This is a genomic window from Paeniglutamicibacter quisquiliarum (genome assembly GCF_019084045.1).
Lineage (GTDB): Bacteria > Actinomycetota > Actinomycetes > Actinomycetales > Micrococcaceae > Paeniglutamicibacter > Paeniglutamicibacter quisquiliarum.
In genome coordinates this window covers 1-55,447 of sequence record NZ_JAHRED010000015.1, presented here as the reverse complement: position 1 = coordinate 55,447, position 55,447 = coordinate 1, and the positions used below count along the sequence as shown (strand labels likewise).

Sequence of the window (55,447 nt, the reverse complement as noted above, 5' to 3'; positions counted from 1 at the left end):
CCGTCCATGGAGTACCCGGGAACTGTCAGCGCGCCCTCGGACAGGGACTTTTCGGCGTCGAAGAGTGCCGTGAGGTCGAAGTCGTTGACCTTGCCGCGGCCCTCGCATCCCGGGCACATGCCGCCGGTGATGGAGAAGCTGCGCCTCTCCTTGATCTTCTTGCCGCCCTTTTCCAGGGTGACGGCGCCGGCCCCGGAAACCGAGGGGACGTTGAAGGAGTAGGCCTGCGGGGAACCGATGTGCGGTTGCGCCAGCCGGGAGTAGACGATGCGCAGCATCGCGTTGGCGTCGGTGACGGTCCCGACGGTGGAGCGCGGGTTGGCGCCCAGGCGTTCCTGGTCCACCAGGATCGCGGTGGTCAGGCCCTCGAGCGTGTCGACCTCGGGGCGGGCCAGGGTGGGCATGAAGCCCTGCACGAACGCGGAGTAGGTCTCGTTGATCATGCGCTGGGACTCGGCGGCGATGGTGCCGAAGACCAGCGAGGACTTGCCCGAGCCGGACACCCCGGTGAACACCGTGAGGCGGCGCTTGGGGATCTCGACGCTGATGTCCTTGAGGTTGTTCACCCGTGCCCCGCGCACGCGGATCACCTCGTGGCTGTCGGCAGCGTGCACCGATGCGGTCCTGTTGGTGGTCATCTCGCTGGTCATGGCTTTTCCCCTTCGTGCCGTTTCCGCGTCGGCGGAACTCCCGTGCCCACACTATCTCCCCGGTGCCGGCGTGGGCTTCTTGAAAACTGCTGAACCGCGCCAATTCCTGCCCGCGGCCGGACCCTGCAGCGCTCAGCCGAGTTCCGGCAACCTGGAAAGCAGTGCGCGGGCCGCCTCGGTCGGATCGTCGGCATCGGTGATTGCGCGCACCACCACGATGCGCGAGGCGCCGGCGGCAACGACCTGCTCCACGTTGGAGTGGTCGATCCCGCCGATGGCGAACCACGGCTTGGAACTGCGCAGGGCGGCGGCGTGCTCCACCATCTCCAGGCCGACCGCCGCCCGCCCGGGCTTGGTTGGGGTCGCCCACAGCGGGCCGACGCAGAAGTAGTCGGTGTCCGGGTCCGCGGCCGCCGCGGTGATCTGCGCCGGGTCGTGGCTGGAAAGCCCCACGATGGCCGAGGGGCCGAGCAAGGACCGGACGCCCGGCAGCGGCAGGTCCTTCTGGCCCACGTGGAACACCGGTGCGCCGGCGAGCATCGCGAGGTCGGCGCGGTCGTTCACCGACCACAACTTGCCGAATTCCCCGGCCACGTCGCGCAGCACCCGGAGCAGCTCGAGCTCCTGCCCGGCATCGAGGTTCTTGTCGCGCAGCTGGATGATGTCCACCCCGCCGGCGTAGGCGGCACGCAGGAAATCGGCGAAATCCCCTCGGTCGCTGCGGGCATCGGTGCACAGGTACAGGCGCGCGGAGGCGAGTCCCGGGGCGCTTAAGACGGGGGCTGCTTCATCTTGGGTGGTGATCTGGCTCATGTCTCATAGACTAGTTCAGTACCGCGGGAGCCAGGAAAGCTGGCTGAGAGGGCGCCGATTGCGCCGACCGACAGACGCCACCCCCACACCGGGGCGGCGTGGAACCTGATCCGGCTAATACCGGCGTAGGGAAGGAGACCTCGATGTCGTGCACCGTGCCCGACCCCCTGTCCACCGACATTGCCGTCATCGGCGGCGGAATCATCGGCCTGGGCATCGCCCTGGAAGCCCAGCGCGCCGGGCACCGGATCGCGCTGATCGACCCGGACCCCGCCGCCGGCGCCACCTTTGCCGCCGCCGGCATGCTGGCCCCGGTCAGTGAGCTGCACTACCAGGAAGAGGACCTGCTCTCCCTCACCCTGGACTCGTCGGCCCGCTGGCCAGCCTTTGCCCGGATGCTGGCCGCCGAGACGGGCCTGGACCCGGGATTCCGCACCACCCCCACGCTGGCCCTCGGCGCCGATGCCGCCGACCGCGCGGCCCTGGGCGACCTGCGCGAGGCGCAAGCCCGCCAGGGACTCCGGGTCGCCCGGCTGACCACCCGGGAAGCCCGGGCGCTCGAGCCGATGCTGTCGCCGAACATTTCCGCCGCCCACCTGATCGAGCAGGACCACCAGGTCGACCCGCGGGCCCTAGCCAGGGCCATCATGGCGCGCCTGGCCGCCGTTGGCCGCGAACGCGACGGGACCGAACCGCCGAAGACCCTCGTCCGCGCCCGGGCGACGACCCTGCTGCACGAGGACCCCGCCGACTCCGGCTCCCGGGTCACCGGGGTGCGCCTGGGGGACGGCACTCAGATCCATGCCCGCGAGACGATCCTGGCCAACGGCCTGGGTGCCGCGGGCTTCGGAGGGTTGCCCGAATCGCTGGTGCTTCCGCTGCGCCCGGTGCACGGGGACATCCTGCGGCTGCGCGTGCCCGCACACCTGCGCCCGCTGACCACCGCCACGCTGCGCGGGATGGTGCGCGGGCTGCCGGTCTACGTGGTCCCGCGCGAAGACCACACCGTGGTCATCGGCGCGACGGCCCGCGAGGACTCCAGTCCCGGGGTCAGCGCCGGGGGAGTACACCAGCTGCTGCGCGACGCGCAGGTGCTGCTGCCCGCGGTCGCCGAGCTCGAACTGATCGAGACCACCGCCCGCGCCCGCCCCGGGACGCCCGACAACGCGCCGCTGCTCGGACGCGTCGCCGCCGGGGACGGTGCGGATGTTCCGGGGCTGCTGATCGCCACCGGGTTCTTCCGCCACGGCGTGCTGCTCACGCCCGTCGCCGCCCACATCGTCCTCGAGCTGGTCGCCGGCCGCGGCAACACGGCCTGGGACCGCTTCCGACCCGACCGGTTTTCGCCGGCATTGCAACCCAAGGAGTATGCATGAGCACCATCCAGCTCAACGGAGCCCCCCGGCCGCTGGCCGCCGGAACCACCCTGGCCGACCTGGTCACCGACGTCACCGGCCGCGAGCTGCTTCCCACCGGCAAGCCCGCGGACGGCGGGCGCCTCGGCGTGGCGGTGGCGCGCAACTCCGGGATCGTCCCGCGCAGCCAATGGGCCGTGACAGCGCTCCAGCGGCACGACGACATCGAGATCGTCACCGCCGTCCAGGGCGGCTAACCACCCCCCAAACCACCGTCCCCTCTTGGAAGAAAGCGAAGGACCATGACACAGACACTCACGCAGGCCGAACCACTGGTCATCGACGGCATCGCCCTGGGCTCCCGGCTCATCATGGGCACCGGCGGCGCCCCGAGCCTGGACGGACTGGGGGCGGCGCTGGTTGCCTCCGGCACCGAGCTGACCACCGTGGCCATGCGCCGCTACAGCGCTCCCGGCCCGGGCTCCACCGGCGGCACCAACCTCTTTGACCTGCTGTTGGAGAACAACATCCGCGTGCTGCCCAACACCGCCGGCTGCTTCACCGCCCGCGAGGCGGTGATGACCGCGGAACTGGGCCGCGAGGCGCTGGAGACCGACTGGGTGAAGCTCGAGGTGATCGCCGACGAGCACACGCTGCTTCCCGACGCGCTCGAGCTTGTCGAGGCCACCGAGGCGCTGGTGGAGCGCGGATTCAAGGTCTTCGCCTACACCAACGACGACCCGGTGCTGGCGCTGCGCCTGGAGCAGCTCGGGGCCGCGGCGGTCATGCCGCTGGGCGCCCCGATCGGCACCGGGCTGGGAATCCTGAACCCGCACAACATCGAGTTGATTGTCTCCCGGGCCTCCGTCCCGGTCATCCTCGATGCCGGGATCGGCACCGCCTCCGACGCGGCACTGGCCATGGAGCTGGGGTGCGACGCGGTGCTGCTGGCCTCCGCGGTGACCCGGGCACAGGATCCGGTGGCGATGGCACAGGCCTTTAGACATGCGGTCATTGGTGGCAGACTGGCGGCACAAGCAGGGCGCATCCCCAGGCGCACGCACGCCCTGGCCTCCTCCGCCATGGAGGGACGCCCGGATCTCTAGAACCGGAACCCGAAGGAGCGAACCATGCCCGCCAAAGACGTTCTGACACTCGAACAAGTCCAGGCAAACCTGCTGCAGCTGCCGCAGTGGCGCTACGGAATGGGGGCGCTGCGCACCGCGCTGAAGTGCCAGTCCTCGGCCTCGGCGCTGGCACTGTTCTCCACCATCGGCGCACTGGCCCAGGAAGCCAACCACCATCCGGACATCGACTGGCGCTACGACATCTTGTTCATCACCCTGACCTCGCATGACGCGGGGAGCAGGGTGAGCGCGCGCGATGCGGCGCTGGCCAGGTCGATTTCCGCCGAGGCGCAGAACGCCGGTGCCACGGCCCGGCCGGAACTGCTGCGCACCGTGGAGATCGCCATCGACACCGACGACGAGGACGCCATCTCGGAGACCTGGCGCGCGGCGCTGGGCTACAAGCGGCAGGAGGACGGCAGCCTGGCCGACCCCTTCGGCCGCGGGCCGGCCATTTGGTTCCAGAAAACCGCCACGCCCAATGCCAACCGCTTCCACCTCGATGTCACGGTGCCCCACAGTGAAAGCTCTGCCATCCTCAGGCAGCTGGAAGCCACCGGCGCGGCACTGGATCCCGAGTCCGCACCCAGGTTCGTGGTGGCCACCGACGTGCAGGGCAACAGGCTGTGCCTCTGCACCGAGGAAGGCCGCGATATCGGCTAGCCGCCCCCCGGATGGGCAATGGCCTTGCCCATCAAAGGCCATCCGCACAATGCCTCGCGCGGCTGCCCGATTTTGTTCCGGCCGCATGCGGCACATCATTTTTGTTGTCCCTTTTGTCATCCAAGGCAGGTTTCATTGAGCAGGACGCACGTCGAAAACACCATTGCATCGTTGCCGCCCCTGGTGGAGCCGGGGCCGGCCCTTTCCGCCCCGGAACTGGAACGCTATTCCCGCCACGCCCTGATGCCCGAGATCGGGTTGACCGGGCAGCGGAGGCTGCGCAACGCCAGGGTGCTGGTCATCGGCGCCGGTGGCCTGGGCTCGCCCGCGCTGCTGTATCTGGCCGCCGCCGGCGTGGGGACGCTGGGAATCGTCGATGACGACACCGTGGAACTGAGCAACCTGCAACGCCAGGTGATCCACGGGGTGCACGACATCGGCCGTACCAAGCTGGAGTCCGCCCACGACTCGATTGCCGCCATCAACCCCGGGGTGGATGTCGTGCTGCACCCGGTGCGGCTGGATTCGACCAATGTGCTGGAGATCTTCGCCGGCTACGACGTCATCCTGGACGGGGCGGACAACTTTGCCACCCGCTATCTGGTCAACGACGCCGCGGCGCTGCTGGGCAAGCCCTACGTCTGGGGTTCGATCCTGCGCTTTGACGGCCAGGTGAGCGTTTTCTGGGCCAAACACGGCCCGAACTACCGGGACCTCTACCCGGAACCTCCGGCGGCGGGCACCGTCCCCTCCTGCGCGGAGGGCGGTGTCTTCGGTATGCTGTGTGCCTCGATCGGGGCCATGATGGTCACCGAGGCCGTCAAGCTCATCACCGGGGTCGGCGAGTCCCTGCTGGGCCGGCTGTTGGTCTTCGACGCGCTCGGCGCACGCTGGCGCGAACTGCGCATCTCCCGGGACCCGGAGGCCTCCCCGATCACCGGACTCATCGACTACGGGAGCTTCTGCGGAATCTCCGCGACCGAGAACCGGGAAGAAGCGGACGAGGCCCTGATCGGGGTCGGGGAGCTGGCCGACCGGCTGGCCGGAAGGGACACGGGGGCCGAGGAATTCGTCCTGCTCGATGTGCGCGAGCCGGTGGAATTCGAGATCTCACGCATCCCCGGGTCCGTGCTGGTGCCCCTCGCGGGAATCAAGGACGGATCCGCGCTGGACGAGATCCCGCGCGGCGTGCCGCTGATCCTGCACTGCAAGTCAGGGGTCCGCTCCGGGCAGGCGCTGGATGCCCTGCGCGCCGCCGGCTACCCGGACGTGGTGCACCTGAGGGGCGGGATCGATGCGTGGGCGACCATGGCCTGAGCACCGCGCTCATGGGGCCGTTCGCGGTCCCGCTGTCAGCATCCAACGCCGGGGGAAAACCATGAAACATGTACGCGCGGCCTCACTGTTCGCGGCCGGGCTGGGGATCGCCGTCGTGCTGGGTTCCTGCACCCCGGCGCCGCCGACCGGCCCGGACCCTGCCACGACCCCGCCCTCCCCGTCCGTCTCTGCATCCGGGACGGCCACCTCGGCACCGCCCCGGGACCCGGCGCCGGCGGGAACCCCGCGGGCGGTGGCCACCGGTTTGGAGGCACCTTGGTCGGTGGTGTTCCGCAACGGAACCCCGCTTCTCAGCGAACGCGACTCCGCCCGCATCCTTGAACTCTCCGCCGACGGCACCACGCGCGCCATCGGAACCGTCCCCGGCGTGCAGCATGGCGGGGAGGGCGGACTACTGGGCCTTGCCGTCGATTCCCGGGACCGCCTGTACGTGTACTCGACCGCGGCCGGGGGCAACCGGATCCAGCGCTTCGAGCTGACCGGTGCGCCCGGGTCGCTGGGCCTGGGCAGCTCCGAGACGATCCTGGAGTCAATCCCCGCGGCAGGCGTCCACAACGGCGGGCGCCTGGCCTTTGGCCCCGACGGGATGCTCTACGCCACGGCGGGCGACGCCGGAGCGGGCGGCAGCGCGCAGGACCTGGACTCCCTGGGCGGCAAGATCCTGCGGATGACCGCCGAGGGAACGGTGCCACCTGACAATCCGTTCCCCGGCTCGCTGGTCTACAGCTACGGGCACCGCAACCCGCAGGGCCTGGCCTGGGCGAAGGACGGCACCATGTTCGCGGCCGAATTCGGGCAAAACACCTGGGACGAACTGAACATCATCACCCCGGGCGCCAACTACGGCTGGCCAACGGTCGAGGGCATCGCCGACGGGGAGGGCTTCACCGACCCCGTGCAGCAGTGGGAGCCCGGTGCGGCGAGTCCCAGCGGCATGGTGCACGTGGACGGGACGCTGTTCATCGCGAACCTGCGCGGATCGGTGCTGCGCCAGGTGCCCGTTGCCGACCCCTCCACCTCCACCGAACATTACAACGGAGAGTTTGGAAGGATCCGGGACGTGGCAGTGTCCCCGGACGGGGAGCTGTGGTTCCTCACCAACAACACCGACGGGCGGGGCAACCCCGGCCCCGACGACGACCGCCTCTTGGGCGTGCGCCTGGGCCGGGGGTAGGAATCCGCCGGCTTGCCCGCCGCCGCGGAAGCCGTGCGGAACCTAGGCCAGCGTTGCCGCGTCGATAACGAAGCGGTAGTGGACATCCGAGGCAAGCACGCGCCCGTAGGCCTTGTTGATGTCCTCGGCCGCGATGACCTCGACCTCGGCGGCGATCTTGTGCTCGGCGCAGAAGTCCAGCATTTCCTGGGTCTCGCGGATGCCGCCGATCATCGAACCGGCAAACGAGCGCCTGCCCGTGATCAGCGAAAACACGTTGACGGGCAGCGGCTCGGCCGGGGCGCCGACGTTGACCAGGGTGCCGTCGAGGGCCAACAGCTGCAGGAAGGCGCTGATGTCGATGCCGGCGCTGACCGTGTTCACGATCAGGTCGAAGGATCCCGCCAGCACGTCGAACGTTCCCTCGTCGCTGGTGGCGTAGTAGTTCTCGGCGCCCAGCTTCAGGCCGTCTTCCTGCTTCTTGAGCGTCCGCGACAGCACGGTGACCTCCGCGCCCATGGCATGGGCGATCTTGACCGCCATGTGCCCGAGTCCGCCGAGACCGATCACCGCAACCTTCTTGCCCGGTCCGGCGCCCCAGTGGCGCAGCGGCGAGTAGGTGGTGATGCCGGCGCAGAGCAGGGGAGCTGCGACGTCGAGTTCCAGGGCGGCGGGGATGTTCACCACGAAGTCCTCGTTCACCACCACGGCCGTGGCGTAGCCGCCCTGGGTGATGGTTCCGTCGACATCCGTGGCGCCGTAGGTCCCGATGTTGCCCTTCAGGCAGTACTGCTCCTCGCCGGCCAGGCAGTGGCGGCATTCGCGGCAGGAGTTGACCATGCAGCCAACGCCCACGCGGTCGCCCACGGCGTGCCGGGTGACCGCGGCGCCGACCTCGGTGACGATGCCGGCGATCTCGTGGCCCGGGACCAGCGGGTACTGCTGCGGGCCCCATTCGCCGCGGACGGTGTGGATGTCCGAGTGGCAGATCCCGGAGTACTTGATACTGATCAGCACGTCGTGCGCCCCGACCTCGCGGCGGTCGATGCGGGTGGGAACGAGGTCTCCCGTGGCGGATTCGGCGGCATAGGCATTGACTTGAAGCATGGTTCTCCGTAGTGCGATAGGAAGTTTTTCGCTGCGGGATGGATCCGACGCGGGCCCGTGTACGCCCGCCGCGTGGCGGCGGAGGGGTCCGGGTCCCGGTCCGCACCGGAGGGTGCGTCGATATGTCCCAGTCAATCAAACCACCCGGGACACCGGCCAGGGAGGCCCTGTTGGTACACGTATCGCCAGGGCGTGCCTCGATGCCGCGGCCGCGGCTGGCGTTGTCGCCGTCGGCAATAACGCCGCGGATTGCCAGCCCATGAGTGAATTCGTGCTGTCCCGGCGGCCCGCTTCCGAATCCAGGCGTCTGTGACGTATTTGGAGTGAGGCTGCCTCACTCCAAATACGTCACAGACAACCGGAAGCGGGCGCGTCTACAATGTCTTAGGCGCCGGAACACTCACTGCACCAAGCCGGCGGCCCGGGGAGGGCATCCGAGGATGAATGCCGGTCCCTGCACAACCCCCTCCAGGAGATCCCCCTATGCAGCGCACCATGTTCAAGTCCAAGATCCACCGCGCCACGGTAACGCACGCGGACCTGCACTACGTCGGATCCGTCACCATCGACGCCGACCTTTTGGACGCGGCTGACATCCTTCCGGGGGAACTGGTCTCGATCGTCGACGTCACCAACGGCGCCCGGCTGGAGACCTACACGATTGCCGGGGAGCGCGGTTCGGGGGTCATCGGCATCAACGGCGCCGCCGCCCACCTGGTCAACGTCGGGGACCTGGTCATCATCATCACCTACGCCTCCATGACCAATGCCGAGGCCCGCGCCTTCAAGCCGTCCGTGGTGCACGTGGACGAGCGCAACGCCATCCGGGCGCTGGGCACCGATCCCGCCGAGGCGCTCGCCGACGGCCTGCAAACACCGCCCTTCGCCATCTTCGCCGACGCCTGAGAATCCGCCAGGTCGTTCCCCTGCCGTGAAAAGCGGCATGATGGAACCATGGAGAACACCGCCGCGCACCCCTGGACCAGGAACTACCAGCCGGGGGTCCCGGCCGAGATCGAGCTGCCCACCGAATCGCTGAGCGCGATGTTCGAGCGCTCGGTCGCCGAGGCCGGGGACAGTCCCGCCACCGAGTTCTTCGGCCGGCGCACCAGCTACCGGGAGCTCGGCGAGCAGGTGGAGCGCGCCGCCGAGGGCCTGCGCCTGCTCGGCGTGCGCGCCGGGGACCGGGTTGCCCTGATCCTGCCCAACTGCCCGCAGCACGTCGTGGCGTTCTACGCGGTGCTGCGCCTGGGCGCCGTGGTCGTGGAACACAACCCGCTCTACACCCCGCGCGAGCTGCGCCACCAATTCGAGGACCACCAGGCACGGGTGGTGATCGCCTGGGACAAGGCGGCCGAGTCCGTGCGCCAGTTCCCGGAAGACGTGCGCATCGACACCGTGGTCTCGGTGAACCTGCTCGAGGCCTTCCCGGCCGTGAAGCGCCTGGCCCTGAACCTCCCGCTGGGGAAGCTGCGCGCCTCCAAGGCCGCACTGACCGCTGCCGCGCCCGGGACCATGCCCTGGAAGGACCTGCTCAAGGCAGATCGGATCGATGCCGCCCACCCGCGCCCGGCCGTCGGGGACCTCGCGGTCATCCAGTACACCTCCGGGACCACGGGCAAGCCCAAGGGCGCGATGCTCACCCACTACAACCTGTACTCCAACGCCCTGCAGGGCGAGGCCTGGATGGCCGGGGCGCAGGAACGCAAGGAAATCCTTTACGCGATCCTGCCGATGTTCCACGCCTTCGGGATGACCCTGTACCTGACCTTCGGAGTGAAGAAGCAGGGCCTGCTGGTGCTTTTCCCGAAGTTCGACCCCGACCTGGTGCTTCAGGCCATGAAGAAGTCCCCGGCCACGGTGTACTGCGCCGTCCCGCCGATCTACGAGCGCACGGCCATGGCGGCCAGGGAAAAGGGCGTCTCGCTGCGCTCGGCCAGGTACTGCATCTCCGGGGCCATGAACCTGCCCGATCACGTGGTCGAGCTCTGGGAGTCGGTCTCCGGCGGGCTGCTCGTGGAGGGCTATGGGATGACCGAGTCCTCCCCGGTGGCGATGGGCAACCCGTTCCACCCCACCCGGCGCACCGGCACCATCGGCGTGCCTTTCCCCTCGACGCTGATGAAGGTCGTGGACCTTCACGACCCCGCGCTCGAGGTGGCCCAGGGCGAACCCGGCGAGCTGTTGCTCAAGGGCCCGCAGGTGTTTGCCGGCTACTGGAACAACCCCGAGGAGACCGCCAAGACGCTCACCCATGACGGCTGGCTGCGCACCGGTGACGTGGTGACGGTGGATGCGGAGGGCTTCGCCACGATCGTGGACCGCGCCAAGGAGCTGATCATCACCGGCGGCTTCAACGTCTCGCCCACCGAGGTCGAGACCGTGCTGCGCGCCCACCCGGACGTGCGCGATGCCGCCGCGTTCGGCAATCCGCTGGGGCGCGGCGGGGAAATGGTGGTTGCCGCCGTGGAGCTTGAACCCGGGACGGAACTGGACGAGGACGCGCTGCGCGAGCACTGCCGCGGACAGCTCGCAGGCTACAAGGTGCCCAAGCGGATCGTGGCCATCGAGGAGATGCCGCGCTCGATGCTGGGCAAGATCCTGCGCAAGCAGGTCCGCGAGCAGGTCGCGCCCGGCCTGTAGGCAACCACGCGAAAGCCCCGGACGGGTTGCCGCACTGGTGCGCATCCCGTCCGGGGCTTCGCTGGTTTGGCCGGCTACTTCTTGGCGGTGCCGTCGGCGCCGACGGAGAATTCCACGACGTCGTCGTAGACCCGGCGTTCGGTCTTGACCAGGTTGTAGTCCTCGTCCAGCACCGGGAAGAGGTAGACCGGGCTGAGCTTGATCTTCGCCCCGTCGCCCTGCCGGGTGATGTCGATCTGCAGGTGCCCGTAGTGCAGGCCGCCGTCAAGAAGCTGCTGGGTTCCGCTCTCGTCGGTGGCCCAGGTCTCGGGCTGGTTGGCCGCGGCGGACCACTTGGAGTGGGTGTTGAAGCGCAGCGGCTCGTACTCGCCCGCGTCGTTCTTCACCTGCTGCTCGCCGCGCAGCCCGTCGGAGGCGACGCCCACGTCGTAGGAGTGGAAGCCCTGCCCGTCGCCGTCCCCGTCGACCCAGGAGCGCTCGAACATTTCGTCGTGGCCGGAGAGCACCGTGGCCACCCCGTACTTCTCAAAGAGCGGGGAGTAGGCGCGCATCGCGGTGCCGGACTGGTTGTCCGCGTGTTCGTGGTTCGGCGGCGTTCCGTGCACGCCCGAGGAGTAGGCGGCGTGGTGGAACTGGACGATCACGATCTGTCCCTGCTCGCGGGCCTCGGCCAGCTGCTTCTCGGCCCACTTCCACTGCTCGCCGCCGACCGACATGTTGGGCAGGTCGGAATCCTCCGCGGTGGTGCCCGCGAAGAGTTCGGTGTAGGCCTTGTCGTAGTCCGCGTCGGTGAACTCGCCCTGGGTGTCGGTGGAGAGGTTCCCCGCCGTGAGGTTGCCGTCGTTCCCGGAGAAGGGAGCGCCGGAGAGGGTGCCGGTCTTGGTGTTCTCGTCCGGTTCGCCGTTGGTCGAGTCCAGGGTCAGCACCGTCACCGGCCCGTGGTCGGTGCGGTAGTAGGAGCCCTTGGCCGCCGGGTTGGCGGCGTCCCCGTCGTTGTCGAAGTAGGAGAGGTACTTGTTGCGCGAGATCACGGCCGGGGACTGGTCTTCCGGGGTTCCGTAGCCGCCGTTGATCCCCGCATAGGTCTCCCAGTTGCCCAGCGCCGTCACCAGCGGGACGTTGGAGGCCAGGTCGCCGTGTTCGCCGGCGAAGTAGCCGAAGAATTCGTCCCAGGCAGGCTGGTAGCCCGCGCCCTGGACCAGGTCGCCGGCGATGAGCATCAAATCCGGGTCGGCCGCCTCGATCGCCGCCATGTTCTCGCGCATCGCGGTGTCCTGGCTGAGCGGGTAGCGCAGCGTGAAGTCGCCGTAGCGGGTGGTGGAGCCGAACTTCTGCGCCCAGGCGGAATCGGTTCCGGGACGCTGTTCGGAGTCGGGCGTGTACCCGTTGACCGGGTTCAGTTCCCACTCGCGGTGCTCGACGCGGCCCATGGGTTCGGTCTCGGAGTCGGAGAATGCGATTAGCCGCAGGTCATCCCACGAATCGGCGTCGGGTGCGGTGGCGAAGGTGCCCTCGTGGCGCTTGCCGCCCTGGTCGACTGTGTAGTTGTAGTCCTTGCCCGCCTTCAGCCCCTTGACGGTGAGCGTGTGCTTGTAGTTGGAGTTGGCCTTGAGCCAGGATCCCTTCACCAGGCCGGTGATGGACTGGTCCCGTTCCTTCTGCGTGTATTCCATCAGCGGCATGTACTTCGGGGTCGAGGTGAGCACGCGCTGGTTGCCTGCGCCCCGGCCCTTGCCGTTGCCGATGCCCGGACCGGTGACGCTCAGGGTCCCCGGGTCGGCGGTTTCGCTGATCCAGCTGATGGTCATGGCGTCCGGCTTCGGGTTCTGCAGGTAGGGCAGCACGCGGAATCCGGGCTGGGCGTCGCGGGTGCCGACGGTGGTGTTGGCCCGTTCGGTGGTGGCGCCGGCCGGGGTGGCCAGCAGGGGAGTGGCCAGAACGGCAAGTGCCAGGGCAGCGGACAGGGACTTCTTCATGTATTGCCTCACGGTGCGGTGTTGGATTGGCGCGGCCGGGGGAGCGGCGCGCGCCCCCATCCTCCCCGACCCGCACCAACCGCAGGTGGCCCGCCGGTGAACGGACGGTGACCGTGGCCGGCCTCGCGTTGCTGTCCTCAGCCCGGGACTGCTTGGCCATGCGCTGCAACGGTGGCCACGAGGCCCTCCATTGCTTCGCATGGTCCGGAAAAGTGATCCGGATGACCTTGCCAGCGAGAAATTCCATGGCCGCGTCGCCACGCCGGCCCATAGACCAGCATCGGCGGTTCCCGCGACGGCGCGCAAGCGCGAGGGGTGACCGATCTGACCGCCCGAGGACTTGCCGCCCGCGTGCAGGGTGTGCGATCTTGGAACTATTCCCGACTCGGGGATTCCGGACGATGGGTGCCGTACCCGGTGTGCGACAAGACGGCCCGCAAGGGGTCTTGTCATGGCATGGTTGATTCTCATTGTTTCCGGCGTTCTCGAGGCCGTATGGGCCACCGCACTGGGGAAGTCCGAAGGATTTACGAAGGTGGCACCCACTGTTGTCTTCGGGGTGGGGCTGGTATTGAGCATGGCCGGGTTGGCCTATGCGATGCGGGAACTGCCGGTCGGCACCGCGTACGCCGTGTGGGTGGGCATTGGCGCGACACTGACCGTGATTTACGCGATTGCCACGGGTGCCGAGTCACTCTCGATTCTCAAGGTGCTCTTCCTGCTGATGATCGTCGGCGGCGTCGTGGGGCTGAAATCCCTTCATTCCTGACCGGTTGACCCGCGGCCGTCTCGGGCACTGATATCCGGCTGCCGGTTCAATGCGTGCCAGACCGCGATCTCCGAGCGCGAGGAGAACCCGAGTTTGCGCAGGGCGCTGCTGGCGTGGTTCTCCACGGTCCGCTCCGAGAGATAGAGACGTTCGGCGATCGCCCGGTTGCTCAGGCCCCGGGCCAGCAATCCGGCGACCTCTTCTTCGCGCGCAGACAACTGGCGCGGGAGGTCAGGCAACCTTTCCATCAGTTCCGTGGCCTGCTTGGCGTAGTGGCGTGAATTGAGCGACGAGGCCTGGAAGCGGGCGAAGGGCAAAAGCTCGCCGTAGAGCCGGGCGCCGGTTGCCCGGTCGCCGAAGGCTACGCATAGGTCCGCATGCGTGGTCGTTGCCACGATCCATTCGGCGGTGTGGCTGCGCACCTCGTCGAGGTGCGGGACGATGGCCTGCCATAGGGCACGTGACTCCTCGCGCCGGCCAGCCTCGAGCAGGACCTCGGCCAACCAGCCCTTGGCGAAATAGGGCAGGAAATCGACGATCCGGCGGACCCCCGCTTCGGCCTCGTCGAGCCCAGTCCCGGTGAGCCCCGCGATGCTTGAAACCATGACCAGGTGGGTCATCGCGGCCGATTCGTCGACGGTGGCGCCGCGGGCCGCGAGGGCCCGGTCCGCCGTTGCGCGGGCTTCATCGAAGCGGCCCTCCAGGTGCAGCAGCACGGCCCGGATCATGGACATCCGCCACAGCCACTGGCCATCGCGCAGCCGCTGCACCAGCGGTTCGAGCACCGCGGTCGCCTCGGTGAGGTCGGCGATCCGTCCGAGTTGGGCGAAGGCCTCGACCCGCCACAGCAGCCCCCAGGCCGTGTAGTCGTCGTTGCCGATCCGGCGGCCCAGGGCGGTGGCCCGCCGCGCCACATCCAGGCGCTTCTCGACGTGTTCCAGGGAGACGAACCGGGCGTGGTCCGCCTGCATGGCGATGAATTCGGCTTCGGGATCCGTCGTGGCGGTGTCGGGACCCGAGGTGTCGAGGTCGAAATAGCGGTCTCCCTGCCACTCGTCGCCGGTGGCTGCCAGCTGGGCGCGGAGCCTGCTGCGCCGGACCGGGTCCCCGTCGCCGAGCAGCGCGAGCGCCTCGATGCACAGGGCGTGGACGCGTGCTGCCAGCGCGCGGTCCGAAATTCCCTGCAAAACCGTGGCCGTGTCGGCCAGCAGCGCCCCGTTGCCGGTTTCGCGGGCCAGGGCGAGCGCCGACTCGCAGGCCCGCCAGGCCGAGGCAACGTCGCCCGCGTGGAAATGGGCGCCCGCCAATTCAAGATGCAGGCCACCGAGCGGGATCCCGGGTTCGGGCGTTCTCCCGTGCGCGGCGATGGCCTCGGTGAAATGGAAGGCCGCGCGTGCGTGGTCCCGCTGCGCCGAGGCCCTCCTGGCCGACTGCAGGGCGGCCCGGAAGCCGGTACCGGGGGCGGCTCCTGCCTGGGTCATGCCCCATTCTAGATCCGCGATGGGTGCCGGGGTGAGTGGTTCCACGGATGCGCGATGAACAATGCCGCGCGCACACTGGTGCCAACCCCCGCGGCAACGGCGCTCCGGGCGGCACTAGGAAGGGAACCACCATGTCAACCCCGTCAATATCAATCGTGAGCGGAACCGGAGGGAGGGTTTCGCGCCTTGGGGCCATCGGCTTCGTGGGCGCAGCGGCCGGTGCCCTGTCGGCGATCCTGCTCCTCGTGTATCCACCGCAAGTTGCCCCGGAAGCGTTCAGCTTCCCGTTCGACGCCACCGGTTTCACCGCGATCCAGGTCTTCTTTGCGCTGCAACACGTTGCCCTGATGCTGATGTTTTATGCCCTGCTGCGCTCACGAGCGGTGGGAACCTCGCGCCTTGCCCGTTGGGGACTCTGGGTTTCGTTGACCGGCATGGGCCTGACCGCCGTGGTCGAAATCTTTGCCATCACCGCGGCCCATGCGATGGTCGGCGATCCGCTGTACGGGTTGGTCTCCTCCCTCTACGGGATCCCGACCTTGGCGCTCGGCGTCGGGCTGGTCTTGGCGGGCATCGGCGTGTTGCGGGCCAAGGGCTGGCACGGGCCGGCACGTTTCCTGCCGCTGCTCTCCGGTGTGTGGATCTTCGTGGTGTTGCTTCCCGCGCTCTTTGGTACCCACATGATGGGCCGGATTGCCATTTGCCTGTGGATGGTGATTTTCGCGGCCCTGGGCTGGGTGCTGTGGCGGGGGAACGAACAGGGAAAGCTGGGGAATTGAGAGCGGTTGCCGCGGGCGCCGGTGGCTGGCAACGGCCGCCGGCGCCCGCTTCTTCGCGCAACCCCTTGCGGCCGGGCCGGGGTGGGAATAAGTTGGGGGAATCGATGGCCGTTTTCTTGGGGGAGAAGCCTTGGATCACTATGAGTACCTGGAAGTTGGGCGCGCCTCGTCGCGCAACCAAATCAATGCGGCCGCCAGGTTGGCGATTTGGCGGAACCGCGGCGATGCGGCGGTAACCGAACGGATCATGGAGGCATGGTCCATTGTGGGGGACCCGGACCGGCGATTTGACTACGATTCTTGGCTGCTGGGCGAACCTCCGCCCGGCGAACAATACCTGCCGGTGGATCCAAGGCCCGCCGTGGAACCGGTTCACCGGGCCCTGCCGCCACGGGCCGACTCCGACGCCGCCAAGCAGCGCCGGATACCGGGATCACTTGCACCCGAACCTACTGCGGGATCGCCTTTCCCCGCAACCGAACCGGGCCCGCCGATCACCTCTCGAGTCGATGGCACCCGTACCGTCCAAGCCGCTGCGCCGCCCGCGGGTGGGGCACCGGCCGCCGGGTCGCCTGGGTCTCCACCGGATTCCCCGGCGCAGGCCCAGCAGCCATTTGACCCGCAACAGCTGTCCTGGTGGGAGGCTGCCCTGGACAAAACGGAGACCATCGGGCCGGGCTACAAGGGTCTGCGCCTGCTGGTCGACCTCGGCGTCATGGCCATGGTCATCGGTCCCCTGATCGGCCCGGCGATCGCGGCACCTTCGGTCGCCACGACGCTGCCCATCGGGCTGTTCGCGCTGGCGGTGCTCTTGCTGGGGCGCCTCTGGCCACGGGCGGCCTCGCGCCGGGCAGCGAACCAGCGGGTGTTCGGCATCGGCGGCGGAACATTGACCAGCGGCCGGAGCCGGTTCAGCAAGGAAAACGTGGCCAAGGGCGTGGCGGGCGAGCGACGCACCGCGTTGGCCCTTGAGTCGCTCTTGCGCATCCCGGGAACGCGGATCTTCCACGGGCTGCGGTTCCCCGGCAGCAAGGTCGCGGACATCGACCATGCGGTGGTCAACGGCGACCGGGTGGTCTTCATCGACAGCAAGTTCTGGAAGCCGGGGGAGTACCGGTGGCTGGACGCTGACAAACTTGGCTACGTCCGTGGCCGCCGCGTCGACCGCCGCGACATCCACATGGACCACCTCCAGCGGCACCCGGCAACGGCGAAAGTTGCGGCCGACGTCGGCTGCCACGTATTGATCCATCCCAATGCCGAAGGTTCCATCACCTTTACGCCGGCTGGGCACATCTCCCCGACCGGGATCCCTGCAACGGATACCCGGGACGGCATGGAAATGATCGGATGCTGGCTGTTGGAGGGAAGGAAGTCAGGGCTGGTCGACCGTTATCTGATGGCGCGGATGATCGCAATGCTGAAGTAGGGGCGCGTGCGAATGATCCACTGACCCGTGGTTCCGCGGACGTGGACGGGGGAACCGCCGAGAGGTGGCTCCCCCTTCCTGCTGCGCGCCGCTACGGGCCGGAGTGTCCGCACTCGCCGTTGAGCTTGTGCCCGAACCAAGCGGGGCTGCTGAAATCGGTGAATCCGTCTGAAGTGACGATGAGCGACCTCAGGTCGCTTTGGGTTGAGTGGTGGCCGTACCCGGGTGTAACCGCGGGAACCTCCGCCACATCGCCGAGCGGGTGGTGCTCGTTTGCGGAGGCGTTGGCGCAGTCGACCGACTCAACGATCGGGTGGATGGTCGCCGAGGCGGCCGGCAGAAAGGCGAAGGTTGCCATGGCGAGCACGGCACCAGCTGTCAATGATTTCCTCAAGAGTCCCATGTGCAAATTTCCTGTGCGAGAAGGGTGGAACGCGGGGCCGCGTTCCACCCCCAGTAAGCTCCCGGCCAGGGTGTTTTGCAAGGTTTGGCGAGGTCCAAATTTGTGCCGATCCGTCATGCGCTGGCACCAATGGCCGAGCCCACGCATGGGCGCCCAAAAGGCAGCCGCCATGATGCCGAAAGTAGACGAAGGACCACATGGCTGGGGTCGGATGCCGCGCCGCGGCATCCGACCCCAGCCGGCCCGCTACTCGGCGACGGAGTGCGTCAGGACCTGCGCCTGGTCGGCAAATCGGACGGTTAGTTCCGCTTCCCCGCCGGTCACCGTGGTGCTCGAGCTGCCCGCAACGATGGACCAGGGCCCGCCGGGGCAGGTGTTCAGCTTCTGGCCGTCAGTTTCCGACACCGAGCTGGATCCGTCGGCCACCCCGGTGAGCAGGAAGCCGGTGACCTTGTCCTGTGGATTGGTTCGGGCGTCGTGCAGGAGTTCGCCGGTGGTGCTGGAGGTGACAGTGTGCCAGCGCGCCTGGGTCTGCTGGTTCTTTGAATTGAGGCAGGACCAGGTGGTGGTCGTTGTCGATTCGGCGGTCAGCGCGAACGAGACCGCCTCGTGGTTTGCCTGCAGATCGTGGTCGTTCCAGCCGAACGCGTTCTGCACGTCGCCCTTGCCGACGAACCCGGTTCCGGTGGACGCATCCACCGACCAGTCCGCGGATGCCGGTGTGGCGGCAAACAGGGCAGCAGCGGCGAATCCGGACATGGCAAATAGAGCCAATGATTTCTTCATGGTTTCCCCCAAGATTAAGTTGTTTCCCCAAAAACACGATCTTAAAAAGGTCGCTGACTTGGACACTAGCAGACGGCAAACCGCCGTGTAAATGGTCGGTGCGTTCCGCGGCGGGACCGGCCGAAGCGGCGGCCGCCCGTGGGGCAGACAGTGTCACGGATCGCGGCTAGGCTGGGCCGCAAACACCGGCATCCCGCGGCGCAGCGCGCCGCACGAGCATGAGGAGCACGGCCATGGGCTACACGCACAGCATCACCGTTTCGCTGGATTGGGAGGAAGCCGTGGCCCGCACCAGGGAGGCCCTGGGACGCCAGGGCTTCGGGGTGCTCACCGAGATTGACGTGCATGCCGTCTTGGCGGCGAAAATCAGTCCGGAATCGGCCGACAGGATCGGCGACTACATTATCCTGGGGGCCTGCAACCCGCACCTTGCCAATCGGGGCCTGCTCACCGAGCCCGAACTCGGGGCGTTGTTGCCGTGCAACGTGGTGGTCCGCCGGGCACCGGGCGCTGACGAAACCACGATAGAAACCATTGACGCGCAGGTCCTGGCCCGGGTCAGCGGAAACCCGGCCATTCGCGAGGTGGCTTCCGATGCGGACACGCGGTTGAAGGCGGCGCTGGACCAACTGCGCGCCGACTGAAAATTGCCGTCCTCCGGTGGCCTGCCTGCCATTGAATGACAACTCCGCGAGTCCTACCCTGTAGGTGACTCACGAGAGGCAGGCACACCATGAAGCGCATGTTGGCAGCGATGGCGGTCTTGGCATTGGCCCCGTTGGGCGCCGGTCCGGCGGCCGCGGCCCCGAACATCTACCACGTGATTTCCTCCACCCACGGGGGAGCCTACGTGGCCGTGGAGGAAGGCTGTGAGCTGACGGAGGTGTTCCTGTCCTCAAGCGTGGGCAAGTTTGCGGCCCAGCCGGGTCCCGTCAACAAGCAGGGGCTTACTTCCGTCTTCGTTCGGGTCACGGATACCTGCGGTCCCGCGGCGGCGGCCGGCGGCGGTGGCGTCTTGTTTGAGGCCGAGGCCATGAACATGGCAGAACTGGTGGCCGACCCGAGGCTGCGCCATGCTTCGGTGTCCACCGTCATGGAGGGCACGGACTCCGACGGCAACCCGGTCACCGTGGAACTGGACGCCACGTGGACCGGGACCGGGGAGCTGGAGCACACCGTCATCAGCAGCCCTCGCCATTTCCCGGAGGGCAATGTCATCGCGGTCGACAACAACCTGCGCCGCGACGCGATCGCCGAGGTCAACGTGGAGGTCGCTGGTCGGTCGGTGTCGGGGACGGATCCGGCCGCGAGCCTGGAACTGGTCAAGGCCAATTGCGTGGAGGTGGCCCGGCCCGGGGTCGAGGGGTTCTTCCCCTGCTTCGGCTTCCCCGGGTAGTGCCGATCCCGGCCACCAAGGCCGAACACCACGGAACACCCCGCGTCACCCGGAAGGGTGACCCCGATGTGCCCCGCGGCTACGAGGGCGTGGTGTTTGTTGCCGCCCGTGTGGCCGCGGCGTCCAGGTATTCCTCGGCCCCGATGGGGTCCAGAAACCACTCGCCGAAGTCCGCCGGGTTATCGAAGCCATTGGCGAAGCGGGCCGCGATCTCGGGGTACCGGCCGGCGGATCCCAGCAGATTGAGGACGTGGGGCGGAGGCGGGGCAAGCAGGGCGTTGGTCCAGTCGACGATGGGCTTGGCCTGGGCGAAGTACGCCTCGAAAGTGGCCCGCTGAAAGGCCGCATCGAAGCCGGCATCCCCGTGGGCGAGAATCTGCTCCAGGTAAACCTGTGCGCAGCGCGACGCGTTGTTTGTCCCCTGCCCGGTGATCGGGTCGTTGAGCACCACGACATCGGCCATGCCCAGCACGGACCTGCCCGAGGGCAGGGTTGCGACAGGGTGGCGCACGGTGGGCGGGTACCGGCCCTGCAGCACGCCCATCGGGTCGGTCAGCGATGACCCGGCGGCCCGGTCGGCCTCCCACGGCAGGAAAGTCCGCAGGATCCGCAGCGAGTTTTCGAAGTGCTCCTCGGGGCCGAGGTCGGCCCAGGAATCCATGGGGCCACCGGGTACACCTTCAAAAACCATGATGTGGCAGGGACCGCTGAGCGTCAGCGCGGGGAAGACGAAGTATTCGCCGACTCCGGGAATCAGGTTGAAGCTCACCGTCGAATACTCGGGTTCCGGGGCAAGCCCGTGGACGTAGGTGAGGGCAAGCGCCCGCTGCGGGGCGTCGTGGACGGAGCGGGTCGCGTCGCGGGTGAAGAGCCGGGCGATCTCGCCCTTGCCGGCGGCGACGATCACCAGGTCGTCTTCCCGGGCGTAGCGTTCGAGCTTCCCGACATTGGCGTCCTCGAATACCAGCTCGCCGCCGCGTCCGGCGAAAAGCTCCATCAGCGCCGGGTACTTGATCCGCTGGTCGATGGACTGGGCGGGTGCGTCAAGCCGGGCCCGCCAGCCGAAAAGTTTGGTGCCGGACGTGTCCGGGTGCGGGACGCTGACGCCGATGCCTTCCACCGGCGGGGCGTCGAGCCACTGGTCGATGCCGACCGAGCGCTCGTGGGCGAGCGGGGTGGCGAACATGCACTGGCTGGAAGCCACCCGGCCGTCCCGGATCTCCTCGGGCGTCCGGTTGGACACCAGGCGGACCCCATATCCGGCCTGGAGTAGCCCGAGGCCGAGCTGCAGGCCCGATTGGCCGGCCCCGACGATCGTTATCTTTCGCTGGCCCATGTCTCTTGCCTTTCGTCGTGGAAACGGGGGCGTAAAGCGCAGGAAGCTGCTGGCGGCGATGAAGCGAGGCACGGGTCGGGGCCCACGGTGCCTGGATGCCCGTGGGCACCTGCGTCCCCGGCGTGCCCTTAGACCGCCTCCCAGGGGTTAGCCACTGGTCAGGCCGTCACTTGAGGTTCAGGCCCGACAGATTCGAGCGTACCTTTGGGGACCGGATTTCGATGCCAAAAAAGTTTTCGGCGTGCCCGCTGGATCCGTCCGCACCAATGGCAGAGTTCCAGATCCGGGTCGAAGGGTTCCCTCCTGCGGCTGATGGAGGGTGTCTATAGTTGCGGCACGCAGGCGCCGGTGCCCAGCAGGGCAAGGCCGGCCCGGTCCCCGTCCGCCAGCTTCGCGCGGTCGTTACTGCCGCCGTACATCAGCTGGCCAGGGTCATCGACATGGTCGAGCCCCAGCACGTGCCCGAGCTCGTGGATGACGACCGCGCGGAGCAGTTCGGGCCCTCCGGGGTACCCCAGGATCGGGGCCAGCCCCGGTGCATCCAGCACGACCTGGCCGGCCACGTAGACGATGGGATGCCCGGGGACATGGGCGTAGTCGCTTCCGCCCAGGCCACCCACGTCGCCTGCCAGGTCAGGGGTTTCCTCGGGATCCGACCAGGTGAGCAGCACCGGCGCCCAGCGTTTGCCGTAGCGCTCGGGTTGGTAGGTTTCCCGTTCCTTGCTTGGCCCCTCCGCGGTGGGGCCGTCGTAGACGAAGCGCAGGCCGCTGGCGGAGGAGATCTCGGCGACAGCCTGGTGGATCAGGGCCTCGCCGCCGGGCGGGGAATTGTCCGGCCGGATCACGTAGTGGACGGGCCGGCAGGGGTCGTAGGCGACAAAGTCCTGGGCGGGATCCGGGGACTCCTGCAGTCGGAACGAGCCGGAGCCGGTGCCCTCCGGCGGCCTGCCCAGGGGATCCGCCGCCGCCTCGACCCCGCGCGGCGGAACATTGGAGCCGGGAACCAGCGGTGTGATCGCCGGCATGATGTGCCGCTCGAGGACCCCGGGGCTGTAATAGAGCCCCACCAGAAGTGCGATGACGAGCCACAGGTTCCACGCGCGGCGCGGGCCGCGACCGCGCCGGGATTTCCGCCGTCTGGAAGGCTTCGGCGGGGCGGTGGCGCGGGCACCGAAAACCGGTGCCTCGGCACGGCGTGCATCCTGGTCAAGGACCCATTGCGGGACCCTTCCGCTGGGCGCGGTGCGCGGATGCGGACCCCGTTTCGCGGAGTCGGCATCGTGGTTCCACTGTGGTTCGTGCGGCATTGTTCCCCCAAGGTTGGTGCCCGTGCGGGGCTCCCCAGCCCCACACCACCCAAGCATAGGCCGAAAAATGCGAAAAACCGGGGCGGGAATGAACTTCCCGCCCCGGTCCGTCGACGGCTACGCCGCGAGCGCCGCCTCCCGGCGTGCCGCGACCCGCAGGCCCGACCCGTCGGCGGTGACCTCCACGGTCCCGCCGCCGGCCAGCTCGTCGCTGACCAGCAGGTCCGCGACCTTGTCGTCGAGCTCGCGCTGGATCACCCGGCGCAGCGGGCGGGCGCCGAACTCCGGTTCGTGGCCCTCCTGCGCGATCCAGCCGACCGCTGCCTCGTCGACCTCCAGGCCGATGCCGTGGGCGGCGAGCCGGGCCTCGGTGCGGCGCAGCTGCAGCCGGACGATCTCACGCAGCTGCCCGGCCTCCAGCTTGCGGAAGAGCACCGTCTCGTCGATCCGGTTCAGGAATTCCGGGCGCATGGTCTCGCGCAGCCGGCCCATCACCTTGGCGCGGAGCTCGCGCTCGGACCCGGCCCCGGAATCGGAACCGAAGCCCAGCGGGGCGCCGCGGCTGGCCAGGAACTCCGATCCCAGGTTGGAGGTCATGATGATGACCGTGTTTCGGAAGTCCACGGTGCGGCCCTGCCCGTCGGTGAGCCGGCCGTCGTCGAGCACCTGCAGCAGCAGGTTGAACACGTCCGGGTGCGCCTTCTCCACCTCGTCCAGCAGCACCACCGAGTAGGGGCGCCGGCGCACGCGCTCGGTCAGCTGCCCGGCCTCGTCGTAGCCGACGTACCCCGGAGGGGCGCCGACCAGACGGGAGACCGTGTGGCGCTCGCCGAACTCACTCATGTCGAACCTGACCATGGCCGATTCGTCACCGAAGAGGGAAGCCGCCAGGGCCTTGGCCAGCTCGGTTTTGCCCACGCCCGTGGGCCCCAGGAAGAGGAAGCTGCCGACCGGGCGCCCCTCGTCGCCCAGGCCCGTGCGGGAGCGGCGCACCGCCTTGGCCACGGCGGCCACGGCATCGTCCTGGCCGATGACCCGCTCGTGGAGCTCGTCCTCGAGCCGGGCCAGGCGTGACTTGTCGTCCTCGGTCAGCCGCGCGGCGGGGATGCCGGTGGCGCGGGAGATGACCTCGGCGATCTGGGCTTCGTCGACCACCGCCGCCGCGGTGTCGAGACCGCCCTCCCGTGCCTCGGCCAGGCGGGCGCCCAGTTCCTCGGCCTCGTCGCGCAGCTTCGAGGCGTCTTCGTAGCGCTCCTGGGCCACGGCCCGGTCCTTGGCGGCGCCGAGCTCGGCGATCCGTGACTCCAAGGACTCGGTGTCCACGCCGGGGCCGCGCTTCAGGCCCAGCCGGGCACCGGCAGTGTCGATCAGGTCGATCGCCTTGTCCGGCAGGAACCTGTCGGTCACGTAGCGGGCCGACATCTCGACAGCCGCACGGATCGCCCCGTCGGTGTAGGTGACCCGGTGGTGCCGGGCGTACCTGTCCTTGAGCCCGTGCAGGATCGCCACGGCGTCCTCGATCGAGGGCTCGCCGATGGTCACGGGCTGGAAGCGGCGCTCCAGGGCCGGGTCCTTCTCCACCTTGCGGTATTCGGCCAGCGTGGTGGCGCCGATGAGGTGCAGCTCGCCGCGGGCCAGCCGCGGCTTGAGGATGTTTCCCGCGTCCATGGAGCCCTCGCCCCCGCCGCCGGCGCCGACCACGGTGTGCAGCTCGTCGATGAAGACGATCACTTCCCCGTCCTGCGCGGCGATCTCGTCCATCACCTGGGTGAGCCGTTCCTCGAAGTCGCCCCGGTAGCGGGTCCCGGCGACCATGGCCGGCAGGTCGAGCGCGACCACGCGCTTGCCCGACAGCTGCGCCGGGACCTCGCCGGCGACGATGGCGCGGGCCAGGCCCTCCACGACGGCGGTCTTGCCGACGCCGGCCTCGCCGATCAGCACCGGGTTGTTCTTGGTCCGGCGGGCCAGGATCTCGATGGCCTGCTCTATCTCCTCGGTGCGGCCGATCACCGGGTCGAGCCCGTCCGCGGCGGCACGGGCGGTCAGGTCCATGCCGAACTTCTCGAGCAGTGGCGTCTGGCCCTTGGCGGGTGTGCCGCCCTCGGCGGGCTTGTTCTGTGCCGTGGCCGAGGCCGGCTGTTCGGCGATCTCGGCGGCAGCCTGCAGGGACTGCGGGGTGACCCCGGCCGCGCCCAGCACCTGCCCTGCAGGGGACTCGGTGTTAAGCACGAAGGCCAGGAACAGGTGTTCCGGATCAATGTAGGTGGAGCCGAAGGCGCGGGCCACCTGGTAGGCGTCCAGCAGGGCGCGCTGGGCGGAGGGCGTCAGGGCGGGGGCCGATTCGTTGTGTCGCGGCCCGGATTCGGGCAGGCGCTGTTCGGCGTCGCGGGCGATTGCCGCGGCGTCGGCACCCGAGCGGCGCAGGGCCTCGCCGACGGGCTCGGTCTCGAGCATCACGCGCAGCAGATGAAGCGCGTCGATGTCGCTGTGTCCGTGTTCGACGGCGAATTGCGCTGCACGGGTCAGCACCTCATGTGTATGGCGGCTAAGCAGCCGGGTGATGTCAATGGGGCGCCCGAGGCGGCTGGTGCGCTGTCCTTGCAGATAGCGTGCCAGGAAATCCTCGAAAGAGCCGTTGCCGGCGCCTGACGGGCCAAAAAATGCTGGCATGTTTCCTCCTATGGATACTTGAGTGCCATCGACTCAAGTTAACGCGGATGCCAACAGATTATTCCCGTGCACCAACCCGGAGGGGTCGTGTTCGCCCACGGCGAGATGAAGGGGCGGTGCGCGCCGGAGTGCCCGGCCCTTGCCGATTCGCCGGGCGAAAAGCGGTCGGTCGACGGATGTATATGTCCGGTGCCGATGAATTCCATCCGTTCGGGGCCCGCCGTGCCGGCGCGATCCTTGCTATGCCAGGGTGAGGAAAAGCTTTTCCATGTCGACCCGGTCGGCCGCGGGGTTCTCGCTGGAGAGGCACTGCTCCAGGCCGTTGGCGATGATGGAGAATCCGGCGCGGTCGATCGCCTTGGAGGCGGCGGAAAGTTGCGTGACCACGTCGCGGCAGTCAGCACCTTCTTCGAGCATGCGGATCACGGCGTTGAGTTGGCCTTGGGCTCTTTTGAGCCTGTTGATTGCCGGTCTCATGGTGTCAGAATCCAATTGCATGACAGGTTCCTCCGGGGTGGTCGACTTCTCAATCGGACATGTCAGGGCGTTTGACCCTGGTCTGAACGCTGGAAAACAAGGAGCAATTGCATGTGTCGAGTAGTCAAGTGCCGGAAGTGCGGAAAGGCCACTTGGGCTGGTTGCGGCCAGCATGTCAAGCAGGTCTTGGCGAACGTGCCTCGGGCCGACCGCTGCTCCTGCGATGCGAACCGGTCCGCGAAGAAGGGCGGCGCCAAGGGCTTTTTCGCGCGCCTTATCGGCCGATAGTCCGGGGCATTCGGCGGCCTGGAGTCACGACCCGGGCGCGGGAAGTTGTGGGTGCCCGCTGCGAAGCGCTGCTCGTGGCGTGCGTTTGGGACGTGGATATCGCGCGGGGTGGCCGTCTCACTGGCGCTCGGGGCGCGGGGACGTCGTTGCGGTGGACGCCCTCCGTGTGGCCGGGGATTGCGGTGGCCCTCCGGCTAAGAACTGCATGCTCGACGAAGCGGCTGGCGCGCTTTTTTGCCGAAGGCAATGATTTGCCCTTGCCTGGTGAAAGGGTTTCGGCGTGGCCGTCGAACAGGGCGCGTGGTGTCGCACGTCACTTCCGGGTCGGGAATGGGGGTGCCCCGCGGGCGGTTGAGTTTGATTGACGCATCAAGCACAGCCACCGAAACAGGAGACTCTCCCCATGGCAACCACAGTCCTTACCCTCGTCGGATCCCTCCGCAACGGTTCCACCAACCAGCAGCTGGCCGAGGCGACCTCCGCGAACGCTCCTGAGGGCGTCGAGGTGAACATCTACTCCGGCATCGAGGACATTCCGTTCTACAACGAGGACATCGACGTCGAGGGCCAGGTTCCGGCGGCCGCTGTCGCCCTGCGCGAAGCCGCCGGTGCGGCCGACGCCCTGCTGCTGGTCTCCCCGGAGTACAACGGCACCATGCCTGCAGTGCTGAAGAACGCCATCGACTGGCTCTCCCGCCCGATGGGTGCCGGCGCCGTCTTCGGCAAGCCGGCCGCCGTCATCGGCACCGCCTACGGCCAGTTCGGCGGCGTGTGGGCCCAGGACGAGGCCCGCAAGGCCGTTGGCATCGCCGGCGCCACCGTGCTGGAAGACGTCAAGCTCTCCATCCCGGGTTCGCTGGTCCGCTTTGCCGAGACCCACCCGAAGGACGACGCCGAGGTCGTGGGCCAGGTCGCAGCCGTGCTCGAAGGCATCCGCGCCGCCGCCGAAAGCAACTAGTCCCCACATCCCGTTGCCCCCTCCGGGGCGATGAACCACGCCAGTGGCCGGCACCTTATCCCCAAGGTGCCGGCCACAGGCGTCTTCGGCGCAGGTATGGTGGACCGACGCAGTTCCGCGGGCGTGGCTAGTATTGGCACATGAACGACGTCATGACGCTGCGTTTCCTCGCCGCCCCGACCGATGTTTCCGAAGACGGGCTCACGGTCCAGGCCGGACGGGTGCTCGAGTGGATCGACAAGGCAGGGTACGCCTGCGCGGTCGGCTATTCCGGCGGGTACTGCGTCACCGCCTACGTCGGGAACGTCCACTTCACCCGGCCCATCGAAAACGGCGACCTGATCGAGGTCACCGCCCGGATTGTGCACACCGGGCGCAGCAGCATGCAGGTGGTGGTCACCGTCGACGCCGCCGACGTGCGCGAACGGGTCTTCAGGCCGGCCATGGACTGCATCCTGGTCTTCGTGGCGATGGACGAGAACCGCCGCGCCAAGGCGGTGCCGCCGTGGGAGCCCGCCGACGCCGAGGCAGCCCAGCTGGCCCAGGGGGCCGCGGCCCGCGTGGCCGCGCGTGCCGAGATCCGCGACGCCATGCTGGCCCAGGAGTACACGGATGCGGGCACCGCGCCGCGTGAGCGGTTCAGGTTCCTGGCCTCCCCGACCGACGTGAACTGGGGCGGGAATGCGCACGGCGGGATCGTCATGCGCTGGATCGACGAGGTGGCGCGGGCCTGTGCCATGGGCTGGTGCGGCGACGACGCGGTGGCCGTCTACTCCGGGGGCATCCACTTCACCAACCCCATCCACATCGGCGACATCGTCGAGCTCGAGGCACGGCTGATCCACACCGGCCCGCATTCGATGCACATCGCCGTCCACGTGCGCGCCCGGGACCCCCGCGAAACGCAGTGGCGCGACACCACCCAGTGCATGACCATCTTCGTTACCCGCGACGACTCCGGCCGCGCTTCCGAGGTGCGGCAGCTGGTGCCCGCCAGCGAGGAGGACCGGCGGCTTGATGCGCACGCCGTGGACCTGGTCCGGCGGCGGGCGGAACTGAGCCCCCTGCAATTCGCCACGGCCCGGGTCTACTGAGGCCGGGGCGGCCCGAAGGCGTTTACGCCGGTTCCGGCGAGTCCTCCCGATGCGGCTCGTCCCGGCGGGCGGCGAGGGAGGCGACGGCGACAGTCTTCAACCCGGGGTGCGCGGGATCCCCGTCCCGCGCCACCCCGGTAAACCAGTTCACAGCCAGCCCGTCGCCGGTGTCCTCGAGGATGGCCAGGTTGTTGTCAAACCAGGGGCCCTTGATCAGGTCCCACTCGAAGGGAGGGCTTGGCACGTGGGTCCGGCGCGCCATCCAGGCCCCGAACGGGACCGCGGGACCAAAGGCAAGGGCCGCGGCAAAGTAGCGCAGGAACCGGGGCAGCGGGTTGCGGATCGGGGAGCAGACGGCCTGGAGGATCCGGCTGCCGTGCCCGCGTTCGATCTCCGACACGTAGGAGAAGTGCACGTCCCCGGAGAGGAACGTGACGGTCTGCGGCGCGGGTCCGCGCTTGCCGTCGGCGACCTCGGTGACGATGCGTGCCACCTCCTGGAAGGAACGCTGGAACGCCGCCCAGTGCTCAAGGTCAAGCTTGCGGCGCAGCCGCTCGCCCAGCCACGCCCCCGGCCGCCCCCGCCCTGAACTGGAGATCGCCTCGTCCCAGGACTCGACGTGGTGCAGGCCCATGGGCAACAGGAAGGGCAGCGAGGTGCCGATGAGCAGGTGGTTGAAGCCGCCGCGCATCCGCTCGTCGAGCCAGGCAAGTTCCCCCGGGTCCAGCATGGCGCGCTGCTCGGGGTCGAGCCTGCGTGCGGCCCGCGAGTCGAGTACTACCAGGCGCACCCCGCCCCAGTCCCGGCAGTAGCTCCAGCGGTGGCTTTCGGGTTCGGTGTCGACGCGCTCGGCGAATGCGACCAGTTCCGGGCCCAGGTCCAGCTCTCCGGGACCCGTGTGGTCCGCGACGAGCCGCCACAACGGGTCTTCCGCCCGTTGGCCGGGCGAGAGGTTGCCGAGGTGCTGGTAGATCCAGTACGAACCGAGCCCGGAGACGAGGCGCTCGTGCCACCATGTGGTCTGCTCAATCTTGCGCTTGGAACTGATGGAGGAGTTCCAGTCGTCGCGGATGTCGTGGTCGTCGAAGATCATGGCGCTGGGCAGCGTCGAGAGCAGCCAGCGGTTGGCCGGGTCCGACCAGGCCAGGCGGTACAGGTGGGCGTATTCCTCGAAGTCCTTCAGCTCGGCGCCGGGTTCCTCCTTGATGTCGCGCCGCCTGCGGATGAACTCCTGCATTTCCAGGCTGGTCGAGTCGGCATAGACCTGGTCGCCGAGGAACAGCACCGCATCGGGCCAGCGGCCGTGCCCGGGCGCCGCCATGGACAGCGCATAGGCGCGCATCGCGTCGATTCCGTGGGTGCGGTTGCCGGCTTCGTCGTGCGGAATGCTGGTTCGGCAGGAGCCGAAGGCCAGCCGCGGCGCCCGACCCGGGTCCAGGGTGGCGATCATCGAGTCGGGGAAGCCGTCCTTCAGGGGCCAGACCGGCACCCCGTCCAGGTGCACTGTGTAGGGGCACACGCTGCCCGGCTCCAACCCCGAGACCTCGACCAGGGCGTAGTGGTGTCCGTGGGCGCCAAAGGTCGCCGCGCGCCAGGCATCCGCGCCGCAACGGACCTCGACGGTGCAGGCCATCGCGGTTTCGACCCAGATGCTCGCGTTGGTTTCGTCCACGTGGCGAAGCAGCGGGCCGAGCAGCAGGCCCCGGGACGGCTCTTGGCCTGTGGTTCCAGTGCTCATCGGGTTCCCTCCAATGGTGCCGGTCAACCCAGAATGGCACACCGGAAACCTCCGGCATAGACCGATCCCCCATGAAAGCCAGGACGGCCCCTGTCCCGGTCCGATGTGCCCCGGCGCGGTCCGGGAGGTGCATAGGATGGGCTGATGACTCCCTCCCGCTACCTGCAGACCCGCCGCCGCTTCGTCCCCGCCGCCCCGCACGAGGTCTTCGAGCTGCTCGCGAATCCCGAAATGCACCCGGTCATCGACGGCTCCGGAACGGTGCGGGCCTCCAGCGGCCGGCAGCAGCGGCTCGCCCTGGGCAGCGAATTCGGCATGCAGATGCGCCTGGGCGTTCCCTATCGCATCAGCAACACCGTGGTCGAATTCGAGCAGGACCGGTCGATTGCGTGGAGGCATTTCAGCGGACACCGCTGGCGCTACGAACTTGAGCCCCAGGATTCCGGGACAATGGTCAGCGAAACCTGGGACGCCAGCCGGCTGCGGCATAAATGGATGCTTCGGCTACTGGGCTTCACCCGGACCACCGGCCCGAACATGGAAAAGACCCTCGAGCGGCTCGCCGCGCAGTTCCCCGGCCGCGAGTGGTAGGCATTCCGGAGGGCAAAACACCGTGCGCCACCGCGCATCACGCACCGCCGAGTGCCGGGCACTAGGCTGAAAGCCATGAGCCAACCACCCGCCCCGGGCCCCCCGAAGCAGCGGCTCGCCCCGATGCGCATCACCGTGCCGAGCCGCAGCGACGCCTTCCTGCGCAAGTTCACCGAGGTCATCGGCGGGCCGCTGGGCAGGCACTCCAGCCCGGGGCGGATCACCCCCGGGTTCTTCACCGTCGAGCGCGTGCTGGTCATCTTCACCGTCATCGCGGCCCTGCTGGCGGTCCTGGCGAAAAACGCCTGCAGGATCAACGGCTGGGGTGGCACCAACCCCTACGCGTGGGCCTGCTACTCGGACTGGACGGCGCTCTTCCACGCCCGCGGCTTCGCCGATAACGCCTTCGCGCCCTTCGCCTCCGGCGCCGAGTTCGAGTACCCGGTGCTGATGTCGGTCATCGCCTCGCTGACCGCGGCGCTGGTCCCGCAAGGCGAATTCAACAGGTCGCTTGCCTTCTTTGACCTGAATTTCTTCCTGGTGGCGGGACTGTGGCTGGTGGTGGTCGTGGCTACAGCGCGCACCGCCGGGCGCCGGCCCTGGGACGCCGCGATGGTGGCGCTGGCCCCGGGGATGATCCTGGCCTCCTCCATCAACTGGGACATGTGGGCCGTGGCGTTCCTGGCCCTGGCCATGCTCGCCTTCTCGCGGCAGAACACCTTCCTGGCAGGGGTGCTCATCGGCCTGGGCACGGCGATGAAGGTCTTTCCGTTGCTCTTCTTCGGCGCCGTGATCGTGCTGGCCATCCGCACCGGCAGGTACAGGCCGCTTCTGGTCTCCCTGGCCGGGGCCGCACTGTCCTGGCTGGTGGTGAACCTGCCGTTGGCCCTGGCGAACTTCGAGGCGTGGAAGCACTTCTTCACCTTCACCGAGGACCGCGGGGCGGGACTGTCTTCCTTCTGGCATATCTTCAACGTCACCGCCGGCGTCGTGCCGCAGATGCAGGAGCTGGATGCCTCCGCCATCAACGCCCTGGCCCTGGGGCTCTTCGTGGCCAGCTGCGCCTTCATCGCCTACCTGGGCCTGAACGCCCCGGTGGCCCCGCGGCTGGGCCAGCTGGTGTTCCTCATCGTCGCCTCCTTCATCATGTTCAACAAGGTCTACTCCCCGCAGTTCGTGGTGTGGCTGATCCCGTTGGCGGCGTTGGCCTGGCCGAAGTGGAAGGACTTCCTCATCTGGCAGCTCTTCGAGGTGCTGCACTTCTGGGCGATCTGGATGTACCTCTATGCCACCACCGCCGACATCCAGGCCTCCAACACGTTCCCCACCTCCTTCTACGTGTTTGCCGTGCTGGGGCACATGATCGCGACCGGGTACCTGATGTACCGGGTGGTCCAGTCGATGTACGACCCCGAACTGGACCCGGTGCGCCGGGTGGGGCAGTTCGACCCGCAGGCCGGCGCCTTTGCCGGGGCGGAAGACAAGTTCGTTTTGGGAGCAAAGCATGGCGCATGACGCCGCAGTGATCGGGGCCGGACCCAACGGGCTGGCCGCAGCCCTCACGATGGCCCGGGCGGGGCTTTCGGTGCGGCTCCTTGAGCGCAACGACACCGTGGGAGGTGCCGCGCGCACCCGGGAGCTCGGGTACCCCGGCGCCATCCACGACCTGGGCTCCGCGGTCCACCCGATGGCGCTGCTCTCCCCGTTCTTCGGGCAGATCGGCCTGCGGGACCGTGTGGACTTCGTGGTCCCGGAAATCTCCTTCGCCCACCCGCTTCCCGACGGCCGGGCCGGCATCGCCTGGCGCGAGCTGGAGCGGACCGTCCGGGAGCTGGGGGCCGACGGCCCCGGGTACCAAAGGATCCTGGGACCCGTCGTCGAGCGCATGGAGGGGACCGCGGAGCTGCTGCTCCACCCCCTGCTGCGCGCGCCCCGGCAGCTCGGCGCCCTGTCCGTCTTCGGGCTGCGCGCAGCGCAGCTCATGGTCCCGGGACTGGGAACCGGGGAGATCGCCGCGGCGATGGTCGCCGGCTGCTGCGCCCACACCGCCGGGGGAGGGCGCGGACCGGCATCCACGGGTGCAGGCCTCTTCCTCGCAGCCGCGGCGCACTCCGGGGGGTGGCCGATCCCCATCGGCGGCTCGCAGGCGATCTCCGATGCGCTGGCGGAAATGTTCGTTGAGGCCGGGGGGAGCATCGAGCTGGACACCGAGGTCACCGACCTGGCCCAGATCCCCGAAAAGACAGTCCTGTTCGACACCTCGCCGGAGGCCCTGGCCTCCATCGCGGAGAAGTCCCTGCCGCAGAAGTACAAGGACATCCTCACCGGCACGCGCCGGGCACCGGGCTCCTGCCTCATCCACTACGTGCTCAACGCCCCGGTGCCGTGGCGCAACCGGCAGCTCGCCGATGCCGGGACCATCCACCTGGGCGGCACCGCCGCGCAGATCGGGCGGGAGGAACGCCGGGTGCGCACCGATGTCTCGGCCGCGCCCTACGCCATCGTGTCCCAGCCCAGCCGCTTCGATGCAGGCCGGGCACCGGCGGGCAAGCACGTGCTCTGGGCCTATTGCCACGTGCCCAACGGCAGCCCCGCGGACCTCACCGCCGTGATGAACCGCCAGCTGGAGGCAGTGGCCCCGGGCTTCACCGACACCATCGAATACAGCGAAGCTGTCACCGCGCCGGGACTGGCCGCGCAGAACCCCAACTTGGTCGGCGGGGACCTTTCGGGCGGGGCGACGGACATGCGCGGCATGCTGATCCGCCCCACGCTGTCCACCGATCCATGGCGGACACCGGCGCAGGGGATCTACCTGGCTTCCAGTTCAACCCCGCCGGGTCCCTCGGTGCACGGAATGAGCGGTCACCTGGCCGCCCTTAGCGCCCTGCGCCACGAGTTTGGGATCCAAATTTAGGCAGCGAGAATCTGCGGGGAGAAAGTATAAGAAAAAACCTATACTCCCCTATACATCCTTAAACTTCGCTGGATTCCGCGATGAACAGGGGGAGCTCCGGCCGTTTCCCGAGGGAGACGACGCTTGGACTCAACCATTTGGTGGAGCCGGTCGGTGAAGGTGCGGCGCTACGCTGGGTGATGTGACCGATCCTGCCCAGCAACCAAGCCCCGGTGCCAAGCCGGGCCTTGCAGACGCCCCAACGGCCTCGGCCGGCGAGATGGTGTTGCGCGTCCTGCGGGTGGGGTTGCACGTAGGCTTCGCCGCACTGCTGGGTGTCGGGCTGGTGCGCGTGCTGCTTTCCGAAGCGACGATGCCCCGGCGGATCACCGCCGTCGCCCTCACCGCCTTGCTGGCCGCGCTGTACCTGGCCGGGACCATTGCGGAGAAGCGGCATGCCGCCGGACGGGCGCCAAGCACGGTGCGCTGGGCACCCTGGTGGCTGGCGGGGGTCGTGCTGCTGTGGCTCGTGCTGCTCTACCTGCACGCCGACTACTCCTGGCTGGCGTTCCCGCTCTTCTTCCTGCACCTGCACATCCTGGGCCAGCGCCATTCGCTCGTCGCTGTCGCGTTGCTGACCGCCGCGGTCGTGGCCGCCGGCTGGTACCACTCCGGCTCCCTCGCCCTGCCCCAGATCCTGGGACCGGTGGTCGGCGCGATCTTCGCCGTCGTCATGGGCATGGCCTACCGGGCGCTGTACACCGAGGGCGTGAACCAGCGCCTGGCGCTGGACGAATTGCGGGCCACCCGGGCGGCGCTCGCCGAGGAACAGCACCGCGCCGGGACCCTGGCCGAACGCACCCGGCTGGCCCGCGAAATCCACGACACCCTGGCCCAGGGACTCTCCAGCATCGTGCTGGTCTCCCGCTCCGCCTCCGCGGCCCTGGCGGCGGGGGACACCACGGCCGCGGCAGAACGGCTCGAAACCATCGGAACCACCGCCTCCGAGAACCTCGCCGAGGCCCGCGACTTCGTGGCGGATTTGTCCACGGCCGGCGACGGCGCCCAGTCCCTGGCCGGCAAGCTGCGCCGGCTCTGTGCCTCCACCGAGCGCACCGCCGCCGCTGCCGGCCACGGGTTCGACGTCGCATTCCGGCAGGACGGCACCGCCACCGCCCTTCCGGCCCAGGTGTCCGCCGCGCTGACTAGGGCCGCGCAGTCCGGGCTGGCGAACGTCGCGGCCCACGCGCATGCCAGGCGCGCGGTCCTCAGCCTCGGGTACCTGCCCGATGCCGTCACCCTGGATATCTTCGACGACGGCGACGGCATGGACACCGGCGACCTCCCGGCCGGGCCGCGGCCCGACGGCACCGGCTACGGGCTGGCCGGCCTGCGCGAACGCCTGGGACTGCTCGGTGGATCCCTGGAAATCGAATCCGCGCCGGGCGAGGGCACCGTCCTGGCCGTGCGCATCCCGCTCACCACCGCAGAAAGCAGGCCTTGATGCCCAACCTGAAGATCATGCTGGTCGATGACCACCCGGTGGTGCGCGCCGGCCTGCGCGCGGTGCTCACCGAACAGGGCGGGCTCTCGGTGCTGGCCGAGGCGGCAGACGGGGCCGCCGCCCTGGCGCAGCTGGAGCGGCTGAAAACGCTGGGCCAGCGGGTTGACGTGGTGCTGATGGACCTGCAGATGGACGGCATGGACGGGGTCACCGCGACGGCACGCATCCGCGCGATCGGCGGCCCGCCGGTGTTGATCCTGACCACCTACGACTCGGATGCGGACATCCGGGCGGCACTGGACGCGGGTGCCGCCGGCTACCTGCTCAAGGACGCCCCGCTGCCCGAGGTGCTGGCGGCCGTCGAAGCGGCGGCGGCCGGGGAACAGGTGCTCTCGGCGGACATCGCCGCGCGGGTGACCCCCGAGGCACGCGCCAACTCCACGGACTTGAGCCCGCGCGAGCTCGAGTTGCTGCAGCTGCTGGCCCGCGGGCGGAGCAACAAGGAAATCGCCGCGGAACTGTTCATTTCCCAGTCCACGGTCAAGACGCACCTGATCCACATCTACGACAAGCTCGGGGTGGACAACCGCACCGCGGCCATCGACAGGGCGCGGGGCATCAGGCTCATCCGCTAGCCGGCCGCGGCGGACCCCGCGCGCAGCGCCTCCAGCATGAGCGGCTCCATCTTGTCGCGCAGGTGGTGGTTTCCCTCCACCGTGGGGTGCAGGCCGTCCGGCCCCACGAACCGGTCGAGGTCTTCGACGAGCCAGCCCTCGGCTATGGGATCGACGAAGCGTGCCCCGGCGGCCAGCGCCTGGCGCTTGACCAGGTCCCTGACGGCCAGGCGCCTGGCCTCGGGCAGGGCGCTGTAGGCCGGCGGCCCGACCACCAGCAGGGTGGCCTGCGGGGCCCGCTGCCTGGCCGCCGCATAGATTTCCGCGACGGCCGGCTCCAGCGCCGCGGGGTCGTGGTGCAGGTCGTTGACCGAGCCGAAGAACATCACGAGGTCGGCCTCCGGTGTCACCGCCTGCTCCACCTGCCACGCGAAGGTGGTGCCGGTGAGGCCGACGTTCAGGTATCCGCTCCCGTTTTGTGCGCTGTTGCGGATCTCCAGCGGCGGGGCATCGTCCCGGGGCGAGGCGGCGATGAGGTTCGGCCACCCGTGCTGCGGCCCGGTGCCAAATCCGGTGCTCAGCGAATCCCCGATGACCACCACCTGGCGCACAGCGTTCGGGGACGCCGAAGGGCTTTCCGCGGACGGTCTGTCGGGCCCGACTGCCTGGCAGCCGGCCAACACCAGCGCGGCCGAGAGTGCCGCCACCAGGCGGACAGCCGATTGCAGGCGACGTCGCGGCACGTGCTCCATCTGTGGTCCCTTCTCCGGGCGAACGGCGCGTCCAACCCGGTGGCTCCTGGTTCACCCGTCGATGTCCCAGCCTACGCGTTGCGCCGCGGGCTGGGACAGGCGTCGGATCAGGGCTGGTGCGGTGCGTTCCCGTCCCCGGGCTGCACCCAGTGTCCCGGTGCGGCGAGCGCCGGCGCCGGCGCGGGCGGGACGCTGAGCCGCTGGAGCTTGCGCTTGTTGGCCAACCGCACGATGACCAGGACGAACACGATGGTGGTGGCCATCGACGCGAGCAGGCTGGGCAGGTCGCTTTCGGTGACGCTGACATCGACCAGGCCGACGGCGCCGAGTGCGAAGATGACGGAGTTGTTGACCACGTGCAGGGCGATGGCGGCCTCCAGCCCGCCGGTGCGCCAGGTGAGCCAGCCGGCGGCCAGGGCAAAGAAGCCCACGTCCAGCTGCCCGTAGATGTCGTAGGCGTGGCCCAGGACAAAGAGCGGGATGGGCAGCAGGATGGCGAAGGCTGGGTGGCGCAGCCAGCCGCCCACCAACTGCATCAGGTACCCGCGGAACACGTATTCCTCCGCGGTGGCCTGGAACGGCACCAGCAGGAGGGTCAGCCCGAGCAGGAGCCACATGTCCGGGGCGCCGAGATCGGGCGCGAAGGGATGGCCGGAGAGGACTTCGATGAGAAAGCCGATGCCGAAACTGAGCGCCAGGACCCCGAGGGCCACCGCTGCACACTCTCCCAGCCAGCCCCAGCGCATGCGCCCGGCCACCGAGGTCAGGGACCCGACCTTCTGGACGTTCATCATCCGGGTGGCCAGGAGGATCACCGGCAGCATCAGGATCAGCGAGACCATGGAGATGACAAACACGAACGGGTCGGACATGTCGACCGAATCAATGGAGATCATGAACTCGTCGACTGCGCTTTCCAGCTCCGGATTGGCCAGGGTCGCGACCAGGAAAACGATCGCGGCCAGGAAAATCAGGGCCAGGTACAGTCCCAGGGCGATGAGCCCCACCATAACCGGCTTCCACCAGCGGTAGGCGGAGTAGGTGCGTGCCATGCGGTGGAAGGGCAAGGGCTTGGCCGGGGGCGGGGGCACCGGAACCAACGCGGCCGGGTACTGGCCGGGCTGCGGGCCGGGAGCCGGGGGCTGGTGCGGCGGCGGAATCGTGTTCATGCCACCATTCTGTCTCACCGGGGGCCCCGGGCGCCTCGCCAATTGGGAGGATCTTCCCGTGGCCGGGAAGACGGTCCGACGTGGTCCTTTCGGTCGATACCGGCCCCCGGGCCCCGCCGGTAACGTTAAGCCCATGACCACCGCACACGAACCGGCCGCCCCGCGCACCCGACTGCGCCGGTTCCTATCCGAGGCCTGGCGCGTCGGTCTGGGCCTCGTGCTCGGATTCGTCTTCTTTTCCTTCGTCTACGAATCCTATTCGCCGGACTCCGAGGCGGACATGGACGCGGTGGGCCTGCTGGTGGGGCTGGACATGCTGTGCGGACTGGCAGCCCTTCTGCTCTATCCCTTCCGCCACCGCTTCCCGGTGCCCATCGCGGCGGCCCTGGTGCTGCTCTCGATTCCGTCCTCCATCGGCGCGGGGTTCACCATGCTGGGCGTGGTTTCCCTCGCCACTCGGCGCAGGCCCTGGGAGATCGCCGGCATTTCGGCGTTGTTCCTGGCCGCCGTGCCGCTGGGGGATTACCTGGTGGGTGCCGAGCTGGTGACCGAAGACGACACGACCACTTGGTGGCAAGTGGGCATCGTGGCACTGGTCATGGTCGGGTTGATGGTGCTTTTGGGGATGTACATCGGGGGACGGCGGCAGCTCGCCGTTTCCCTGCGCCGGCAGTTGCACAGTGCCGAGCGTGAACGGGAGGCACAGCTCCACGCGGCCAAGGCCGACGAGCGCACCCGCATTGCACGCGAAATGCACGACGTCCTGGCCCACCGGCTCTCGCTGGTCGCCCTGCACTCCGGGGCGCTGGAATTCCGCAGCGACCTGACGCCGGAGCAAACGAGGCAGACGGCCGGAGTCATTCGCGAAAACTCCCACCTGGCCCTGGGCGAGCTGCGCGAGGTGCTGGGCATGCTGCGCGACCCCAACACGCTCTTTGACGGCGAGCTGGCCAGGCCGCAGCCGAACCTCGGACAGTTGCAGGAAATCCTGGATGCGAGCCGGGCGGTGGGCACCGCGGTCCAGCTGGTCATGGAACCGCAGGCGCGGGATCGCCTCGACGCCCTGTCCGAGGCCACCGGGCGCCACCTGTACCGGATCGTCCAGGAGGCGCTGACCAACGCCCGCCGGCACGCGCCCGGGCAGGATGTCAGGCTGGAGATCGGTGGGCACGCGGAAGAGCGGCTTTCCCTGCGTGCCTCCAACAGGCTGGCCGAGGTGCCGCCACCGGCCCCGGGTGCAGGGGCCCTGCCCGGCTCCGGGCTGGGGCTGACCGGCCTGGCCGAGAGGGTGCGGCTGGCCGGCGGGGAACTGCAGATTGATCCGGGAAGCAAGGGAGAATTTGTGCTGAAGGTGTGGTTGCCATGGGGACAGTAGGCGAATCGGTTCGCATCGTGCTGGTCGATGACGAGAACCTGGTGCGGGCCGGGTTGCGCATGATCCTCGAATCCGACCCGCGCATCGAGGTCGTGGGCGAATGCGCCGACGGCCGTTCGGCGGTGTCCCTGGTCGGGAAACTGGCGCCGGACCTGGTGCTCATGGACATCCGCATGCCGGTCATGGACGGGCTGGCCGCCAGCGAGGAGATCCTGCAGGCCGACCCGGGGCAAAAGATCCTGGTCCTGACCACCTTCAACACCGATGACATGGTGCTTTCGGCGCTCAGGATGGGAGCCAGCGGGTTCCTGCTCAAGGACACGCCGCCGGCCGAGCTCATGGAGGCCATCAACCAGGTCGCCGCCGGGCGCACCATGCTCTCGGAAACGGTGACCAGGCAGCTCATTGCCGTCGCCGGCTCGCGGCCGGAATCCACGCGGCGCAACGCCGCACTCGAACGGCTCGCCGTGCTCACCGAGCGGGAACGCGAGATCGCCGCGGCGATGGCGCGCGGCAGCTCCAACCAGGAAATCGCCGAGGAGCTGTTCATCTCCCTGGCAACCGTGAAAACCCACATCGGGAGGGTGCTGGAAAAGCTCGGCGCGGACAACCGCGTCCAGGTGGCGCTCTGCGTCTTCGAGTCGGAGGCCCGCTAGCGTCCCCCGGCTAAAGCACGGGAAGGGCGTAGTGGTCGGCGATCAGCTCCACGGTCCGGGTCTGGGCCTGGCGCGAGTGGCCGCCGACCACGAGCATCACTTCGTCGACACCCGTCTGCCGGTGGAGCAGCTCCAGGCCCTGGGCAACCTCCGCGGCGGTGCCGTGCAGCGTGCGGTCGGTCCATTCCTCGAGGATCGCGCGCTCGTGCTCGTTGGCCGGGTAGGCCTCGACCTCGTCCGGCGGCAGCAGGGCAAAGGGCTTGCGCTGGAACATGCGCATCATCGCCATCGCCGTGGACGTCGCCTGGCGGCGTGCCTCGGCCGGGTCGTTGTCGGCGATCGCGCCCACGCTGACCAGGCTGTACGGCTCGCCCAGCAGCTCCGAGGGCCTGAAGTTCTCGCGGTAGAGCCGCATGGCCGTGACGACGTCGGCGCTGCCGAACTGCAGGGCTAAGGCGTAGGGGCGGCCCAGCTGGCCCGCCAGCTGCGCCGAGTACGGGGATGAGCCCAGGATCCAGACCTCGGGATTCGTCTCGGGCCGCGGCACCCGGTTCTGTTCCGCGAGCCAGGGACCCGGCACGGCGTGGACATCTTGGTACGGGTGTCCCTGCGGGAAGTCGTCGTCGATGAAGCCGAGCAGTTCCAGCACCTGCTGGGGAAAGTCGTCATTGGCGTTGTGGCGCCGTCGCAGCGCCGCCGCCGTCTGCCCGTCGGTTCCCGGCGCGCGGCCCAGGCCGAGGTCGATGCGTCCCGGGGCGAGCGACTCGAGCATGCCGAACTGTTCGGCGATCACCAAGGGTGCGTGGTTGGGCAGCATCACGCCGCCGGCACCGAGGCGGATCCGCTGCGTCTCGCCGGTCAGGCGAGCGACCATCAACTGGGGCGAGGAGGTCACGGCACCGGGCATGGCGTGGTGTTCGGACATCCAGAAGCGCTCGAAGCCGCGCTTCTCGGCCAACTGCGCGAGCGCGATGATTTCCCCGAAGGTCTCCTGTGCCGTATGCCCCACCCCGGTGATGGCATTGTCGAGCACCGAAAGGACGAAGGGCGCCTTGCCCAAGGGGCGTGACTGGATCATGGGTTCTCTCTCATTTCTCATGGAAAATATTCAATTTAAGCGTGACTATCAGGCTAGCGTCTTATCACGGAAAAATACAACTGATACCATGAGATCTATGTCAAGGATCCCACTTCCCACTGCTCCCGGCGCCGACGACCACCCGAGCCTCGCCCTGGTCAACAGCGCCGTTAGCCTTCCCGGCGGACACGTGGCGGACGACCTGGGGAGCCCGGCCGAAGCCACCGCGTGGCTCGTGGCGCAACACCTGGTTCCGGCCGAAACCGCACTGCTCGCCTATTGCCAGGACCAGCTCTCGACCCTGCGCGGAAATTTGCGCACCCTCTTCACTGCCCGGGTGGCGGGCGGCGCTCCCGCGCCGGAGGCCGTGGAGAGCGTGAACCGGGCGTTGGTGAAGGTGCCCAGCGCACCGCTGCTGCAGTATGACGCCGGCAGCGGACTTCGCCGGGTCCCACAGCACCCGGTGACCCGGCTGGTCGAACACGCCATGGCCCAGATCGCGGAGGACGCCGCCGCCTTGCTGACCGGCGGCCAGGCCGAGCTGATCGCGCAATGCGAGGCCACGTCCTGCGACCGGTTCCTGCTGCGGACGCACGCCCGTCGATGCTGGTGCTCCACCCGCTGCGGCGACCGCGTGCGGGCGGCCCGGGCCTACGCCCGCAAGCTGGAACGGGCCCAGGCCGGCTGACCCCGGACCCGCGTCGGGCGGCGCCAGCGCCGGGGGGCTGCCGGTTCCCGGGGGGGATTGCCGTACGCCGGAAGAGTGACTGGGAAATCCGCGAAGATCATCCGCTTGGGCGGCGACCGCACCGGCGTTGCTCCGTAACGTTGAAGGCATGATCACAGCAGAGGCATTGACCAAGAACTACGGCACCAAGCGTGCGGTCGACGGCATTTCCTTCACCGTCCAGCCGGGCAAGGTCACGGGATTCCTCGGCCCGAACGGCGCGGGAAAATCCACCACCATGCGCATGGTCGTCGGACTCGACCGGCCCTCCTTCGGCAGCGTCAAGGTGAACGGCCGCGGGTATGCGGAACACCGTGCGCCGCTGCGCGAGGTCGGCGCCCTGCTCGAAGCCAAATCCGTCCACCGCTCCCGCAGCGCACGCACCCACCTGCGGGCCCTGGCGGCAACGCACTCGATCCCCGCCACCCGCGTCGACGAGGTCATCGAACTCACCGGCCTCGGCGCCGTCGCGTCCAAGAAGGTCGGCGGCTTCTCGCTGGGCATGGGCCAGCGCCTGGGCATCGCTGTGGCATTACTGGGCGATCCGCAGACCCTGATCCTCGACGAACCGGTCAACGGCCTGGATCCGGAGGGCGTGCTGTGGGTCCGCAACCTCGCCCGCCACCAGGCGGCGCAGGGCAAGACCGTGTTCATCTCCTCCCACCTGATGAGCGAAATGGCATTGACCGCCGACCACCTCATCGTCATCGGCCGCGGTCGCATCATCGCCGATGCGCCGATCGAGCACATCATTGGCGGGGCAAATGTGCCCACCTGCAAGGTCAAGACCGACTCCGCCGAGCAACTCATGAACGGGTTGGCCGCCCACGACGTTCAGTTGACCCGGGTCGACGCCCAAACCATCCAGGTCACCGGCCTCGACGGCCGGGCAATTGCAACCCGTGCGCTGGAACTGCAGATCCTCGTCCACGAGCTCACTCCCGTCCGGCAGTCCCTCGAAGAGGCCTACATGGCGCTGACCCAGGACGAGGTTGAATACCACTCCCACCTCGGCAACGAGCTTGCCGCCACCTCCACCGGAAAGCAGGGCCAGGCATGAGCACCGCAACCATGAAACGACCGCGTTCGGCCGCGCCCGGTGCCGCGGGAGGCGGAAGGCTCACCTTCGCCGGCGTGCTGCGCAGCGAATTCATCAAGTTCTTCTCGCTGCCTTCCACGCTGATCCTGATCCTGTCCACCCTCGTGGTGATGGTGGGAATCGCCGCCCTCAGCGTGTGGGGCGTCGGCGCCTCCCTCAAGGCCATGGGGTCCGACCCGGAAATGGCTGCCCAGATGGGCGACCTCAACGAGCTCACTGCCTCGCTTCCGTCCAGCGGGCTGATCTTTGCCCAGCTGGTCATCGGCGCCATGGCCGTGATGGTGATGAGCTCCGAGTTCGCGACCGGCTCGGCCCGCTCCACCTTCGTGGCGACGCCCACCCGGCAGCCGGTGTTCTGGGCCAAGGCGCTGATGGTCGCCGTCGTTTCGGCGCTCGTTGCCCTCGCCTCGCTCCTCGCGGCGTTCTTCGTGGCCAGGCCGATTGCCGAGAACTACGACCTGCCGCTGGACTTTGCCTCCGAGATGTCCCAGCGCAACCTCTGGTTCGGGGTGCTTTACGTGGTCATGGTGGCGCTGATCGGCCTGGCGCTGGGAACGCTGCTGAGGAACTCGGCCGGCGGCATCGTGGTGCTCGCGGCGCTGTTCTTCATGCTTCCGCTGGCCGTGGACGGATTGTCGATGGCGGTTTCCTGGTTGGCCGACGCCGCCCGCTTCCTGCCGGACAAGGCCGGAACCGCGCTGATGCAGGTGCCCGGCGCCGCGGGGGCCCTGGAGCCCTGGGCCTTGGGCCTCGTGGTCGGGGCCTGGATCGTCCTCCCGCTGGCCGCCGCCGCAGTGTTGCTGCAGCGCCGCGATATCTAGAACACGCCCGGCTCGGTAGGCTCAGGGACATGAGTGAAAACACGGCGCCCGCCCCCGGGAACCCGGAGGCGAGCTTTGCCGAGATCTCGGCACAACGCATCGGACCGCTGCGCGCGTTCATGCGCCGCCGCCCGGCGCTCGTCGACACCTCCGTGGTGGCGCTCTACTTCCTGATGTCCGCCCCGAGCATCGTCGAGGCGGCGATTTCGGGGCACTGGGCCACCCTGGGCCTGCTCACGGCCACCGGCGCCTCGCTGTTTTTCCGGCGCAGCCGCCCCATGTTCGTGCTGATCGTGGTGGTGCTCTTCGACTCCGGCGCGATCCTGTTGGATTCCGAGTACTTCGGCGGAAACATCGGGCTGTGGATCGCCCTGTATGCGGCGTCAACCAAGTATGCCGCGCGGCGCATGTTCGCCCTGACTGCCCTGATCACGGCGCTCCAGGGACTGGTCTTCGTGACCATGGGGCTGCCGTCGATGTTCACCGACTCGCCCGAGGACCAGGCCGCCCTGGCGGAAATCGGCGGCCTGACCCTCACCATCACGTTGTCGCTGACCTTCCTGCTGGGAACCAATGCGGCCGCGGTGGCCATCGGCGCGGCGGTGCGCAACAACCGGCTGCACGAGGCCGAGCTGGACAATTGGGCCAAGCGGGTCCAGACGCTGGCGCAGCTGCGCGAACGCAACCGCATTGCCCGGGAAATGCACGACGTGGTGGCGCATTCGCTTTCGGTGATGATCGCGCTGTCAGACGGCGCGGCGGTGGTGCTCAAGCGCGACCCCGCGCGGGCCGGGGAGGTCCTCGGCGAGCTGTCCACCACCGGGCGCCGCGCCCTGGGGGACATGCGGCGGGTCATCGGCGTGCTGCGCACCGGCGACGGGGCGTCGCTGGAACCGCAGCCGGCCGGCGGGTCCCTCGAGGAGATGCTGGCGGGATTCCGGGTTGCCGGCCTGCCGCTGCGCTACACCCAGTCCGGTCCCGCGCTGCCGGAGGACGCCACCTTCCAGCTCACCGTCCACCGCATCATCCAGGAATCCCTGACCAATGTGCTGCGCTACGGGCGCAACGTCGGTTCCGTGGAGGTGGCGGTGCACCGGGTGCGCGACGACGTCACCGTGCGGATCCACGACGACGGCACGGACCAGGGAGCCCGTCGCGAGCTCATCGGCTCGGCCCAGGGCATCCGCGGAATGAAGGAGCGGGCCGCGCTCTTCGACGGCACGCTGCGCGCCGGACCCGCCTCCCGCGGCGGCTGGACCGTCGTGGCTAAACTCAAGTTGCCGCAAACGACCCGCTGCCCGCAGGACACTGCGCCGCCGGCGGGCACGCATCCGGCACCCAAGAACCAACACCAAGGATCGTGAACACCAGCATGACCGAAACCACCTCCACCTCCGCCGCCCGCATCGGGGTGCTGCTGGTCGACGACCAGCCGCTGCTGCGCATGGGATTCCGGCTCATCCTTGAGGGCGAGGACGACCTGGAAATCCTCGGGGAAGCCTCCGACGGGGCCGAGGGCGTGCGGCAGGCCCTCAAGCTGAAGCCCGACGTGGTGCTCATGGACGTGCGGATGCCCACCATGGACGGCATCGAGGCCACCGCCCGCATCGTCCGGGAGCTGCCCGAGGCCAGGATCATCATCCTGACCACCTTCGACCTGGACGAATACGCGTTCTCCGGGCTGCAGGCCGGGGCCAGCGCCTTCCTGCTCAAGGACGTCGCGCCCGAGGAGCTGGTGAACGCGGTGCGCCTGGTGGCCTCCGGCGACGCCGTGGTCGCCCCCCGGGTCACGGCCCGGCTGCTGGAAACCTATGTTCGCGACGGCGCCCCGAACCGCTCCACGGCCCCGGTCCCGGAACGCGACCCGCTGCTGGGGGACCTGACCCCGCGCGAGCTGGAGGTGCTCGGCGCCATGGCCGAGGGCCTGTCCAATGCCGAGATCGCGCACCGTTTCTTCCTCTCCGAGGCCACGGTGAAGACCCACGTGCGCCGGATCCTGACCAAGCTGCACCTGCGCGACCGCGTGCAGGCAGTGGTCTACGCGTACGAAACCGGGCTGGTCATTCCCAGCCAGGGGCTGGACTACTAGGGAGGCATGCCCATGAATTCCGAATTCCTGCGCAGCCCCTGGCTGCTGCTGGCGGTGGTGCTGGGGGTCCTCGGCGCCTTCCTGCTCACGCTCTTCGCCCTGCCCGTCCCCGGGTGGGCTAGCATCGTGCTGGGGGTCGGGGCGCTCGTGGTGGCCCTGGTCCGCACCCACGCCTAGGCGCCCCCGCCCGCATCCACGCCCGTCCGTCCACGAGCCAAGGAAACACGCATGTCCAGCGCAGCACTCGAGCACATTAACGACCTTTCCGCCTTCGTCGCGGCGTCCCCCTCCTCCTTCCACGCCGCCGCGGAGGCGGCCCGCCGCCTGGCCGCCGCGGGCTTCACCGAGCTGCTCGAGACCGAGGCCTGGGAGCCGGCGGCGGGCGGGCACTACGTGATCCGCGACGGCGCGATCATTGCCTGGGTGCAGCCCGAGGACGCGACCGCCACGACGGGTTTCCACATCGTGGGCTCGCACACCGACTCGCCCTCCTTCAAGCTCAAGCCCAAGCCCACCACCGGCGCGCACGGCTGGCTGCAGGCCGGCGTGGAGGTCTACGGTGGCCCGCTGCTGAACTCCTGGCTTGACCGCGAGCTGCTGCTCGCCGGGCGCCTGGTGCTGCTCGACGGCACCGAGGTGCTGGCGCGCACCGCACCGATGCTGCGCTTCCCGCAGCTGGCCATCCACCTGGACCGCGCCGTGAACGACGGGCTCGCGCTGGACAAGCAGCAACACATGAACCCGGTGTGGGGGATCGGGGACCCGGGCCAGGGGGACGTGCTGGCGGTGCTGGCCGAGGCGGCCGGCGTGGACGCCGCGGAGATCGGCGGCTACGACGTGGTCGTTGCCGATGCGCAGCGCGGTGAGGTGTTCGGCGGCTCGGGCGAGTTCTTCGCCTCCGGACGCCTGGACAACCTCTCCTCGGTGCACGCCTCGCTCACCGCCCTGGTGCACCACGCGGCCCTGGGAGGCGGCGAGCACATTGCGGTGCTGGCGGCCTTCGACCACGAGGAAATCGGCTCGGCCTCCCGCTCCGGTGCCTCCGGCCCGTTCCTCCAGGACGTCCTCGAGCGCATCGGGCACGGGCTGGGCGCCACGCTGCAGGACCGCAACCGCGCCTACGCCGACTCGGTCTGCCTGTCGGCCGACGCAGGGCACTCGGTGCACCCGAACTATCCCGGGCGCCACGACCCGGCCAACCGCCCGCTGCTGGGTGCCGGGCCGCTGCTGAAGATCAACGCGAACCAGCGCTATGCCACCGACGCGGTGGGCGCGGCGCTCTTTGCCCGGCTCTGCGCCACCGCCGATGTCCCGTACCAGGAGTTCGTGTCCAACAACCAGATGCCCTGCGGGTCGACCATCGGCCCGCTGACCGCCACCCGGCTGGGCATCCGCACCGTGGATGTGGGCATCCCGCTGCTGTCGATGCACTCGGCACGTGAAATGTGCGGCGTTGCGGATCCGCTGCGCCTGGCCAGGATCTCCGAGGCGTTCTTCGCCGCCTGAGAATTCCCCGGGAATCGCGCGGTTAACACCGGGCGGTTACCCGCCGTTAACCGGTACGTGCTTTGCTCGCGGACATGATTGCCGACCCGAAGCCACCACGCCGTTTCCTGCCCGAGGTCCAGTCGCTGCGTGCCGTCGCGGTGCTGCTGGTGGTTGCCTACCACCTGGAGCCCCGCATGGTCCCGGGCGGCTTCGTCGGGGTCGACGTGTTCTTCGCGATCTCCGGGTTCCTGATCACCGGGCACCTGCTGCGCGAGGTGCGCAGGACCGGGCGCATCGACCTTCCCGGCTTCTGGGCCGCGCGGGTGCGCCGGATCCTGCCCGCCGCGTTTGCCGTGATCCTCGCGGTGCTGGCCGCGACGCTGGCCTTCCTGCCCGCCACGCAGTGGAAAACCGTGGGGACCGCGGCCCTGGCCTCCGCGTTCTCGGTGGAAAACTGGGTTCTGGCGGCCAACGCGGTCGACTACCTTGCCGCCGAGGAAGAGCCCACCGCGCTGCAGCATTTCTGGTCCCTCGGCGTCGAGGAGCAGTTCTACCTCTTCTGGCCGCTGCTGGTGCTGCTGGCCGTGTGGCTGGCCCGCAGGCGGGCCGGGACCCGCGGGCGCGTGGGCCGGCGCGAATCGGGCGGCGGGCTTCCACGCACCACGCTCCTGCTGGTCTTCGGCACGGTTGTCCTCGCTTCCCTGGCCTACTCGATGGTGCTGGTTGCCGCCGGGAACCCCGCCGCCTACTTCATCACCCCCGCCCGCGTCTGGGAAATGGCCGCCGGCGGCCTGCTGGCGCTGCTGCTCGCCGAGCCGGAACCCGGCAGCGAGCCCCGCGGCCGCTGGCTCGCGGTGCCCGGCGTGCGGACCGCGCTGGCATGGGGCGGCTTCGCCGCAATCGCTGCCGCCGCCTTCGGCTTTGATCCAAAGACCCCCTTCCCCGGCCTGTCGGCGGCGCTGCCGGTGGCAGGAACCCTGGCGGTGATCCTGGCCGGGGAGACCCGCGGCGCCCTGGCCCCGCAAAAACTCCTGGAACTGCCCGCTGTGCAATGGGTGGGCAACGTGTCCTATTCGCTGTACCTGTGGCACTGGCCCGCACTCACGTTCTTCCTGGTCCTCGCCGGCCGCGAGCCGGGTCCCGCCCAGAGCATCGGGCTGCTGGTGCTCTCGCTGCTCCTGGCCTGGGCCAGCTACCGCTGGATCGAGACCCCGGTGCGGACCCTGGCCCCGCTGGCCGCCTCGAATTGGCGGGCCCTGGGCGCGGGGGCCGCCGCCCTGGTGCTCGTCGCCGCGCTGGCGGTGGCCCCCGGAACCCTGGCCGAGCGCGGCATCGCGGCCCAGGAGCGCGCCGCCGCGACCCTGCTGGCCTCCCCGCCGCCCGGTTTCGGCGCCGCCTCGGTCCCCGCCGGGGCACCGGCCTACCTGGAGGGCGTGCGACAGATCGTCCCGCTGCCCGCCGAGGCCGGGGCCGACCTGCCTGACCTTGGCGATTGCGTGCAGAAACCCAAATCGCCAGTCACCGTCGAATGCGCCAAGGGCGTGAAGGACGGGAAACTGACGATTGCCTTGGTGGGGGACTCGCACGCCACGCACTGGTACGAGGCGATGGAGGCCACCGCCAAGAAAAACGACTGGACGCTGCTGACCTACCTGAAGAACTCCTGCCCCTTCAGCGCCACCAAGCGCATCGCCGAGGCCGACGGCAGCATTTCCTGCCACCAGGCCAACAAGGACACGCTCAAGCGGATCCTGGCCCGTGGGGACGTGGATGCGGTGGTGACCAGCCATTGGGCCGGAGCCGCCTTCGAGAAGGGCGCCGCCGCGGGATTCGCGGACTATTGGGGCCAGCTGGAGGACGCCGGCATCCAGGTCTATCCGATCATCGACACCCCGCGCCCCGGGACCAAGGCCTACGCGCGGGACTGCGTGGCAAAAAATCCCGAGGAACTCGAAACCTGCGGGGCCCCGGAGTCACGGGCCTTCGAGGCCAACGACTACACGCTGGCCGCTGCCAAGCGCGAGCCGCGCACGGAGGTGCTGGATTTCTCCGACCAGTTCTGCGCCGACGGCTTCTGCCCCGCAGTCATCGGGAACGTCCTGGTGTACCGGGACAAGCACCACGTCTCGGACACCTATATCCGCACGCTCGCCCCGGTCTTCGGCGACAGGCTCGTGGATCGGCTGCGCGCCGACGGGCTCATGGAAGCCGCGCGGTGAGCCCCGTGATACACCGCACCCGGCCCAGTCGGGTGCGGCGGTGATTTTCCGCTAGAATGGTTGAGGCTGTTTCTGCCGCGCCCGGCAATCGGGTTGTGGCGACAGCAAATGCAAAGAACCTCCTGTTGCGGAAATGCCGTGACCGTTTAGCCCAAAGGAGGTGGGTTCACATGCGTGCTTATGAATTGATGGTGCTGATCGACCCCGAGGTCGACGAGCGAACCGTTGAACCGACCCTCGGTAAGTTCCTCGATGTTGTCCGTAACGATGGTGGAACCATCGAGAACGTTGACATCTGGGGCCGTCGCCGCCTGGCCTACGACATTCAGAAGAAGAATGAGGCCATTTACGCGGTAGTTAACTTCACCGCTACCCCCGCTACTTCCGCAGAGCTTGATCGCCAGCTGGGCCTCAATGAGACCATCATGCGCACCAAGATCACCCGCCCGGAAGAGGCAAAGGTCGTAGCAGAGTAATTCTGCTGTCCGATCTTCGTAGAACAACACTTTAGGAGGCTCCAATGGCAGGCGAGACAGTCATTACGGTTATTGGTAATTTGACCGCTGACCCGGAACTGCGTTTCACCCCGTCAGGGTCGGCAGTGGCGAACTTCACCATTGCTTCGACCCCGCGAACCTTCGACCGCCAGACCAATGAATGGAAGGACGGCGACACGCTGTTCCTCCGTGCGTCGGTGTGGCGAGAGGCGGCCGAAAACGTCGCCGAGACGTTGACCAAGGGCATGCGCGTCATCGCCCAGGGCCGCCTCAAGTCGCGTTCCTACGAAACCAAGGAAGGCGAAAAGCGTAACGTCACCGAGCTTGAGGTCGATGAAATCGGCCCGTCGCTGCGTTACGCTTCCGCAAAGGTCACCCGCACCCAGCGCTCCGGCGCCGGCGGTGGTGGTGGCTTTGGTGGCCAGCAGAACGCAGGCGCAAATGCCGGCGGCTACAGCGGTGGCAATCAAGGCGGCGGCGGTGGATTCGGTGGCGGCAACGCTGGCGGAAACTCCGGCGGCGGCTGGAATGCACCGGCGAACGATCCATGGGGTGCTCCTGCCGGAGGAAACAACGGCGGATGGGGCAACCCGGGTTCCGACGAACCACCCTTCTAAACAAAATTATTCACCATCCCGCAGAAAATTCTGCGGGCTCCACCTGATAAAGGAGCTCCACGATGGCTAAGGCTGAACTCCGTAAGCCCAAACCAAAGTCCAACCCCTTGAAGGCCGCTGACATCACTGTCATCGACTACAAGGACGTAGCATTGCTGCGCAAGTTCATTTCCGATCGCGGAAAGATCCGTGCCCGTCGCGTTACCGGTGTTTCCGTACAGGAACAGCGCAAGATCGCACAGGCCATCAAGAACGCGCGTGAAGTAGCCTTGCTGCCTTACTCCGGCGCTGGCCGCGGCTAAGGAAGGTATACCAACATGGCAAAGCTCATTCTGACCCACGAAGTTACCGGCCTCGGTGCCGCAGGCGACATCGTTGAGGTGAAGGACGGTTACGCACGTAACTACCTTCTCCCGCGCGCCTTTGGCATCACCTGGACCAAGGGCGGTGAGAAGCAGGTTGAGTCGATCAAGGCCGCCCGTGCTGCTCGCGCCGTTGCTTCCCTGGAAGACGCCAAGGCACTTGCCGCTTCGCTTTCCGCCAAGCCGGTCAAGCTGACCGTCAAGGCCGGCGCTACCGGTCGCCTCTTCGGCACCGTGAAGACCGACGACATCGCCAAGGCTGTTGCAGCCGCCGGCGTTGGCGCGATCGATAAGCGCAACATCGAGATCAACGACCACATCAAGTCGACTGGTAACTACACCGCGACCGTGCGTCTGCACTCCGATGTCTCCGCAACCGTTTCACTGCAGGTTGTTGCCGCAAAGAAGTAATTCCTTGTGCACCCGCCGTCTTGTGTGACGGCAAACCACTGTGGACCCCGCCCTCGGCGGGGTCCACAGTGGTTTAAGGCCTCCGGTGGTGCATCGGGGTCTGGCGTCTGGCGTTCCCGTCGAGTAGCTTGGCCAAATGGGGCAGTGCCCTCCGGGATCGACTGCCACTTCGAATCCCGGGAAAGGGCAGCCAAACAAGTGAGAAGGCGCGGTCATGAAGCTGACATTAACGGAGTTTGTGAGTCTCGACGGGGTGTCGCAAGGCCCCGGGTCTCCCGAGGAAGACACCGCCGATGGATTCACCCAGGGCGGATGGTTCGTCCCGCACATGGACGAGGCCTTCATCGAACAGGCCGCGCAATGGCTCGGCGAAGCGGACGGGCTGCTGCTTGGCCGCCGCACCTATGAGGCATTCGCCAGGGACTGGCCGCAAATCACCGACCCGGACGACCCCTTCACGGAGCTTATGAACTCCCTGCCCAAGTACGTGGCCTCGCAAACGCTTCGCGAGGGAACCTGGGATCCAACAACCATCCTCTCCGGTGACGTGGCGGCCCGGGTTGCCGACCTCAAGGCGCGCCCCGGCAGGGAGCTGCAGATCCACGGGAGCGCCAGGCTTGCCGCTTCATTGCTCGGCGAGGGGCTGATTGACGAGCTGCGACTGGTGGTGGCGCCCGTGGTCCTTGGCCATGGAAGGCGACTCTTCCCGGAGGGAGGCGCACCCGCCGGACTTCGGCTCTCCAACGCCACGAGCACCCCGGGCGGGCTTGCCATCCTGGTCTACGAACGCACCGGCGATGCCTCCTATGCGACTTATACGGGAGTTTCGGACGTCTCGTAGAGTGGAAGGGGTGCTGGCCACGTCGTTTATGACGCGGACGCCAACCATAATCCCGGGCCATGTCATCGTCTTCTTCGGCCAGACAGCTGTCGTCCACGCGTTCGGGAACGAATGCGGGCATCTCGGGCAGCTTTGGCACCTACGAGGCAAACGATCGCACAATCTTCGATTCTTACTCTTCGTGACTTCGTATGTCGAAACAAACTTTGACGAGACGTAATTATTTCTTCTAACGTTGGTGAAGAATCAAGAGTGTCAACGTAAGGCCCTGGCCCGTTGGCCGGCAACCCTCTCACGGTAGTGGGGTGCTCCAGGTGATGATTCGGCCTACCGGAACCCCGGAGGCAAGTACCGCACACCTCGTTGGTTGGCGCGTGTGTAGCACGCACCGCGATGGTGGGCCGAAGCCGAAGGAATGAGCACCATGACACTCACCTCTGACCTCACCCCCGACACCCTGCGCAACGTCTTTGCCCAGCATCCATCCGGCATTGCCGCACTCTGCGCCATCGTTGACGGGCAACCGCAGGGAATCATTGCCTCGTCCTTTACGGTTGGCGTCTCCATGGATCCGCCGCTGGTGATGTTTGCTGTCCAGAACACCTCGAAGACCTGGCCGTTGGTGCGCACCAGCGGGCGGATCGGGGTTTCAGTGCTCAGCGAAAAGAACGAGGGCGTGTGCCGGCAGATCGCTTCAAAGTCGGGGGACAGGTTCGCCGGGCTTCGTCTTGATTCGACCGATGAGGGTGCACTGTTCCTGCATGACGCCACCCTGTGGCTCGATTGCTCCGTCGAGCAAGAGGTCCCTGCAGGCGACCACCATGTGGTGCTGCTACGCGTGCACGGCCACCAGACGCACGACAACGCCCACTCGCCGCTGGTGTTCCACGGCTCGGCATTCCGTCGCCTGGATGCCGAACAGCTGGTCTCCTAGGGAACCTGAAATGCGAGGGCTCAGCCTCCGTGGTACCGAATCCATGATTCGACGCCACGGGGACTGAGCCCTTTGCCTTTGCCAGCACGTTTTCCTAAGACGGGTGGTGCACCACGCCAGTCATGTGCCGGTAGCCGTCACGGGCAAGCCGGGTGAGTACGTCCAGGTCGACGTCGGCAAGCTTGTTCACATAGAGGCACGATGCCCCGCGTCTGCACTTGCCCAATTTCTCCAATAGAGGGCCGGCGGTCGGTGCAATGGTCAGCCCGTAGAGGGCAAGGTTCGCCGACCTCGGGGAGAAACCGATGGCGCTGGCATCCCCTTCGCGCCCCGATTCGTACTTGTAGTGGTAGCTTCCGAACCCAACGATTGTTGGGCCCCACATAACCGCGGGCTCTCCGCTGACCTCTTCCATCATCCGGAGCAAGACCTCGGCATCCGCGCGCCTGGTCGGATGTGACACTGCCGATATGAATTGAGCCGGGTCAACGGCTGTCGGTGCGGTCTTGTTGGCGCTCATGCGGCCCAGTATGTCAGTCGTTGGTGATCTGCATCAATCCCCGCTATCCCCAGATCCGCCGGAAGTTCCGGCGTGTCTGTGGATAGCTTGTGGGTAACTATGAAATGGTGGCCAATCCAAGCCCGGAATCCCGGGGTTTTTGTGTGTATAACCGACTTTTCCGCGTGTGGAGGATGTGGATAAATACTTTGTATCCACAGGGGTTAATCTACATAATACCTAGTCAAAGCCTTGTTGTGGATAGAAAATTGGTGTAATCCACAATGTTCTCCCCAGACTGTGCACACAACACGCCGCAAGGTTCACAGGTTATCCACACGGCCTGTGGATAACCGTGTTGGGTTTGTGGGAAAACAGGTCTATGGTGACAGTGTTCCCCACCTATTTCCACAGGTTCGCGGTGCCCTACGGCACGTGTGAGTTTGAACCTAACGAATCGTCCGTGCTCCTTGAGACACTGAATAGGTAATGATGCGGAAAACTTGGGAACCCGCGCAGCTTGAAGGGAAAAACCCGTGTCGCTAGCCAGCACCGAAACCAGTTCCGATTCACATGGATCGGACTATGGACGCACCCCGCCGCAGGACCTCGTAGCCGAGCAAAGCGTACTGGGCGGCATGATGCTGTCCAAGGATGCCATCGCGGACTGCGTGGAGGTGCTGCGGGGACTGGACTTCTATCGCCCGGCGCACGAGGCCATCTACGAGGCCATCATCGACCTCTACGGCCGCGGTGAGCCGGCCGACGCCGTTACGGTCTCGGACCTTTTGACCAAGCGCGGCGAGATCACCCGGATTGGCGGTCCGGCCTACCTGCACACGCTCATCCAGTCAGTGCCCACCGCTGCCAACGCCGGCTTCTATGCCGAGATCGTTCGCGAACGTGCGGTCCTGCGCCGCCTGGTTGATGCCGGTACCAAGATCGTGCAGCTCGGATACTCGCAGGACGGCGAAGTCGACGCCATCGTGAACGAGGCCCAGGCCGAGGTCTACAAGGTCGCCGAACGCCGGACTGCCGAAGACTATGTCCCGCTACGCGACATCATCGAGGGCACCGTCGATGAAATCGAATCCGCCGGCAGCCGAGGCGAGGGCGTAATCGGTGTACCCACCGGAATCTTCGAACTCGACGAGTTGACCCAGGGACTGCACGGCGGCCAGATGATCGTTATTGCTGCACGTCCCGCGGTGGGCAAGTCGACCTTCGCACTGGATTTTGCCAGGTCAGCGTCCATTAAGAACAACATGACCTCCGTTTTCTTCTCCCTAGAAATGGGACGCAACGAAATCGCCATGCGCCTGCTGTCGGCCGAGGCGAGCATCGCGCTGCAGAACCTGCGTAAGGGTACGATCCAGGACGAAGAATGGTCGAAGATCGCCACCACGATGGGCAGGCTCAACGACGCTCCGCTGTTCATCGACGATTCGCCGAACATGTCGCTGATGGAGATCCGCGCCAAATGCCGCCGGCTTAAGCAGAAGCACGACCTCAAGCTCGTGGTGTTGGACTACCTGCAGCTGATGAGCTCGGGCAAAAAGGTCGAGTCGCGACAGCAGGAAGTCTCCGAATTCTCGCGTGCGCTGAAGCTGTTGGCCAAGGAGCTCGACGTTCCAGTCATCGCGCTGTCGCAGCTGAACCGTGGTTCGGAGCAGCGTACCGACAAGAAGCCGATGATCTCCGACCTCCGCGAGTCCGGTTCCATCGAGCAGGATGCCGATATGGTCATCCTCTTGCACCGTGAGGACATTTACGACAAGGAGTCGGCGCGTGCCGGCGAGGCGGACGTGATCGTGGCCAAGCACCGTAACGGACCGACCAAGACCATCGTTGTCGCGTTCCAGGGCCACTACTCGCGCTTCAACAACATGGCACAGGACGGAATGGGCTAGTTCCCACCGCATGGCGCCCGGCGGGCGGTTGCCCTCCCCGTTTCGGGGCGGAGCAACCGCCCGCTTTCGTTTGGCGTTCCCGAGGCGATCCGCCTAGGGCGTGTGCGTTGGTCCAGCGCTTGTCAGTCGATCATGGGCTGCGCGCAATCGCTGCGTGAATAGTCATTATGCGGTAGCGTGGCGCCATGTTGATGTCCTTGCAAGCGTTGATGTGGGGCACCGTCGCCGGGTCTGCGCTGCTGCTTGGTGCGGCCGCGGCCTGGTGGTTGGACATTCCGCGGAAGATCGTCTCGAGCGTCATGGCGTTCGGCGCGGGAGTCCTGATTTCCGCCCTCGCCTTTGAACTGGTGGTCGAGGCCGAGGAAGTCGGCGGACTGTGGGCCACGGTGATGGGTTTCCTGGCCGGAGCCACCATCTATGTGGGCGCAAACTCCCTGCTGGTGCGGTTCGGAGCCGAACACCGACGCCGGGGCAAGGTCGCCACGAGGGCCGGAAGCCGCGGTGGCGGAGCGCCCAACGGGGGAGCTGCGATAGCCCTCGGAGCGTTGCTTGACGGCATCCC

At 67.9% G+C, this 55,447-nt stretch carries 53 protein-coding genes, 1 pseudogene and 2 riboswitches (1 of these 56 cut by a window edge); of the genes and pseudogenes, 38 read left to right on the top strand and 16 right to left on the bottom strand.

Features of this window, described 5'->3' with window-relative positions:
* Positions 1–650, bottom strand: partial view of an ATP-binding cassette domain-containing protein gene (locus KRR55_RS19285; protein WP_217390939.1) — the beginning only. The gene continues 1,738 nt to the left of window position 1, outside the view; 650 of the gene's 2,388 nt are visible here — the first part of the coding sequence; its start codon is at positions 648–650; its stop codon lies beyond the left edge, outside the window.
* 132 nt (positions 651–782) lie between these two features.
* Positions 783–1,463: a thiamine phosphate synthase gene (gene thiE / locus KRR55_RS19280; protein ID WP_217390938.1), complete on the bottom strand. Its 681-nt coding sequence runs from the start codon at positions 1,461–1,463 to the stop codon at positions 783–785.
* A gap of 143 nt (positions 1,464–1,606) precedes the next feature.
* Here thiE and thiO point away from each other — a divergent pair, with 143 nt between their 5' ends.
* The 6 genes from thiO to KRR55_RS19250 all read left to right on the top strand — a co-directional run bounded on the left by thiO (position 1,607) and on the right by KRR55_RS19250 (position 7,120).
* Positions 1,607–2,839 carry a glycine oxidase ThiO gene (gene thiO, locus KRR55_RS19275; RefSeq protein WP_217390937.1) on the top strand — a complete coding sequence of 411 codons (1,233 nt, stop codon included), beginning with the start codon at positions 1,607–1,609 and terminating at the stop codon, positions 2,837–2,839.
* Positions 2,836–3,075, top strand: coding sequence for a sulfur carrier protein ThiS (thiS, locus tag KRR55_RS19270; RefSeq protein WP_217390936.1), 240 nt, complete (start codon positions 2,836–2,838; stop codon positions 3,073–3,075). Before thiO ends, thiS begins: the two co-directional genes overlap by 4 nt.
* 45 nt (positions 3,076–3,120) lie before the next feature.
* The gene (locus tag KRR55_RS19265) at positions 3,121–3,924 is read left to right on the top strand and encodes a thiazole synthase (protein ID WP_217390935.1); all 804 of its coding nucleotides are present in this window, start codon (positions 3,121–3,123) and stop codon (positions 3,922–3,924) included.
* Between the two features lie 24 nt (positions 3,925–3,948).
* Positions 3,949–4,608: a 4a-hydroxytetrahydrobiopterin dehydratase gene (locus tag KRR55_RS19260; protein WP_217390934.1), complete on the top strand. Its 660-nt coding sequence runs from the start codon at positions 3,949–3,951 to the stop codon at positions 4,606–4,608.
* Between the two features lie 135 nt (positions 4,609–4,743).
* Positions 4,744–5,925, top strand: coding sequence for a molybdopterin-synthase adenylyltransferase MoeB (gene moeB, locus KRR55_RS19255; RefSeq protein ID WP_254456426.1), 1,182 nt, complete (start codon positions 4,744–4,746; stop codon positions 5,923–5,925).
* Between the two features lie 61 nt (positions 5,926–5,986).
* On the top strand, positions 5,987–7,120 hold the full coding sequence (locus KRR55_RS19250) for a PQQ-dependent sugar dehydrogenase (RefSeq protein WP_217390932.1): 1,134 nt from the start codon (positions 5,987–5,989) through the stop codon (positions 7,118–7,120).
* Positions 7,121–7,162: 42 nt separating this feature from the next.
* On the opposite strand, the gene KRR55_RS19245 is transcribed toward KRR55_RS19250, so the two are convergent.
* Entirely contained in the window at positions 7,163–8,206 is a 1,044-nt protein-coding gene (locus KRR55_RS19245) for an NAD(P)-dependent alcohol dehydrogenase (RefSeq protein ID WP_217390931.1), read from the bottom strand.
* A gap of 483 nt (positions 8,207–8,689) precedes the next feature.
* Here KRR55_RS19245 and panD point away from each other — a divergent pair, with 483 nt between their 5' ends.
* The gene (gene panD, locus KRR55_RS19240) at positions 8,690–9,112 is read left to right on the top strand and encodes an aspartate 1-decarboxylase (RefSeq protein ID WP_217390930.1); all 423 of its coding nucleotides are present in this window, start codon (positions 8,690–8,692) and stop codon (positions 9,110–9,112) included.
* A 48-nt stretch (positions 9,113–9,160) separates the two neighbouring features.
* Positions 9,161–10,849, top strand: coding sequence for a long-chain-fatty-acid--CoA ligase (locus tag KRR55_RS19235; protein WP_217390929.1), 1,689 nt, complete (start codon positions 9,161–9,163; stop codon positions 10,847–10,849).
* 74 nt (positions 10,850–10,923) lie between these two features.
* Here KRR55_RS19235 and KRR55_RS19230 read toward each other — a convergent pair whose 3' ends face one another.
* On the bottom strand, positions 10,924–12,825 hold the full coding sequence (locus KRR55_RS19230; RefSeq protein WP_217390928.1) for a metallophosphoesterase family protein: 1,902 nt from the start codon (positions 12,823–12,825) through the stop codon (positions 10,924–10,926).
* 372 nt (positions 12,826–13,197) lie between these two features.
* Positions 13,198–13,264, top strand: a riboswitch (guanidine-III (ykkC-III) riboswitch).
* A gap of 12 nt (positions 13,265–13,276) precedes the next feature.
* On the opposite strand from KRR55_RS19230, the gene KRR55_RS19225 reads away from it, so the two are divergent.
* Complete coding sequence (locus tag KRR55_RS19225; protein WP_217390927.1) at positions 13,277–13,594, top strand: DMT family transporter; 318 nt, start codon at positions 13,277–13,279, stop codon at positions 13,592–13,594.
* On the opposite strand, the gene KRR55_RS19220 is transcribed toward KRR55_RS19225, so the two are convergent.
* Positions 13,585–15,075, bottom strand: coding sequence for a response regulator transcription factor (locus tag KRR55_RS19220; RefSeq protein ID WP_217390926.1), 1,491 nt, complete (start codon positions 15,073–15,075; stop codon positions 13,585–13,587). The two genes, KRR55_RS19225 and KRR55_RS19220, sit on opposite strands and share 10 nt — an antisense overlap.
* A gap of 131 nt (positions 15,076–15,206) precedes the next feature.
* Between KRR55_RS19220 and KRR55_RS19215 the strand changes: the two genes are divergently transcribed.
* Positions 15,207–15,854, top strand: coding sequence for a hypothetical protein (locus KRR55_RS19215; protein ID WP_217390925.1), 648 nt, complete (start codon positions 15,207–15,209; stop codon positions 15,852–15,854).
* Positions 15,855–15,984: 130 nt separating this feature from the next.
* Positions 15,985–17,283: a J domain-containing protein gene (locus KRR55_RS19210; protein ID WP_217390924.1), complete on the top strand. Its 1,299-nt coding sequence runs from the start codon at positions 15,985–15,987 to the stop codon at positions 17,281–17,283.
* 91 nt (positions 17,284–17,374) lie between these two features.
* Here KRR55_RS19210 and KRR55_RS19205 read toward each other — a convergent pair whose 3' ends face one another.
* Entirely contained in the window at positions 17,375–17,686 is a 312-nt protein-coding gene (locus tag KRR55_RS19205; RefSeq protein ID WP_217390923.1) for a hypothetical protein, read from the bottom strand.
* Positions 17,687–17,932: 246 nt separating this feature from the next.
* Positions 17,933–18,472 (bottom strand): hypothetical protein, encoded by a 540-nt coding sequence (locus tag KRR55_RS19200; protein ID WP_217390922.1) that lies wholly within the window; start codon positions 18,470–18,472, stop codon positions 17,933–17,935.
* A 233-nt stretch (positions 18,473–18,705) separates the two neighbouring features.
* Here KRR55_RS19200 and KRR55_RS19195 point away from each other — a divergent pair, with 233 nt between their 5' ends.
* Together KRR55_RS19195 and KRR55_RS19190 are read left to right on the top strand one after the other, a co-directional pair.
* Entirely contained in the window at positions 18,706–19,116 is a 411-nt protein-coding gene (locus tag KRR55_RS19195; protein WP_217390921.1) for a DUF302 domain-containing protein, read from the top strand.
* Positions 19,117–19,205: 89 nt separating this feature from the next.
* Complete coding sequence (locus KRR55_RS19190; RefSeq protein WP_217390920.1) at positions 19,206–19,868, top strand: hypothetical protein; 663 nt, start codon at positions 19,206–19,208, stop codon at positions 19,866–19,868.
* Between the two features lie 79 nt (positions 19,869–19,947).
* Here the strand turns inward: KRR55_RS19190 and KRR55_RS19185 are convergent, their stop codons facing one another.
* The 4 genes from KRR55_RS19185 to KRR55_RS19170 form a co-directional block, all read right to left on the bottom strand.
* Entirely contained in the window at positions 19,948–21,204 is a 1,257-nt protein-coding gene (locus tag KRR55_RS19185) for a styrene monooxygenase/indole monooxygenase family protein (protein ID WP_217390919.1), read from the bottom strand.
* Between the two features lie 323 nt (positions 21,205–21,527).
* A complete protein-coding gene (locus tag KRR55_RS19180; RefSeq protein ID WP_217390918.1) occupies positions 21,528–22,511 on the bottom strand; it encodes a matrixin family metalloprotease in 984 nt (327 codons plus the stop codon).
* Positions 22,512–22,628: 117 nt separating this feature from the next.
* Positions 22,629–25,181: an ATP-dependent Clp protease ATP-binding subunit gene (locus tag KRR55_RS19175; RefSeq protein ID WP_217390917.1), complete on the bottom strand. Its 2,553-nt coding sequence runs from the start codon at positions 25,179–25,181 to the stop codon at positions 22,629–22,631.
* A 240-nt stretch (positions 25,182–25,421) separates the two neighbouring features.
* A complete protein-coding gene (locus tag KRR55_RS19170) occupies positions 25,422–25,679 on the bottom strand; it encodes a metal-sensitive transcriptional regulator (RefSeq protein WP_217390916.1) in 258 nt (85 codons plus the stop codon).
* A gap of 670 nt (positions 25,680–26,349) precedes the next feature.
* On the opposite strand from KRR55_RS19170, the gene KRR55_RS19165 reads away from it, so the two are divergent.
* Positions 26,350–26,904 (top strand): NAD(P)H-dependent oxidoreductase, encoded by a 555-nt coding sequence (locus KRR55_RS19165; RefSeq protein WP_217390915.1) that lies wholly within the window; start codon positions 26,350–26,352, stop codon positions 26,902–26,904.
* 140 nt (positions 26,905–27,044) lie between these two features.
* Entirely contained in the window at positions 27,045–27,998 is a 954-nt protein-coding gene (locus KRR55_RS19160; protein ID WP_217390914.1) for an acyl-CoA thioesterase, read from the top strand.
* A 22-nt stretch (positions 27,999–28,020) separates the two neighbouring features.
* Here the strand turns inward: KRR55_RS19160 and KRR55_RS19155 are convergent, their stop codons facing one another.
* A complete protein-coding gene (locus KRR55_RS19155) occupies positions 28,021–29,736 on the bottom strand; it encodes an alkaline phosphatase D family protein (RefSeq protein ID WP_217390913.1) in 1,716 nt (571 codons plus the stop codon).
* Between the two features lie 144 nt (positions 29,737–29,880).
* Here KRR55_RS19155 and KRR55_RS19150 point away from each other — a divergent pair, with 144 nt between their 5' ends.
* From KRR55_RS19150 to KRR55_RS19130, 5 genes are all read left to right on the top strand, one after another.
* Positions 29,881–30,327, top strand: a complete 447-nt coding sequence (locus KRR55_RS19150) for an SRPBCC family protein (RefSeq protein ID WP_217390912.1) — start codon at positions 29,881–29,883, stop codon at positions 30,325–30,327.
* 75 nt (positions 30,328–30,402) lie between these two features.
* The gene (locus KRR55_RS19145) at positions 30,403–31,842 is read left to right on the top strand and encodes a glycosyltransferase family 87 protein (protein WP_217390911.1); all 1,440 of its coding nucleotides are present in this window, start codon (positions 30,403–30,405) and stop codon (positions 31,840–31,842) included.
* Positions 31,832–33,244 (top strand): phytoene desaturase family protein, encoded by a 1,413-nt coding sequence (locus KRR55_RS19140; RefSeq protein WP_217390910.1) that lies wholly within the window; start codon positions 31,832–31,834, stop codon positions 33,242–33,244. The genes KRR55_RS19145 and KRR55_RS19140 overlap by 11 nt, the downstream gene beginning before the upstream one ends.
* A gap of 259 nt (positions 33,245–33,503) precedes the next feature.
* A complete protein-coding gene (locus KRR55_RS19135) occupies positions 33,504–34,727 on the top strand; it encodes a sensor histidine kinase (RefSeq protein WP_217390962.1) in 1,224 nt (407 codons plus the stop codon).
* Positions 34,727–35,362, top strand: a complete 636-nt coding sequence (locus KRR55_RS19130) for a response regulator transcription factor (protein WP_217390909.1) — start codon at positions 34,727–34,729, stop codon at positions 35,360–35,362. The genes KRR55_RS19135 and KRR55_RS19130 overlap by 1 nt, the downstream gene beginning before the upstream one ends.
* On the opposite strand, the gene KRR55_RS19125 is transcribed toward KRR55_RS19130, so the two are convergent.
* Together KRR55_RS19125 and KRR55_RS19120 are read right to left on the bottom strand one after the other, a co-directional pair.
* Positions 35,359–36,093 carry an SGNH/GDSL hydrolase family protein gene (locus KRR55_RS19125; protein WP_217390908.1) on the bottom strand — a complete coding sequence of 245 codons (735 nt, stop codon included), beginning with the start codon at positions 36,091–36,093 and terminating at the stop codon, positions 35,359–35,361. The two genes, KRR55_RS19130 and KRR55_RS19125, sit on opposite strands and share 4 nt — an antisense overlap.
* Before the next feature lie 107 nt (positions 36,094–36,200).
* Positions 36,201–37,262, bottom strand: coding sequence for a CPBP family intramembrane glutamic endopeptidase (locus KRR55_RS19120; RefSeq protein WP_217390907.1), 1,062 nt, complete (start codon positions 37,260–37,262; stop codon positions 36,201–36,203).
* Positions 37,263–37,395: 133 nt separating this feature from the next.
* Here KRR55_RS19120 and KRR55_RS19115 point away from each other — a divergent pair, with 133 nt between their 5' ends.
* Both KRR55_RS19115 and KRR55_RS19110 read left to right on the top strand, forming a co-directional pair.
* A complete protein-coding gene (locus tag KRR55_RS19115) occupies positions 37,396–38,637 on the top strand; it encodes a sensor histidine kinase (RefSeq protein ID WP_217390906.1) in 1,242 nt (413 codons plus the stop codon).
* Entirely contained in the window at positions 38,625–39,293 is a 669-nt protein-coding gene (locus KRR55_RS19110) for a response regulator (protein WP_217390905.1), read from the top strand. Before KRR55_RS19115 ends, KRR55_RS19110 begins: the two co-directional genes overlap by 13 nt.
* 10 nt (positions 39,294–39,303) lie before the next feature.
* On the opposite strand, the gene KRR55_RS19105 is transcribed toward KRR55_RS19110, so the two are convergent.
* Complete coding sequence (locus tag KRR55_RS19105) at positions 39,304–40,392, bottom strand: LLM class flavin-dependent oxidoreductase (RefSeq protein ID WP_254456425.1); 1,089 nt, start codon at positions 40,390–40,392, stop codon at positions 39,304–39,306.
* Positions 40,393–40,468: 76 nt separating this feature from the next.
* Here KRR55_RS19105 and KRR55_RS19100 point away from each other — a divergent pair, with 76 nt between their 5' ends.
* The 14 genes from KRR55_RS19100 to KRR55_RS19035 all read left to right on the top strand — a co-directional run bounded on the left by KRR55_RS19100 (position 40,469) and on the right by KRR55_RS19035 (position 52,476).
* A complete protein-coding gene (locus tag KRR55_RS19100) occupies positions 40,469–41,059 on the top strand; it encodes a CGNR zinc finger domain-containing protein (RefSeq protein ID WP_254456424.1) in 591 nt (196 codons plus the stop codon).
* 148 nt (positions 41,060–41,207) lie between these two features.
* Entirely contained in the window at positions 41,208–42,158 is a 951-nt protein-coding gene (locus tag KRR55_RS19095; RefSeq protein ID WP_217390903.1) for an ATP-binding cassette domain-containing protein, read from the top strand.
* The gene (locus tag KRR55_RS19090; protein ID WP_254456423.1) at positions 42,155–43,018 is read left to right on the top strand and encodes an ABC transporter permease; all 864 of its coding nucleotides are present in this window, start codon (positions 42,155–42,157) and stop codon (positions 43,016–43,018) included. The genes KRR55_RS19095 and KRR55_RS19090 overlap by 4 nt, the downstream gene beginning before the upstream one ends.
* Before the next feature lie 29 nt (positions 43,019–43,047).
* Entirely contained in the window at positions 43,048–44,382 is a 1,335-nt protein-coding gene (locus tag KRR55_RS19085) for a sensor histidine kinase (RefSeq protein WP_217390902.1), read from the top strand.
* 8 nt (positions 44,383–44,390) lie between these two features.
* The gene (locus tag KRR55_RS19080; protein ID WP_217390901.1) at positions 44,391–45,107 is read left to right on the top strand and encodes a response regulator; all 717 of its coding nucleotides are present in this window, start codon (positions 44,391–44,393) and stop codon (positions 45,105–45,107) included.
* Positions 45,108–45,119: 12 nt separating this feature from the next.
* Entirely contained in the window at positions 45,120–45,284 is a 165-nt protein-coding gene (locus tag KRR55_RS19075) for a hypothetical protein (protein WP_217390900.1), read from the top strand.
* Between the two features lie 51 nt (positions 45,285–45,335).
* A complete protein-coding gene (locus KRR55_RS19070) occupies positions 45,336–46,613 on the top strand; it encodes a M18 family aminopeptidase (protein ID WP_217390899.1) in 1,278 nt (425 codons plus the stop codon).
* A gap of 74 nt (positions 46,614–46,687) precedes the next feature.
* Complete coding sequence (locus KRR55_RS19065; RefSeq protein WP_217390898.1) at positions 46,688–48,814, top strand: acyltransferase family protein; 2,127 nt, start codon at positions 46,688–46,690, stop codon at positions 48,812–48,814.
* A gap of 170 nt (positions 48,815–48,984) precedes the next feature.
* Positions 48,985–49,290 carry a 30S ribosomal protein S6 gene (gene rpsF / locus KRR55_RS19060; protein ID WP_071213679.1) on the top strand — a complete coding sequence of 102 codons (306 nt, stop codon included), beginning with the start codon at positions 48,985–48,987 and terminating at the stop codon, positions 49,288–49,290.
* Positions 49,291–49,334: 44 nt separating this feature from the next.
* Positions 49,335–49,928 carry a single-stranded DNA-binding protein gene (locus KRR55_RS19055; RefSeq protein ID WP_217390897.1) on the top strand — a complete coding sequence of 198 codons (594 nt, stop codon included), beginning with the start codon at positions 49,335–49,337 and terminating at the stop codon, positions 49,926–49,928.
* 62 nt (positions 49,929–49,990) lie between these two features.
* Positions 49,991–50,230, top strand: a complete 240-nt coding sequence (gene rpsR / locus KRR55_RS19050) for a 30S ribosomal protein S18 (protein WP_007269381.1) — start codon at positions 49,991–49,993, stop codon at positions 50,228–50,230.
* Positions 50,231–50,245: 15 nt separating this feature from the next.
* A complete protein-coding gene (rplI, locus tag KRR55_RS19045) occupies positions 50,246–50,701 on the top strand; it encodes a 50S ribosomal protein L9 (RefSeq protein WP_217390896.1) in 456 nt (151 codons plus the stop codon).
* Positions 50,702–50,915: 214 nt separating this feature from the next.
* On the top strand, positions 50,916–51,542 hold the full coding sequence (locus tag KRR55_RS19040) for a dihydrofolate reductase family protein (RefSeq protein WP_217390895.1): 627 nt from the start codon (positions 50,916–50,918) through the stop codon (positions 51,540–51,542).
* Between the two features lie 244 nt (positions 51,543–51,786).
* A riboswitch (SAM riboswitch) is annotated at positions 51,787–51,899 on the top strand.
* Positions 51,900–51,966: 67 nt separating this feature from the next.
* Positions 51,967–52,476, top strand: a complete 510-nt coding sequence (locus KRR55_RS19035) for a flavin reductase family protein (protein WP_217390894.1) — start codon at positions 51,967–51,969, stop codon at positions 52,474–52,476.
* A 94-nt stretch (positions 52,477–52,570) separates the two neighbouring features.
* Here the strand turns inward: KRR55_RS19035 and KRR55_RS19030 are convergent, their stop codons facing one another.
* Positions 52,571–52,996, bottom strand: a complete 426-nt coding sequence (locus tag KRR55_RS19030; protein ID WP_217390893.1) for a DUF1801 domain-containing protein — start codon at positions 52,994–52,996, stop codon at positions 52,571–52,573.
* 515 nt (positions 52,997–53,511) lie between these two features.
* Here KRR55_RS19030 and dnaB point away from each other — a divergent pair.
* Complete coding sequence (gene dnaB, locus KRR55_RS19025; RefSeq protein WP_217390892.1) at positions 53,512–54,885, top strand: replicative DNA helicase; 1,374 nt, start codon at positions 53,512–53,514, stop codon at positions 54,883–54,885.
* 185 nt (positions 54,886–55,070) lie between these two features.
* A pseudogene (locus KRR55_RS19020) lies at positions 55,071–55,447 on the top strand (ZIP family zinc transporter); the annotation flags it as partial.

Bases quoted from the DNA above. Each gene is read 5' to 3' on its own strand.
- KRR55_RS19235 (WP_217390929.1), top strand. From the start codon at position 9,161: ATGGAGAACACCGCCGCGCACCCCTGGACCAGGAACTACCAGCCGGGG.
- KRR55_RS19145 (WP_217390911.1), top strand. From the start codon at position 30,403: ATGAGCCAACCACCCGCCCCGGGCCCCCCGAAGCAGCGGCTCGCCCCG.
- KRR55_RS19260 (WP_217390934.1), top strand. From the start codon at position 3,949: ATGCCCGCCAAAGACGTTCTGACACTCGAACAAGTCCAGGCAAACCTG.
- KRR55_RS19140 (WP_217390910.1), top strand. From the start codon at position 31,832: ATGGCGCATGACGCCGCAGTGATCGGGGCCGGACCCAACGGGCTGGCC.
- KRR55_RS19195 (WP_217390921.1), top strand. From the start codon at position 18,706: ATGGGCTACACGCACAGCATCACCGTTTCGCTGGATTGGGAGGAAGCC.
- rpsR (WP_007269381.1), top strand. From the start codon at position 49,991: ATGGCTAAGGCTGAACTCCGTAAGCCCAAACCAAAGTCCAACCCCTTG.
- KRR55_RS19185 (WP_217390919.1), bottom strand. From the start codon at position 21,204: ATGGGCCAGCGAAAGATAACGATCGTCGGGGCCGGCCAATCGGGCCTG.
- KRR55_RS19075 (WP_217390900.1), top strand. From the start codon at position 45,120: ATGAATTCCGAATTCCTGCGCAGCCCCTGGCTGCTGCTGGCGGTGGTG.
- panD (WP_217390930.1), top strand. From the start codon at position 8,690: ATGCAGCGCACCATGTTCAAGTCCAAGATCCACCGCGCCACGGTAACG.
- KRR55_RS19085 (WP_217390902.1), top strand. From the start codon at position 43,048: ATGAGTGAAAACACGGCGCCCGCCCCCGGGAACCCGGAGGCGAGCTTT.
- KRR55_RS19160 (WP_217390914.1), top strand. From the start codon at position 27,045: ATGAACGACGTCATGACGCTGCGTTTCCTCGCCGCCCCGACCGATGTT.
- KRR55_RS19175 (WP_217390917.1), bottom strand. From the start codon at position 25,181: ATGCCAGCATTTTTTGGCCCGTCAGGCGCCGGCAACGGCTCTTTCGAG.
- KRR55_RS19205 (WP_217390923.1), bottom strand. From the start codon at position 17,686: ATGGGACTCTTGAGGAAATCATTGACAGCTGGTGCCGTGCTCGCCATG.
- thiO (WP_217390937.1), top strand. From the start codon at position 1,607: ATGTCGTGCACCGTGCCCGACCCCCTGTCCACCGACATTGCCGTCATC.
- KRR55_RS19220 (WP_217390926.1), bottom strand. From the start codon at position 15,075: ATGACCCAGGCAGGAGCCGCCCCCGGTACCGGCTTCCGGGCCGCCCTG.
- KRR55_RS19070 (WP_217390899.1), top strand. From the start codon at position 45,336: ATGTCCAGCGCAGCACTCGAGCACATTAACGACCTTTCCGCCTTCGTC.
- KRR55_RS19245 (WP_217390931.1), bottom strand. From the start codon at position 8,206: ATGCTTCAAGTCAATGCCTATGCCGCCGAATCCGCCACGGGAGACCTC.
- KRR55_RS19200 (WP_217390922.1), bottom strand. From the start codon at position 18,472: ATGAAGAAATCATTGGCTCTATTTGCCATGTCCGGATTCGCCGCTGCT.
- KRR55_RS19130 (WP_217390909.1), top strand. From the start codon at position 34,727: ATGCCCAACCTGAAGATCATGCTGGTCGATGACCACCCGGTGGTGCGC.
- KRR55_RS19110 (WP_217390905.1), top strand. From the start codon at position 38,625: ATGGGGACAGTAGGCGAATCGGTTCGCATCGTGCTGGTCGATGACGAG.
- KRR55_RS19065 (WP_217390898.1), top strand. From the start codon at position 46,688: ATGATTGCCGACCCGAAGCCACCACGCCGTTTCCTGCCCGAGGTCCAG.
- rplI (WP_217390896.1), top strand. From the start codon at position 50,246: ATGGCAAAGCTCATTCTGACCCACGAAGTTACCGGCCTCGGTGCCGCA.
- KRR55_RS19105 (WP_254456425.1), bottom strand. From the start codon at position 40,392: ATGAGAAATGAGAGAGAACCCATGATCCAGTCACGCCCCTTGGGCAAG.
- KRR55_RS19230 (WP_217390928.1), bottom strand. From the start codon at position 12,825: ATGAAGAAGTCCCTGTCCGCTGCCCTGGCACTTGCCGTTCTGGCCACT.
- rpsF (WP_071213679.1), top strand. From the start codon at position 48,985: ATGCGTGCTTATGAATTGATGGTGCTGATCGACCCCGAGGTCGACGAG.
- KRR55_RS19180 (WP_217390918.1), bottom strand. From the start codon at position 22,511: ATGCCGCACGAACCACAGTGGAACCACGATGCCGACTCCGCGAAACGG.
- KRR55_RS19150 (WP_217390912.1), top strand. From the start codon at position 29,881: ATGACTCCCTCCCGCTACCTGCAGACCCGCCGCCGCTTCGTCCCCGCC.
- KRR55_RS19120 (WP_217390907.1), bottom strand. From the start codon at position 37,262: ATGAACACGATTCCGCCGCCGCACCAGCCCCCGGCTCCCGGCCCGCAG.
- KRR55_RS19155 (WP_217390913.1), bottom strand. From the start codon at position 29,736: ATGAGCACTGGAACCACAGGCCAAGAGCCGTCCCGGGGCCTGCTGCTC.
- thiE (WP_217390938.1), bottom strand. From the start codon at position 1,463: ATGAGCCAGATCACCACCCAAGATGAAGCAGCCCCCGTCTTAAGCGCC.
- KRR55_RS19035 (WP_217390894.1), top strand. From the start codon at position 51,967: ATGACACTCACCTCTGACCTCACCCCCGACACCCTGCGCAACGTCTTT.
- KRR55_RS19250 (WP_217390932.1), top strand. From the start codon at position 5,987: ATGAAACATGTACGCGCGGCCTCACTGTTCGCGGCCGGGCTGGGGATC.
- KRR55_RS19100 (WP_254456424.1), top strand. From the start codon at position 40,469: ATGTCAAGGATCCCACTTCCCACTGCTCCCGGCGCCGACGACCACCCG.
- KRR55_RS19265 (WP_217390935.1), top strand. From the start codon at position 3,121: ATGACACAGACACTCACGCAGGCCGAACCACTGGTCATCGACGGCATC.
- KRR55_RS19165 (WP_217390915.1), top strand. From the start codon at position 26,350: ATGGCAACCACAGTCCTTACCCTCGTCGGATCCCTCCGCAACGGTTCC.
- KRR55_RS19095 (WP_217390903.1), top strand. From the start codon at position 41,208: ATGATCACAGCAGAGGCATTGACCAAGAACTACGGCACCAAGCGTGCG.
- KRR55_RS19190 (WP_217390920.1), top strand. From the start codon at position 19,206: ATGAAGCGCATGTTGGCAGCGATGGCGGTCTTGGCATTGGCCCCGTTG.
- KRR55_RS19030 (WP_217390893.1), bottom strand. From the start codon at position 52,996: ATGAGCGCCAACAAGACCGCACCGACAGCCGTTGACCCGGCTCAATTC.
- KRR55_RS19170 (WP_217390916.1), bottom strand. From the start codon at position 25,679: ATGCAATTGGATTCTGACACCATGAGACCGGCAATCAACAGGCTCAAA.
- KRR55_RS19135 (WP_217390962.1), top strand. From the start codon at position 33,504: ATGGTGTTGCGCGTCCTGCGGGTGGGGTTGCACGTAGGCTTCGCCGCA.
- KRR55_RS19215 (WP_217390925.1), top strand. From the start codon at position 15,207: ATGTCAACCCCGTCAATATCAATCGTGAGCGGAACCGGAGGGAGGGTT.
- KRR55_RS19125 (WP_217390908.1), bottom strand. From the start codon at position 36,093: ATGGAGCACGTGCCGCGACGTCGCCTGCAATCGGCTGTCCGCCTGGTG.
- thiS (WP_217390936.1), top strand. From the start codon at position 2,836: ATGAGCACCATCCAGCTCAACGGAGCCCCCCGGCCGCTGGCCGCCGGA.
- KRR55_RS19055 (WP_217390897.1), top strand. From the start codon at position 49,335: ATGGCAGGCGAGACAGTCATTACGGTTATTGGTAATTTGACCGCTGAC.
- KRR55_RS19040 (WP_217390895.1), top strand. From the start codon at position 50,916: ATGAAGCTGACATTAACGGAGTTTGTGAGTCTCGACGGGGTGTCGCAA.
- KRR55_RS19090 (WP_254456423.1), top strand. From the start codon at position 42,155: ATGAGCACCGCAACCATGAAACGACCGCGTTCGGCCGCGCCCGGTGCC.
- KRR55_RS19080 (WP_217390901.1), top strand. From the start codon at position 44,391: ATGACCGAAACCACCTCCACCTCCGCCGCCCGCATCGGGGTGCTGCTG.
- KRR55_RS19225 (WP_217390927.1), top strand. From the start codon at position 13,277: ATGGCATGGTTGATTCTCATTGTTTCCGGCGTTCTCGAGGCCGTATGG.
- KRR55_RS19115 (WP_217390906.1), top strand. From the start codon at position 37,396: ATGACCACCGCACACGAACCGGCCGCCCCGCGCACCCGACTGCGCCGG.